General features: G+C 56.8%; 41 protein-coding genes and 3 tRNA genes. 23 read left to right on the forward strand and 21 right to left on the reverse strand.

What is annotated here, in order from left to right; genetic code table 11:
- From RYB09_RS18730 to RYB09_RS18740, 3 genes are all read right to left on the reverse strand, one after another.
- Positions 1-3050, reverse strand: a 3050-nt coding sequence (locus tag RYB09_RS18730) for a calcium-binding protein (RefSeq protein WP_316889713.1), incomplete at its 3' end; no start/stop codon positions are given.
- Positions 3031-3573 carry a hypothetical protein gene (locus tag RYB09_RS18735; RefSeq protein WP_144439819.1) on the reverse strand — a complete coding sequence of 181 codons (543 nt, stop codon included), beginning with the start codon at positions 3571-3573 and terminating at the stop codon, positions 3031-3033. The genes RYB09_RS18730 and RYB09_RS18735, both read right to left, overlap by 20 nt.
- A gap of 318 nt (positions 3574-3891) precedes the next feature.
- A complete protein-coding gene (locus RYB09_RS18740; RefSeq protein ID WP_058401944.1) occupies positions 3892-4575 on the reverse strand; it encodes an ArsR/SmtB family transcription factor in 684 nt (227 codons plus the stop codon).
- 73 nt (positions 4576-4648) lie between these two features.
- Here RYB09_RS18740 and RYB09_RS18745 point away from each other — a divergent pair, with 73 nt between their 5' ends.
- From RYB09_RS18745 to RYB09_RS18755, 3 genes are all read left to right on the forward strand, one after another.
- Complete coding sequence (locus RYB09_RS18745; protein ID WP_316889717.1) at positions 4649-5875, forward strand: MFS transporter; 1227 nt, start codon at positions 4649-4651, stop codon at positions 5873-5875.
- Positions 5876-6171: 296 nt separating this feature from the next.
- Entirely contained in the window at positions 6172-6420 is a 249-nt protein-coding gene (locus RYB09_RS18750; RefSeq protein ID WP_057402487.1) for a hypothetical protein, read from the forward strand.
- Between the two features lie 60 nt (positions 6421-6480).
- Positions 6481-9171 (forward strand): beta-glucosidase, encoded by a 2691-nt coding sequence (locus RYB09_RS18755; RefSeq protein WP_316889758.1) that lies wholly within the window; start codon positions 6481-6483, stop codon positions 9169-9171.
- 79 nt (positions 9172-9250) lie between these two features.
- Here RYB09_RS18755 and RYB09_RS18760 read toward each other — a convergent pair whose 3' ends face one another.
- Positions 9251-9904: a TetR/AcrR family transcriptional regulator gene (locus tag RYB09_RS18760; protein ID WP_058401941.1), complete on the reverse strand. Its 654-nt coding sequence runs from the start codon at positions 9902-9904 to the stop codon at positions 9251-9253.
- Positions 9905-10243: 339 nt separating this feature from the next.
- Between RYB09_RS18760 and RYB09_RS18765 the strand changes: the two genes are divergently transcribed.
- From RYB09_RS18765 to RYB09_RS18790, 6 genes are all read left to right on the forward strand, one after another.
- A complete protein-coding gene (locus RYB09_RS18765) occupies positions 10244-13114 on the forward strand; it encodes a PAS domain-containing protein (RefSeq protein WP_316889718.1) in 2871 nt (956 codons plus the stop codon).
- A gap of 106 nt (positions 13115-13220) precedes the next feature.
- Positions 13221-13829 (forward strand): TetR/AcrR family transcriptional regulator, encoded by a 609-nt coding sequence (locus RYB09_RS18770; protein WP_058401939.1) that lies wholly within the window; start codon positions 13221-13223, stop codon positions 13827-13829.
- 355 nt (positions 13830-14184) lie between these two features.
- Complete coding sequence (locus RYB09_RS18775) at positions 14185-15816, forward strand: methyl-accepting chemotaxis protein (protein WP_080394892.1); 1632 nt, start codon at positions 14185-14187, stop codon at positions 15814-15816.
- Between the two features lie 103 nt (positions 15817-15919).
- Positions 15920-16741: an aldo/keto reductase gene (locus tag RYB09_RS18780; protein WP_004660705.1), complete on the forward strand. Its 822-nt coding sequence runs from the start codon at positions 15920-15922 to the stop codon at positions 16739-16741.
- Positions 16742-16911: 170 nt separating this feature from the next.
- Complete coding sequence (locus RYB09_RS18785) at positions 16912-17931, forward strand: transporter (RefSeq protein WP_002552763.1); 1020 nt, start codon at positions 16912-16914, stop codon at positions 17929-17931.
- A 116-nt stretch (positions 17932-18047) separates the two neighbouring features.
- A complete protein-coding gene (locus RYB09_RS18790; protein ID WP_058401937.1) occupies positions 18048-19664 on the forward strand; it encodes an inorganic phosphate transporter in 1617 nt (538 codons plus the stop codon).
- A 109-nt stretch (positions 19665-19773) separates the two neighbouring features.
- Here RYB09_RS18790 and RYB09_RS18795 read toward each other — a convergent pair whose 3' ends face one another.
- Together RYB09_RS18795 and RYB09_RS18800 are read right to left on the reverse strand one after the other, a co-directional pair.
- Positions 19774-20931 carry an HlyD family secretion protein gene (locus RYB09_RS18795; protein WP_316889722.1) on the reverse strand — a complete coding sequence of 386 codons (1158 nt, stop codon included), beginning with the start codon at positions 20929-20931 and terminating at the stop codon, positions 19774-19776.
- Positions 20928-22607, reverse strand: coding sequence for an MFS transporter (locus RYB09_RS18800; protein ID WP_316889723.1), 1680 nt, complete (start codon positions 22605-22607; stop codon positions 20928-20930). Before RYB09_RS18800 ends, RYB09_RS18795 begins: the two co-directional genes overlap by 4 nt.
- Before the next feature lie 278 nt (positions 22608-22885).
- Between RYB09_RS18800 and RYB09_RS18805 the strand changes: the two genes are divergently transcribed.
- Positions 22886-23983, forward strand: coding sequence for an enoyl-CoA hydratase/isomerase family protein (locus tag RYB09_RS18805; RefSeq protein WP_316889725.1), 1098 nt, complete (start codon positions 22886-22888; stop codon positions 23981-23983).
- A gap of 3 nt (positions 23984-23986) precedes the next feature.
- Positions 23987-25138, forward strand: coding sequence for an acyl-CoA dehydrogenase family protein (locus tag RYB09_RS18810; protein WP_316889727.1), 1152 nt, complete (start codon positions 23987-23989; stop codon positions 25136-25138).
- Positions 25139-25181: 43 nt separating this feature from the next.
- Here the strand turns inward: RYB09_RS18810 and RYB09_RS18815 are convergent, their stop codons facing one another.
- Together RYB09_RS18815 and RYB09_RS18825 are read right to left on the reverse strand one after the other, a co-directional pair.
- A complete protein-coding gene (locus RYB09_RS18815) occupies positions 25182-30407 on the reverse strand; it encodes a dermonecrotic toxin domain-containing protein (RefSeq protein ID WP_410478320.1) in 5226 nt (1741 codons plus the stop codon).
- Between the two features lie 137 nt (positions 30408-30544).
- Positions 30545-31114 carry an NADPH-dependent FMN reductase gene (locus RYB09_RS18825; RefSeq protein WP_004660698.1) on the reverse strand — a complete coding sequence of 190 codons (570 nt, stop codon included), beginning with the start codon at positions 31112-31114 and terminating at the stop codon, positions 30545-30547.
- A 211-nt stretch (positions 31115-31325) separates the two neighbouring features.
- On the opposite strand from RYB09_RS18825, the gene RYB09_RS18830 reads away from it, so the two are divergent.
- Positions 31326-31541, forward strand: a complete 216-nt coding sequence (locus RYB09_RS18830) for a hypothetical protein (RefSeq protein WP_005743892.1) — start codon at positions 31326-31328, stop codon at positions 31539-31541.
- A gap of 46 nt (positions 31542-31587) precedes the next feature.
- Here the strand turns inward: RYB09_RS18830 and RYB09_RS18835 are convergent, their stop codons facing one another.
- Together RYB09_RS18835 and dnaQ are read right to left on the reverse strand one after the other, a co-directional pair.
- Positions 31588-32142 (reverse strand): GNAT family N-acetyltransferase, encoded by a 555-nt coding sequence (locus RYB09_RS18835; RefSeq protein WP_122258255.1) that lies wholly within the window; start codon positions 32140-32142, stop codon positions 31588-31590.
- Between the two features lie 21 nt (positions 32143-32163).
- Positions 32164-32943: a DNA polymerase III subunit epsilon gene (dnaQ, locus tag RYB09_RS18840; protein ID WP_058401932.1), complete on the reverse strand. Its 780-nt coding sequence runs from the start codon at positions 32941-32943 to the stop codon at positions 32164-32166.
- A 261-nt stretch (positions 32944-33204) separates the two neighbouring features.
- Between dnaQ and epsC the strand changes: the two genes are divergently transcribed.
- Complete coding sequence (gene epsC / locus RYB09_RS18845; RefSeq protein WP_316889731.1) at positions 33205-33969, forward strand: serine O-acetyltransferase EpsC; 765 nt, start codon at positions 33205-33207, stop codon at positions 33967-33969.
- A gap of 15 nt (positions 33970-33984) precedes the next feature.
- A complete protein-coding gene (locus tag RYB09_RS18850; protein WP_316889733.1) occupies positions 33985-34920 on the forward strand; it encodes a VOC family protein in 936 nt (311 codons plus the stop codon).
- Positions 34921-34941: 21 nt separating this feature from the next.
- On the opposite strand, the gene rnhA is transcribed toward RYB09_RS18850, so the two are convergent.
- Together rnhA and RYB09_RS18860 are read right to left on the reverse strand one after the other, a co-directional pair.
- Entirely contained in the window at positions 34942-35391 is a 450-nt protein-coding gene (rnhA, locus tag RYB09_RS18855) for a ribonuclease HI (RefSeq protein WP_058401930.1), read from the reverse strand.
- Positions 35392-35437: 46 nt separating this feature from the next.
- On the reverse strand, positions 35438-36199 hold the full coding sequence (locus RYB09_RS18860; protein ID WP_058401929.1) for a methyltransferase domain-containing protein: 762 nt from the start codon (positions 36197-36199) through the stop codon (positions 35438-35440).
- An 81-nt stretch (positions 36200-36280) separates the two neighbouring features.
- Here RYB09_RS18860 and gloB point away from each other — a divergent pair, with 81 nt between their 5' ends.
- The 8 genes from gloB (at position 36281) to fabI (ending at position 47099) form a co-directional block, all read left to right on the forward strand.
- Positions 36281-37060, forward strand: a complete 780-nt coding sequence (gene gloB / locus RYB09_RS18865) for a hydroxyacylglutathione hydrolase (protein ID WP_002552746.1) — start codon at positions 36281-36283, stop codon at positions 37058-37060.
- Positions 37061-37159: 99 nt separating this feature from the next.
- The gene (locus RYB09_RS18870) at positions 37160-38758 is read left to right on the forward strand and encodes a LysM peptidoglycan-binding domain-containing protein (protein ID WP_122258259.1); all 1599 of its coding nucleotides are present in this window, start codon (positions 37160-37162) and stop codon (positions 38756-38758) included.
- Between the two features lie 137 nt (positions 38759-38895).
- Positions 38896-40725: an extracellular solute-binding protein gene (locus RYB09_RS18875; protein ID WP_029241053.1), complete on the forward strand. Its 1830-nt coding sequence runs from the start codon at positions 38896-38898 to the stop codon at positions 40723-40725.
- Positions 40722-42578: an extracellular solute-binding protein gene (locus RYB09_RS18880; protein WP_002552743.1), complete on the forward strand. Its 1857-nt coding sequence runs from the start codon at positions 40722-40724 to the stop codon at positions 42576-42578. The genes RYB09_RS18875 and RYB09_RS18880 overlap by 4 nt, the downstream gene beginning before the upstream one ends.
- Position 42579: 1 nt before the next feature.
- Entirely contained in the window at positions 42580-43653 is a 1074-nt protein-coding gene (locus RYB09_RS18885) for a microcin C ABC transporter permease YejB (RefSeq protein ID WP_002552742.1), read from the forward strand.
- A 1-nt stretch (position 43654) separates the two neighbouring features.
- Positions 43655-44674, forward strand: a complete 1020-nt coding sequence (locus RYB09_RS18890; protein ID WP_002552741.1) for an ABC transporter permease — start codon at positions 43655-43657, stop codon at positions 44672-44674.
- A gap of 1 nt (position 44675) precedes the next feature.
- Positions 44676-46286 (forward strand): ABC transporter ATP-binding protein, encoded by a 1611-nt coding sequence (locus tag RYB09_RS18895; protein WP_219171153.1) that lies wholly within the window; start codon positions 44676-44678, stop codon positions 46284-46286.
- An 18-nt stretch (positions 46287-46304) separates the two neighbouring features.
- Positions 46305-47099, forward strand: a complete 795-nt coding sequence (fabI, locus tag RYB09_RS18900) for an enoyl-ACP reductase FabI (protein WP_004660733.1) — start codon at positions 46305-46307, stop codon at positions 47097-47099.
- Positions 47100-47211: 112 nt separating this feature from the next.
- Here the strand turns inward: fabI and RYB09_RS18905 are convergent, their stop codons facing one another.
- The 9 genes from RYB09_RS18905 to RYB09_RS18945 form a co-directional block, all read right to left on the reverse strand.
- Positions 47212-49095 (reverse strand): SurA N-terminal domain-containing protein, encoded by a 1884-nt coding sequence (locus RYB09_RS18905; RefSeq protein WP_058401923.1) that lies wholly within the window; start codon positions 49093-49095, stop codon positions 47212-47214.
- A gap of 205 nt (positions 49096-49300) precedes the next feature.
- A complete protein-coding gene (locus RYB09_RS18910; protein ID WP_002552737.1) occupies positions 49301-49573 on the reverse strand; it encodes an HU family DNA-binding protein in 273 nt (90 codons plus the stop codon).
- Between the two features lie 146 nt (positions 49574-49719).
- Complete coding sequence (lon, locus tag RYB09_RS18915; RefSeq protein ID WP_002552736.1) at positions 49720-52116, reverse strand: endopeptidase La; 2397 nt, start codon at positions 52114-52116, stop codon at positions 49720-49722.
- A gap of 210 nt (positions 52117-52326) precedes the next feature.
- A complete protein-coding gene (gene clpX / locus RYB09_RS18920) occupies positions 52327-53610 on the reverse strand; it encodes an ATP-dependent Clp protease ATP-binding subunit ClpX (protein ID WP_002552735.1) in 1284 nt (427 codons plus the stop codon).
- A gap of 106 nt (positions 53611-53716) precedes the next feature.
- Positions 53717-54358 carry an ATP-dependent Clp endopeptidase proteolytic subunit ClpP gene (gene clpP / locus RYB09_RS18925; protein WP_002552734.1) on the reverse strand — a complete coding sequence of 214 codons (642 nt, stop codon included), beginning with the start codon at positions 54356-54358 and terminating at the stop codon, positions 53717-53719.
- Positions 54359-54449: 91 nt separating this feature from the next.
- Complete coding sequence (gene tig, locus RYB09_RS18930) at positions 54450-55760, reverse strand: trigger factor (RefSeq protein WP_002552733.1); 1311 nt, start codon at positions 55758-55760, stop codon at positions 54450-54452.
- Between the two features lie 382 nt (positions 55761-56142).
- Positions 56143-56227: transfer RNA gene (locus tag RYB09_RS18935), tRNA-Leu, on the reverse strand.
- 56 nt (positions 56228-56283) lie between these two features.
- Positions 56284-56359 (reverse strand) — tRNA-His (locus RYB09_RS18940).
- A gap of 51 nt (positions 56360-56410) precedes the next feature.
- Positions 56411-56487, reverse strand: a tRNA-Arg gene (locus tag RYB09_RS18945).
- A gap of 293 nt (positions 56488-56780) precedes the next feature.
- On the opposite strand from RYB09_RS18945, the gene folD reads away from it, so the two are divergent.
- Positions 56781-57635 (forward strand): bifunctional methylenetetrahydrofolate dehydrogenase/methenyltetrahydrofolate cyclohydrolase FolD, encoded by an 855-nt coding sequence (folD, locus tag RYB09_RS18950; protein ID WP_044321922.1) that lies wholly within the window; start codon positions 56781-56783, stop codon positions 57633-57635.
- Positions 57636-57671: the final 36 nt, after the last annotated feature.

The raw sequence follows: 57671 nt of genomic DNA on the forward strand, positions 1-57671 counted from the left end.
CCGAACCGTAAGGTGTCGATATTGCCAATCGAATAGTTGCTGTTCTCGGTGATCGTGTCTTGCCCGTCACCCAGGTTGAAAAGGTACAGGTCCGAGCCCTCTCCGCCGGTCAAAAGATCATTACCGGTTCCGCCGGTGATCTGATCGTTATTTTTACCGCCTGTAAGAATATCATTGCCGGCCCCGCCGAAAATGAACTGCCCGGGGGTTATTGAAGTGCCTATATAGGTATCATTTTCTGACGTTCCATGATAACTCAAGGCTAGATCAGTTAGCATTGAACTTGTCCAAACAGCACCGTCAGCAAATAGAATTTCTTCAACCTTATAATTGTTACCACTCCACAAAAACCAGTTTTTAAACGTAACCTCATCACCAGACGCTGAATACTTTAATTTCAGATCATTATTAATAGCACTTAAAATAACTGCTGAAGAGTCAACGCCCTCACCAAAGCGGACTTTATCAATTTCACCACGCACGCCGATTTCTTCAACAATAGTATCTTTGCCATCACCAAGACTCAGTAGGTATTGATCCTCCCCCACCCCACCTTCGAGCCAATCATCGCCAGCACCTCCTAGAATGATGTCATCACCACCCTTACCATATAAAAAATCATTACCAGCCCTACCGTCCATGAGGTCCGCTACGGAATAGCCATATATAGTATCATTGCTATCTGAAGGCAATAACGTTAGCGCTTTGATTTGCTGCACCCCCCAAACAGCACCACTATCAAACCTAACCTCCTCAAGAACATAACCACTTATCAAGTCATTATAAAAATAATTTGCCACCGTAACTGTGTCCAAACCATCTTTAAACGAAAGTAGCAAATCATCCCGAAGTCTTGTAACCGAGATATCTGCCATAGCGATACCTTCACCAAACTCGATGGCGTCTACCTTATTCGTACCTAAATCATAATTATTTAAGGTGTCGTGCCCCCAACCTTTAGAAAACCTGTAAACATCCGAACCTGAACCACCGCTTAAATAATCGCGCCCTAAGCCACCTTCAACAGTATCATTCCCGGAGTCGCCGTAAATTATATCGTCACCATCAAGACCTAACAATAAATCAGCCGAAATCGTACCGTAAATCTTGTCATCACCCGACGCACCTAAAACGCCGCCCATAGCAACAAGCAACATATCAAAAGCATCAGCTTTAGCGTCACCAAAACTGCTTATTACAGATAGTATTTCTTTGCCAGCCCCGCCAGCCGCCACTTTCAACGAATGAGATAAATTGCTTATTAATTCAGTTCCGACTGACACATCATTATAATACTCAGAGCGCAACAAACCAATCAACCCTGTAGCATCTATTACTAATTCACCCAACTCAAAGCGAAAGTCCAGGCTATCCATCAAGGGCTTTAAATGAGTTTGTAGCATAAGGCTAGAGTTAACAAAATCAGCTAACTTTTCATATCCAACCATGAGAAGAGCAGAAGAGTTAGGTCCCGGATTGCCAGTACCCTCATTAGTACCTGATGATTGTAAAAACTCCTTATCTAAAAAAGCTTCCAGTGCATAAATTTTTCTACCGTCGTCAACGAATCCACCACGACTTATCGCAGAATATTTATCGACACCAGACCAAGAAAAAATAACATCATTTACAATCAGCTTTCGAGCCTCACTGCTTGTCTCTGTGGAAAACCTTTCTATCAGCGCTGAAAGAGCCCCAGTTTCATCTTGAATAATTGATTGGGACAAAGATAAAACCCGTCCAGATCCAGGCACTTCAGGAAACACTTTCGAGCCTGCACCTTCAATACTACCTGCCTGCGCAGTATCGGAGTAGTTTACCGCAAACCATATATCCTCAACTATTTTCGAAGTACCATCCGAACTTACATAGCTACCCAACTGCATAACTCTATTACCATGAACATCGATTACATCTTGACTGGCAAATGCAACATTTAAACCAACAACCCCAACCCCCTCCAATGCCAATAACTCTCCCGCATCGACCTTAGCATTACTGTTTTGATCACGCCATATTTTTAATTGATCAAACCTTTCATCCGACTCATCTACAACCCCATCTTTATTACTGTCAAATTCAGATAACGCTTCGAAACCATTCGCAGCATTTTTTCCGTTTTCCAAAACGAAATTATTACCAAAAAGCTCCCTTCCACTGTTTATGATTCCGTCATGATTAACATCGTATACTAGAAATCCGTCACCGCGTCCTATCCAGCCGGAGCTTTCAGAAAATCCGTCACCTCCATGATCGAAATAAATACCAGACCCCACACTTAAGGTATCTATTCCATCCCCATCAAGATCCAATACTAACGGCGACATAGTGCTTATTGCGCTTCCGAAGAGCCCGTTTAGCTCTCCGATTAATTTGTCAAACCCAATTAAGACCTTATTTCCACCGTCTAGAAAAATCTCACGCACTTCGCCCATTGCGTCTTCAACATATTCACCAAGAGCAATAGTATAGCTCAAGCTCTTATCTAAAACCTCTGCAAATGCATTTATCGCATTAGAGTAATCATCGCCCAAAACTTCAGCTAGTTCATTATACGACTTCAACAGCGTATCAATGTATGGTTTGATATCTAGCGTTTCGTTATTATCACCCGCACCCATAGCAGCCAAAGTCAATACGGCTCCGGCGACCGTTGCCACTACTGCAGTAGCAATCAAAACGGGGGCAATCGTACTTCCAGCAACACCCACCACAGTAAAAGTTGCTACAGATGCTGTAATTGTTGCGACATCGGCAAAAGCCGAATATATATCAGAAACCTCAACAACTTTATCCGCCTCATTATAAGAAGTTATAATACTATCAGTATCATTTATAAGAGCAGCTACTCCGAGAACAATACCTGCTTGCGGCGCATACTTGCTGAAAGTATTAATAACATCAGCAAAACCAACTACCGCCTGCAAAGTAGCTATGACTGAGGCTATCGTTCCACCCTTGGAAACATCGTTAATTATAGGAGCAACCCCTACAGGTGTTCCTAAAAAATACAGCACCCCTGAAACACCTTTAATCGTTACTTGATCCATTAAAACTCTTCCTTGATAATTTATTTAAAGCCAGCGATATAAAAAGCACTATTATAAAACCCACACCATGAAGCCAAAGCGCTGATATCAAACCTCTCTTCGACCGCTGACGTGTCATTTCATGTGTCAGTACTTCTTCATTATTCACAGTTATACTTATCACCTTATTACTTTTTTTATTAGGAAAAAAACTTTGCCTGTACCACTGTATAGTTGTCGGCATACCCGCTAACGCGTCATTTCTGGTACCCTTTAAGCATCCACTGTAGCCGATCATTCCAAGTGAACATGTGAATAGCAGTTCTGAATCAGCCCCCGCAAGACTTATAAATGTGTCCCTACCTACCCTCACCGTTGAATAAGTGCCCGATGAAACCTCAAACTTCAAGGGCACAAGCGTAGATAAATATTTATCACCTATAATCAAGATCGCAATGAACAAATACAAACTTGGCAATACTAATATCGACTTATACTTCCCATACTTTTCAGATTTTTTCTCTATCATTTTTGATGCACACATAAAACCTCCCTATTACTAATAATATCCTAAGATCAAGCAGGATTAATCTGTTTATGCATGCGCCCTTCCATAGTAGTAGGAAAATCAGCTTGCAAGAATTACCACATATAACAATTAACTATAAAAATCGTTTTTTTATTCTTTATTTTCGCACATTCCTTTTTAGCGCTTGCCTCAAACATTCGTCGCAAGATACAGCCATTGTGGCGATCAGCTGAAACCTTGTTCCACAAACCCGCGCTCAAGAAAAGAGCGGACAGTTTGTAACCCGACTGCTTAAAAACGTGCATCTATGTGATCAGTTGCCCACCTCACGCCTCACACCCCAAACACCGTCGCCATACCGCCCACCCCTTTGGCCGTCAGCTTCAGTGCTCTGGAGTCCAGATGGCGGCTTACCCAGCCGCGCGTGAGCATCAGCTCCAGCAGCGCCGCCCCCAGAGCGCCACCGATGTGCGGGGCGCGTTCGCTCCAGTCCAGACAGGCGTAGGCCAGACGTCTGCGTTGCTGACGTACTGCGTCCACGTCGATGCCCAGCGCGTTCAGTGATTCGACACCCCGTTCACTGATCACATAGTCCTTGCCCTGCTCATTTAACCAGCCGGCCTTCAGTAAGGCGTCGTGCAACTTGACGGCGACTTCACCGGCGCAGTGGTCGTAACAGGTTCGAGCCTGTCTCAAGGCAGAAGGCGTGTTGGGTTTGAAGGGCGCAGCGCTGTGCTGAGTCAGTAACAGCAAGGACTCCAGCGCTTGCGCCACCTGCGCATTGGCCAGTCGATAGTAACGATGCCGGCCCTGCACGAGCATTTCCACCAGCCCCTGCTCACGCAAACGCGCGAAATGCCCGCTGGCACTCGATGCGCCTATATCGGCCAGCGCCGCCAGCTCGGTCGCGGTTCGTGCGTGCCCGTCCAGTAGCGCACAAAGCATTTTGGATCGTGCAGGGTCAGCAATGGCACCCGCCACTGCCGCCAGCGAGAGGTCTGCCGCTTCAACATCCATAGTTCAGCCATCCCTGAAGTGGTCTGGTAGGCGGCCATCATACTGCTGCCAAACCACTTGAAGGGATTCACCCGTGTATCAATCGAGTTTTTTTGGCAGAAAAGTCGTCGCAGCTACATTTCTGATGGCTGTGTTTGGCTGGGGCATAGGCTTTTACGGTCCGCCGATATTCATGTATGCCGTCATTCAGAGAACCGGCTGGTCGACCGCGCTGTGCTCGGCTGCGGTCACGGTGCATTTTCTTGCAGGTACGTTGGTCGTGGTCAACCTGCCTGCGTTGTACAAAAGGTATGGCCTCCCATGGATTACGCTTTCAGGGGCGGCAACCCTTGCTGTCGGCGTGTACAGCTGGTCGATCGCCAATCAGCCCTGGCAATTGTTCATCGCCGCGGCGCTGAGCGGGTTCGGTTGGGTAACCATGGGCGCGGCGGCGGTCAACGCTACCATCTCGCCATGGTTTGTCAGCAAGCGCCCTGGCGCATTGGCGATGGCCTATAACGGCGCGAGCATCGGCGGTGTAGTCTTTTCATCGGGCTGGGTGTACCTGATCGACCGGTTCGGGTTCAGCCTCGCTGCGGTCGTGGTGGGTGTAGTTTCAACAGGCGTGATTGCGCTCCTCGCTTTCGGTGTGTTCCGGTTCAGGCCTGAACATCTGGGTCAGCACCCCGATGACATTCGCCAGACAGCCACTGACCTGCCTCCATTCCACGAAACTGCGCCCTTAACGTTACGGAGTAACCGACCATTTCTTACGCTGGCGGCGGCCATGTCGCTCGGGCTGTTTGCGCAGATCGGCCTGATCAGCCAATTATTCCTGCTGCTGATTGATCACGTCACACAGCAGACCGCAGGTATGGCCATGGGTGTTGCTACCTGCAGCGCTATCTTCGGCAGGTTCCTGTCCAGCAGGCTGTTAGTGCCAGGCGCCTGTCGACGCCACATAGCCAGCCTGAGTTACGCCTGCCAGTGCCTGGGCTGTGTGGCGCTGATGTTTATCGGCGCAAGCTCTGTCCTGTTATGGGTCGGCATGATTCTTTTCGGTGTGGGTATCGGCAATGCGACATCACTGCCTCCGCTAATTGCCCAAGCGGAATTTCCCAGGCATCAGGTTGCGCGCGTGGTGACGTTGATCGTCGCCATCGCTCAAGGCTGCTACGCCTTTGCGCCAGCACTCTTCGGTGGTGTCCGGACTTTATTCAACGGGCCTTACAGCGACCTGATAGCGCTGGCACTTGCTGCCAGTATTCAGGCGGCAGCGATACTTGTCCTCATCAGCACTCGGCCACATGGAAAACCGTAGCCAATGCCGAAAACAGAGTGACCACTCTGCTTTTAAAAAAGAATAATAATTTCTGTAAAATAATAAAAACCACTAATTTATTGCCATAAAAATGAATTTTGCGGAATTAAAGCAAAGCTAAATCCGCATAGTTGATACCTGAATTTAAAAACAATCAACTATATAAAATTGCATTCGTGTATTTTACCGTTCAGCAATTTTCTGCTTGTCACGCACGTCTTGAAGAACCTGTCGGCCGCCCCGGCTGCCGACTTGCCTGTCTGCCTGTTTCATATTTCTATTTGGAGACTCTCCCGATGGCCAGCCCCCTGCTGCCTGTTGTTACCACGTTGCTGATATCCCTTTCCACCTTTGCCGTGTCTGCCGCTGACCGGCAGAACCCGCTGCCATCAACCTCGAGCGAGCGGCGTGCGGAAGTCGACGACCAGCGCGAACACATCACAGGTGCCGACCTTGCCGTGCAGAAAACACCTGGTGGAGCACAAACGGTTGTGGATGCCCCGATTGATACCGCAGACGCCCCTGGCAGCGATGCAGACCACTGATTTCCCCGCTGACACACAAACGATCAATCAATGAATGACGTAAGGAATAACTCCGTGTCCATGATCAAACAAGGCCTGGGCCTGAGCCTGTTGGCGCTCGGTATCGCCCAGGCAGGCAGCGTGTTCGCTGTGACGCCGATGACAGGCAATGAAGTCGAAGCGCGCGTAGGCGCAATGCTGGACAACATGACGCAATCGGAAAAAATCAATTTCTCGCGCGTTGACGACGGCCGGATGATTCCGAAGCTGGACAAGTTCAACCTGCAGGGTACGGTCGCCTATGATTCGGCGATGGGCGTGCTGGTCGGCGGCAAGACGTTCGGTGCGCAGTACCCTTCCCCGTCAGCACTCGCAGCCACCTGGAGCATCAACCGGGCCAAGGAATTCGGTCTGGCGATCGGCTACGAAACCCGCATAGCAGGTGGACAGCAAATGCTCTCGCCAGCCATCAACCTGTACCGTACGCCTTTCAACGGGCGAGCGGCTGAGTACATGAGCGGCGAAGATCCGTTTCTCGGCGCAGTACTGGCACCGGCAGTCACCAACGGTATCCAGGTTCAAGGCATCCAGGCGGCCGCCAAGCATTACCTGATGAACGAGCAGGAAGCGAATCGCCATTATCTGGACGTGAAAATTGACGAGCGAGCGATGCAAGAGCTGTATCTGCCTGGCTTCGAGTCACTGGTCAAGAACGCCAATATCGCCTCGATCATGTGCGGCTACAACAAGATCAACGGCGAATATGCGTGTGAAAACCACCACCTCATCACCGACATCCTGAAAGGCCAATGGGGCTTTCAAGGTAACGTCATGAGCGATTTCAACTCGGTTCAGGACGCCTTCAAGGGTGCCTGGGCCGGCACCGATATCGACATGCCCAGCGGCCTTCAATTCACCGAAGCCAAACTGCTGCCTTATGTCTGGAATGGTCAGTTGCACCAGAACGTGATCGACGACAAGGTGCGCAGGAACCTGAGAGCACTGGTCAGCTACGGCTTTGACAAGGGCATCAACAAGGCGCAACCGCTGGAGCATCGTGAATACGGGCAACTGGCGGCATTGAACGTGGCCAGGGAGTCGATAGTCCTGCTGCGCAACCAGCCGGTAGACGGAAACAAACCTCTGCTGCCACTGCCCAGAAACGCAAAGATAGCCGTCATCGGTGATCTGGCCATGCAGCCGCCGACCGCGCCGTTTGGTACGGCTTATTCGGCGCCCGCAAGCTATGTCACTGAACTGAGCGGGCTCAAGCAACTGGCGTCGAACACATCCAACGTGGAATACCTTTCACAGATGAGCCTGAACCCGAAGTCGTCGGTCTGGTATCAGCCAGCTAAAGACCAACAGACCATCAGCAATACCGGTGTAAAAGCCGAGTATTACGCCAATACCTCGCTGTCCGGCGACCCGGTTGCAACCCGCGTCGAACCCGGCATCAATCTGGACTGGATTACCAACACCAATCAGACCGATAACGGCACCAGCACAGTCAACGGCTATACCCCGTCAGCAGGCGCGTTCTCGGCGCGTTTCACCGGCAAGATCAAACCGACGATCAGCGGCCCTCAGGTGTTCAAGGTACGCGCGGACGGAGCCTATAAACTCTGGATCAATGACGAGCTGGTGCTTGAGGATGAGGGCTCGCAAGTCTCGTTCGACCTGATTCCAGTGGTGCCGCGTACCGTCAAAACGGCCAGTCTCAAGGCCGGCACCGAGTACAACGTGCGCCTGGAATATCGCCGGCTTAAAGGCAACTTCACCCCGGTGCTGGGCGGCATGAACGGTGTGCAGATGAGCTGGGCTTCGTTGCGTCCGCCAAAGAACCTGGCGGATTACGATGCGGTAGTGGTAGCCGCCGGCAATAACTTCGAATACGAAGGTGAATCGCTGGATCGGCCGTTCGAACTGCCGCAATTCCAGTCCGAATTGATCAGCTTCGTTCAGAAAGCCAACCCCAAAACCATCGTTGTACTGCACGGTGGCGGTGGTATGGATATGCAGCCCTGGGCTGACAAGGTAGCCGCGTCTCTGCACGCATGGTACCCGGGGCAACAGGGTGGACAGGCACTGGCCGAAATTCTGTACGGCAAGGTCAACCCGTCGGGCAAGCTGCCAATCACCCTGGACAAGAAGGCGCAGGACAACCCCAGCTATGCTTCGTACTCGAACCCGGTGCCGTACTATTTCAGCAGCGCTAATCCCCCTGTCGAAATGACCTACAGCGAAGGCCTGTACATGGGCTATCGCGGTTACGACAAAAAGCACACCAAACCGCTCTATCCATTCGGTTTCGGGCTTTCCTATACCACGTACGAGTACAGTGATCTGAAACTGTCGAGCAACGTATTGGCTCCGGGCGCGACCATTCAGGCCTCTTTCACGGTCACCAATACCGGTGACAAGGCAGGGTTTGAAGTGGCTCAGCTTTACGTGCAGCCATCCAGGCCTCAGGTTGATCGCCCGGAGAAAGAGTTGAAGGGCTTTACCAAGGTTTACCTGAAGCCAGGCGAGAGCAAAACCGTCACGATTGCACTGGACTCGCGTTCTTTCGCTTATTACTCACCCGACTCGGTGAGCTGGAACGTCGACCCTGGCAAGTTCAAGGTCCTGGTTGGCAAGGACTCGGAAAACCTGACACTCGACCGCACGGTAGTAGCGCTTTACCCGGAGCAGTTGACCACACGTGATTCAAACCCCCTTCCAGTCCCCCTGCGCAAGGCAGTACAAGTCAAGGCAGAGCAGGCTTACTAAGCAACAGTCATTCTGAGCAACAGTACGGTAATCGGTGGTCGATGCGACCACCGATTACTCTCATGCGACTGATCGTTGATCAGCGCCCTGTCAGATCCTGCGCCAGTCGTTCGAGAAACCTGGCAAATGCGCTGTCTATCTGCACATCTGCTGGCGATCGAAGCCACTGAATCTGCATGCCGTCCATCATCGCAGCTATCTCGAGGCTGATTTGCCTGACATCAACGTCCTGGCGAATTTCACCTGCCTGAACCAGCACATTCAGATGCGTCTGAAGATGACTGTGCACAATCTGGAAACGCTCACTGAACCAGCGGTGCGCAGGGTGCGTGACCGACAGACTTTCAGTGTTGATGATCATCAGTGCCTGGCTGATGGAGGCGTCTTCGATGCTGAAACTCATGACCTGCTTCAGAAAGGCCATGAACCCCTCCAGCGAAGCGACTTGCCCGGCGTCCTGCAACCTGGCAACAACGTACTGATCCCGATGCTCAAGAACAGCTTGCAGCAACACCAGTTTGGTCGGGAAATGATGCAGCAATCCGACCTGAGAGAGACCTGCAACCTTGGCAATGTTAGACAGCGAGGCACCCGCATAGCCATCCCGGGCGAAGATGGTCATGGCTGCCTGAATGATCTCGGCCTTGCGCACCTCCCCTTTGGGCAGACGTCGCTTCACCGCAGGCTGCTTGACTGTGGCGGGTGTATCAGAACTGTTTGAATTCACGGACATACGAAGGGCACTGTTCGCACAACGAAAGAATAAATCGTAGCATGCGGCCGGGAAAAACCCGGAAAAAAGGCCTGGCCACCGATATTGACGCCCTTTAAAGAAACCCACGCGAATGCCGATGCATACCGAAGCCCGACGGTATGTCGATCGCCATAGAGAGACATACCCAAAGTACGGCATCTGACACCCGGACGCGCAGGGGGACTGGCAAACCTCGACAGTGACTGATTGCAGTACGCAAGGCAGGCTACGGGCAGGTGCCCGCCCATGCAGACAATTAACGTGTGAGCCGGAGGCGCTCTGAAATACCTGACAAGAGAAGAGCTGGAAGCACAGGTCGTGCACCTGCGCGCAGCACTTGAAGAAGCCGGTATCGACGCTGGGCCGGACAACGGCGCAGCAGCACTGCCCAGCCCGGAGGTGCGCAAGCGTGCGGCCTTTGACAGCGCGCTGGACTTTGCCATGATCCTCACGGATCCAGACGGCATCATTACCGACTGGAATCCGGGTGCAGAACAGGTGTTAGGCTGGTCCGCTGCACAAATGGTCGGGCAGGATGCAGAGTGCTTCTTCACGCCGGAGGACCGCGCCTGCGGCCGGATCGAACATGAAATGCAACTCGCTCTGAGCGTCGGCCGAGCGTCGGACGAACGCTGGCACCTGCGCAAGGATGGTCAGCTGTTCTGGGCGTCTGGAGAAATGATGCCGCTGTATGACGAGGAAAATACTCACCTTGGCTTCGTCAAGATCCTGCGCGACCGCACCCGGGAGCATCTGGTGGCACGTGCAACCGAAGAAGCCCAGGAACGTTACCGGTTGGCCGCCAAGGCTACCAATGACGCAATATGGGATTGGGATTTTGCCGCCAACCACGTGCTCTGGAATGACGCACTGGAACAGGCATACGGCCACCCGCTGGCAACACTGGACACCTCGGGTGACTGGTGGATAGCCCAGATCCATCCCGATGACCGGACACGCATTTACCACTCTATCCATGCTGTGATCGACGGCCACGGCACTGCCTGGACCGATGAATACCGTTTTCGTCGGCTCGATGGTACTTACGCCGATGTTCTGGACCGTGGCCATGTGATACGCAACAACGAGGGCAAGGCCGTACGCATGATCGGCGCGATGCTCGACCTGTCACAGATGCAGCAGGCAGAAAACGCGCTGCGCAAGAGCGAAGAGCGCTCCAGGGCCATGCTGGAGACCATCGAAGCAGCGTTCGCCATCATCCAGGTCAAGTTCGATGCAGACGACAGCCCGGTAGACTACCGCTTCATCGAGGTCAACCCTGCCTTTGAACGTCAGGCGGGTGTCGATTTGCGTGGCAAGTGGGTGACCGAGTTTGCCCCGGACCTGGAGCGTTTCTGGTTTGAGGCTTATGGTCATGTCGCCAAAACCGGCGAGCCTGCCAATTTCGAGAATTACGCCAAGGCGTTCGAGCGCTGGTTCGAAGTCAGAGCGGTGCGTGTCGGTGAACCGGCTGATCGACAGATTGCAGTCATCTTCAGTGACGTGACGGAAAGACGCAACGCCGAGGAGCGATTGCGCACCAGCGAAGCCGTCGCACGCGCGAACGTCGACCGCGTTCAGCTCGCCCTCGCCGCAGGTGCGATTATCGGTACCTGGCATTGGGACTTGACGGCCGACCGCTTTACCGTCGACGAAGCCTTCGCCAAGGCGTTTGGTCTTGACCCCGCTCTGGGCTTCGATGGTTTGAGTCTGGAACAGGTCATTGCCACTGTTCATCCCGAAGACAAGCAAGGCTTGATCGATGCGATCAACGCGGTCATCACCAGTGGGCGTGTTTATGCCCACCAGTATCGGGTCCGCCGTGCCGACGGTCTGTACTACTGGATAGAGGCGAACGGCCGCGTCGACCGTGCCGATGACGGCACTCTCCTGAGCTTCCCGGGCGTGCTCATCAACGTTGATGAACGACGCGCTGTGGCGGCCGAGCGCGACCGGGCCACTGCGGCGCTGCGCTCGCTGAACGACACGCTTGAACAGCGCGTGGCAGCACGCACTGCGGAACTGATGCAGGCTGAAGAAAAACTGCGTCAGTCGCAGAAAATGGAAGCTGTCGGGCAACTGACTGGCGGTCTCGCCCATGATTTCAACAACCTGCTGGCAGGCATTTCCGGTGCTCTGGAACTGATGAGTACCCGTATTGCGCAAGGGCGCTGGAACGATGTAGACAAATACATCGTCACCGCACAGGGCGCCGCCAAGCGCGCAGCGGCCTTGACCCACAGGCTGCTGGCCTTCTCTCGACGTCAGACGCTGGACCCGCAGCCGACCGACGTTAACAGGCTGATGAAAGGCATGACGGACCTTATCCAGCGCACGGTCGGCCCCAGCATCGTGGTCGAAACCATTGGCACCATAGGTCTATGGCCAACGCTGGTCGACGCAAGCCAGCTGGAGAACGCGCTGCTGAATCTGTGTATCAACGCCCGCGACGCGATGCCGGACGGCGGCCGCATCACGATCGAGGCCAGCAACCAGTGGATAGAGGGTGAGGTGGCGCAGGGTCACGATATGCCTGAGGGTCACTATCTGTCGCTGTGCGTGACCGACACCGGCACAGGCATGACGCCCGATGTCATCGCCAAGGCATTCGACCCCTTCTTCACCACCAAGCCCATTGGTCAGGGCACCGGTCTTGGTCTGTCGATGATTTACGGGTTCGCCAACCAGTCCGGCGGCCGGGTGCGCATTCAGTCGCAGGTGGGCAAGGGAACATCGATATCCCTTTATCTGCCGCGTTACGACGGTAAGGCGACCAGAGACGAGAGCGATGTGCACCAGGCGCCGTTCGAAGTCACCCAGTCTGGAGAGACCATTCTGATCGTGGACGACGAACCGACGGTACGCATGTTGCTTACCGATGCGCTCGGCGATCTGGGTTATACCCTGATCGAGGCGGCCGACAGCCTGGCCGGCCTCAAACTGCTGCGCTCGGACGTGCATATCGATCTGCTCATCACCGACGTGGGCTTGCCCGGTGGCATGAACGGGCGACAAATGGCCGACGCCGGACGCGAAGTACGTCCGCATCTGAAAACCTTGTTCATCACCGGTTATGCGGAAAACGCTGCCATCGGTGACGAGCAACTCGGACCCGGCATGCGGGTATTGACCAAGCCGTTTGCGATTGATGCTCTGGCTGCCCGAGTCCAGGAATTGATGAGTGCCTGATGCAACAGGCTCGTTGCAATCGTGCTTCGGGCCTTCGACATTGAGCGCTGCGCAAACCCGGTGCTAACATGCGCGACCGCCATGCAGGCAAGGGAATAACCGGGTCATGAGCAGTATCCGCGAGCGCAACAAAGAACTCATCCTGCGCGCTGCCAGCGAGGAATTCGCCGACAAGGGCTTCGCCGCCAGCAAGACCAGCGATATCGCGGCCAAGGCCGGTGTTCCCAAACCCAACGTCTATTACTACTTCAAATCCAAGGAAAACCTCTATCGCGAGGTGCTGGAAAGCATCATCGAGCCCATCCTGCAAGCGTCGACGCCGTTCAATCCTCAAGGTGTACCGGCCGATGTACTGAGCAGCTATATCCGCTCGAAGATCCAGATTTCCCGTGACCTGCCCTTTGCCTCGAAAGTGTTCGCCAGCGAGATCATGCACGGTGCCCCGCACCTTACGTCAGAGCAGATCGAACAGCTCAATGGGCAGGCGCGGCACAATATCGAATGCATTCAGGCCTGGATCGACAGCGGGCAGATCGCCCCGCTCGACCCCCATCACCTGATGTTCACCATCTGGGCCGCGACCCAGACCTACGCAGATTTCGACTGGCAGATCGCAACCGTCACCGGCAAGGCGAAACTGGAAGACGCCGATTACGAGGCCGCGACCCGGACCATTCTCAGGCTGGTGCTCAAGGGTTGCGAGCCGGATTGCTGAACCCCACCCTGCTTTCCTGCAGACGCAAAAAACCCGCCGAAGCGGGTGGTTTTGCAACATGACCATTCCGACATCCTGTCAGTAGCCTCCTGGCAATGGTCGATCTTCCCTGATCGCTGCGGCGTTCCTTCGCTGCAGCTGTTGAATTGGATCCTACATTCACTCCGGGTCAGTCGATAGAGCCAATCGCGTCTGTTGGTGTAAGCCTTTCGCTATACCCGTGTAGGTCTGTAAAAAAATGTGACTGTCATCTCATGTTTGGTCATGATGCGCCGAGAAGCTTAAAAGGCTCTGCATCGCGTGCTGCGCGGCTCGGTTGCCATAAAAAGAAAAAATAATGCACGGGATGACGATCATGAGTATGCGCAGTTTTTCCATCAGCCGCCGTTTGTGGCTGATCCTTGTGGTTTCAGTGCTGATGCTTTTTGTTTTGTCGGCGACCTTGCTCAGACAGATCCATAACGATCTGTATCAGGCCAAGGCCGAAAAAACCATGCATGTGGTCCAGACCGCCAGCGGCATACTCACCTATTACCAAGGGCTTGAGGCCGCGGGCAGCATGACGCGCGAAGCCGCGCAACAACAGGCCCTGAAAGAGATAAAGGGCCTGCGTTACAGCCAGAACGACTACTTCTGGATCAACGACCTGCGCCCGGTGATGATCATGCACCCCACCAACGCCAAGCTCGAAGGCCAGGATATATCGACCATCAGAGACCCGGACGGCTTTGCAGTGTTCAACGAAATGGTCACGCTGGTCAAAGCCAAGGGTGCCGGGATGGTGAATTATCGTTGGCCCAAACCGGGCGCCAGCGAGCCGGTGAAAAAGACCTCCTACGTGCAATTGTTTCAACCCTGGGGCTGGATTCTGGGCTCGGGCGTGTATGTGGACGACGTAGCCGCAGAGTTCAAGGCACAGCTATGGAACGCCGGCATTTTCATCGCAGGCATCGTGCTGGTCATGATCCTGCTGCTGGTCATGATTGTGCGCAGTATCGTGCGACCGCTGAGAGCGGCAGTCGGTGCAATGGCCAACATCGCCAGTGGCGAAAGTGACCTGACCCGCACGCTGGAAACCCACGGCAAGGATGAAATCACCGAGCTGGGCGTGCACTTCAACGCCTTTGTCGCCAAGCTGCGCAATGTCGTCGGCCAGTTGCAGAATTCGGCCGTGGCGCTGGGCCAGGCCTCGACGGATCTGGGCAGCAATGCCGAGCAAGCGCAGAAACGCAGCGAGCAGCAGTCCCAACAAATGGACCTGGTTGCCACCGCGGTCAACGAAGTGACCTATGGCGTACAGGACGTGGCCAAGAACGCCGAGCATGCCGCCAACGAAATGCGTGATGCCGAGTCACAGGCACAGCAGGGTCAGGTCAACATCGATAACAGCCTGCGCCAGATCGGGCACCTGTCCGCCACCATCGGTCAGGCCGTTGAAGTAATGCAGAGTCTGGCCGGCGAGAGCACGCAGATCGGCAGCGTACTGGAAGTCATCAGTTCGATTGCCGAGCAGACCAACCTGCTGGCACTGAACGCCGCCATCGAAGCGGCACGCGCAGGTGAACAGGGTCGTGGCTTTGCCGTGGTGGCTGACGAGGTACGTCTACTGGCCCAGCGCACCCAGAAGTCGACCGCAGAAATCCAGGCCATGATCGAACGCCTGCAAAAGCATTCCGACGCGGCGGTCAAGGTAATCGGCGACAGCAGCCGTTCCTCGCAACTGACTATCGAGCAGGCCAACCAGGCAGGCCAGAGCCTGACGTCCATCAGTCAGGCGCTACGCAACCTCAACAGCCTGAATACCTCCATTGCCAGCGCCACTCTGCAGCAGACGCATGTGGTGGACGACATCAACCAGAACGTGACACAGGCCGCGCAATTGTCCCAAAGCACCGCACTGGCCGCTGAACAATCGACTTCGGCCAGCCTGCACCTGCGCGACTTGAGCGAAGAACTGAACGGGCTGCTGAAGCAGTTCCGGGTTTAAATCTGCATTGCGATGGGGTGCACGGAACCTAGTGCGCCTCTTGTTGCCTGACACCTGCTTAATCAATCGCTCATTTAGCTGCTTATTTATTGCAGGGGGTCACATGCGCACACTGGAATTGGCAGGCAGAACTGTACCAGTGCTGGGTCAGGGCACCTGGCACATGGGTGAAAAAGGGCACCTGCGCTCGGCAGAAATTGCTGGCCTTTGCCTGGGTATCGAACAGGGCCTGACCCTGATCGACACCGCCGAGATGTACGCCGACGGCGCTGCCGAAGAGATCGTCGGGCAAGCCATCGCCGGGCAACGCGACAAGGTATTCGTGGTCAGCAAGGTCTACCCGCACAATGCCAGCCGTAGCGGTATCCCGGCTGCATGCGAAGCAAGCCTGCGCCGGATGAACACCGACTACATCGACCTTTATCTGCTGCACTGGCCGGGTCAGTACCCACTGACCGAAACCGTCGAAGCCTTCGAACGCCTGCAGGAAGCCGGAAAAATCGGCGCCTGGGGTGTTTCCAACTTTGATGTCCCGGACATGATCGAGCTGAACAACCCGCGTTGCGCGACCAATCAGGTGCTGTACAACCCGGAACAACGCGGCATCGAGTTCGACCTGATGCTGTGGAGCGCTGATCGCCACCTGCCATTGATGGCGTACTGCCCGATTGGCCAGGCCGGCGATCTGCTTTACCACCCTGCCCTGCACGAAATCGCCAAACGCCATGACGCAACACCGGCGCAGATTTCCCTGGCGTGGGTGCTGCGTCAGGACAACATGATCGCCATTCCCAAGGCGACCAACCCGGAGCATATTCGTCTGAACATCGCTGCCGAGCAGATTCGCCTCACCGAGCGCGACCTGGCCGACATTGACCTGGCCTGGCCAGCGCCGACTCGCAAAGTACCGCTGGCAATGGTCTGACCGGTGTCGATGCAGTAGCAGCTGTCGATTGACTGAACGGCCGCCAATGCGGCCGTCTCTTCATGTGACAGATGACACACCCGGCAACAAGCTGTCACAAATATGAAATAACGCCTTGTCATCATGCGGCCTTCGCCTCCCTGCCCGGGCCAGGCCGCACGTGGACAGCCATGAACCACAGTATTGCTCACCACCATCAGGACTCCGACCTTTTCGGTCTGCTCTACGGCTTCCGTTTTCGCCACGCTGAAAGTGGCCAGGAAATCGGTTCGGCCGCCGCGCTGGATTACCTGCAAAACCCTCCCGAAGAGAACGACTTCATCTGGCTGCACCTGAACCTGTCGCACGCAGCCTGCGAGCGCTGGATGAAAACCCATCTGGACCTTCCGGAAGAGTTTTTCGAGGCCCTGCACGAGGGTTCGCGTTCCACCCGAATCGAGCACGTCGACGCCACGTTGCTGGCAGTAGTCAACGATGTGGTGTTCGATTTCAACAGGCTCTCGACCGACATCTCGACCTTGTGGGTCTGCGCGCGCCAGCGTTTGCTGATCACCGCCCGGCTGCAGCCACTGCGTTCGGTAGACAAGTTGCGCTCGGCGGTCAAACGCGGCGAACAGTTCGATTCACCGCTGGAACTGCTCGCGCACCTGCTGAGTGATCAGGGCGAAGTGCTGACCCAGTTTCTGCGCAAGACCAGCGTCAACGTCGACCGCATTGAAGACCAGTTGCTTTCGCAGCGACTGAGCAACAATCGCTCCGAACTCGGTGCAATGCGCCGGGTGCTGGTGCGACTGCAACGTCTGCTGGCGCTGGAACCGGGTTCGTTGATGCGGTTGTTGCACAAGCCTCCGCAATGGCTGCGCGAGCAGGATGTCCAGGCGCTGCGTCAGTCCATCGAAGAGTCCTCGCTGGTGATCAACGACCTCACGGCACTGGGCGAGCGCATCAAACTGTTGCAGGAAGAGATTGCCGCCAATCTCAACGAACAGAGCAGCAGAACCCTGTTTACCCTGACCGTGGTAACGGTTCTGGCGTTGCCGATCAACATTGTCGCGGGCTTTTTCGGCATGAACGTGGGGGGTGTGCCACTGGCATCCGACCCTGAAGGCTTCTGGATTCTGGTGGCACTGGTCGCGACGTTTACGCTGGTCGCGGGACGCTGGGCGTTTCGCAAGCGTGGCGATTATTGACCCGGCCTGCCGGTTGTCAGAAATCTGGCGCAAAAGGCCACTGATTACTCGCATGTCGCATCTCTGTCACATTTTGCAATGACCATGTCAATATTCTTTCAATCAGGATTGCGAACATGGCTATAAACGCACTTTCTCCCGATGCGACGGGCCGGGCGGGCCTGTCGGCAACTCACTTCGGGCGCAAACCGGGTCGACTGACCATGGTCATCTTCTTCGCGATACTCATCGCCGGCCTGCTTTTCACTGGCTACAGCCTCAAGCAGGATGTCGACGACATGGGCACGGTGGTCACCACCTGGACCCCGTTCGTGCTGCTGGGCGTGGCGTTGCTGATTGCACTGGGGTTCGAATTCGTCAACGGTTTCCATGACACCGCCAACGCGGTCGCCACCGTGATCTATACCCATTCCCTGCCACCCGGCTTTGCGGTGGTCTGGTCAGGGTTCTTCAACTTTCTCGGCGTGATGCTCTCCAGTGGTGCGGTGGCGTTCGGCATCATCGCGCTGCTGCCAGTGGAACTGATTCTGCAAACCGGCTCATCGGCAGGCTTTGCGATGATCTTCGCGCTGTTGATCGCGGCGATCATCTGGAACCTCGGCACCTGGTGGCTGGGTCTGCCGGCGTCCTCGTCACACACGCTGATCGGCTCGATCATCGGGGTCGGTATCGCCAACGCCCTGATGCACGGACGAGACGGCACCAGTGGCGTGGACTGGTCTCAGGCGACCAAAATAGGCTACTCGCTGTTGCTCTCGCCGCTGGTGGGTTTCGGCTGTGCCGCCTTGCTGTTGCTGGCCATGCGCATGTTCATCAAGAACCGTGCGCTGTACAAGGCACCGGAAGGCAACGCACCGCCACCGCTGTGGATTCGCGCCATGCTGATCGTGACCTGCACCGGCGTATCATTTGCTCATGGCTCCAACGACGGGCAGAAAGGCATGGGGCTGATCATGCTGATTCTGGTCGGTACCCTGCCGATGGCCTATGCGCTCAACCGCACCATGCCGGCCGATCAAGCCACTCAGTTCGGCGCGGTGGCAGAGGTCACCCAACAGGCACTGATGCGCAGTGTTCCCCTGCCTGCCCCGGCTGACTCGCGCCAGACCCTGTCGGATTATCTGGTCAGCAAACAGGCAGGTCCCGACCTGATCCCTGCGCTGGCGGTCATGACCGGCAAGATCGGCAATCAGGTCGCCAGCTACGGCTCGCTCTCGAAGGTGCCAGCGGAAGCGGTGACCAACGTTCGAAACGACATGTACCTGACCTCGGAAACCATCCGGGTGATGGATAAGAACAAGGTAGGCAATTTCGACGCCGATACGCAGACCAAGCTCGATGCGTTCAAAGGGCAGATCGACAGCGCGACGCGTTTTATTCCGACCTGGGTCAAGATTGTGGTCGCTATTGCCCTGGGGCTGGGCACGATGGTCGGCTGGAAACGCATCGTCGTGACGGTAGGTGAGCGCATAGGCAAGACGCACATGACCTACGCACAAGGCGCGTCGGCAGAAGTCGTGGCGATGTTCACCATCGGCGCGGCGGACATGTACGGGCTGCCAGTTTCGACCACCCACGTGCTGTCGTCCGGGGTGGCCGGTTCGATGGTCGCCAATGGCTCGGGGCTGCAAATGCGCACCTTGCGCAATCTGGCCACCGCCTGGGTGTTGACCCTGCCGGCCGCCATCCTGCTTTCGGGTTCTCTGTACTGGGTGTTCAGTAAGCTGTTTTGAGGTCTTTGGCGAGCGGTGCCTGCTGCCATCAAGTCTTGATGCAGGTCGCAAAGAGGACGCGGAGCGTCCAGAAAGGCATGCGACGCGGAGCGTCGCACGATAGTTGCGATTATCGTGCCTCAGGATCCGGTGGTTGATCACCCTCTACGCTGGTGTCGATACTCACCACCACCGACATTCCCGGCCGTAAATGCTCCAGCATTGGCTGATCGGCATCGACCACGATGCGCACCGGGATGCGCTGGGAAATCTTCACGAAGTTGCCGGTCGCGTTATCGGCGGGCAGCAGACTGAATTCAGAACCTGCGGCAGGCGAAATGCGTTGTACGTGGCCGTGCATCTGGTGGCCGTCCAGCGCATCAACGGTAAAGCTCACCGGCTGGCCAAGGCGCACATGGGCCATCTGGGTCTCTTTCATGTTGGCCACGATCCAGCGCTGCTCGGGTACCAGCGCCATCAATTGTGCGCCCGAATTGACGTAGGCACCAAGGCGCACGCCGATCTGCCCCAACTGCCCGTCACGCGGGGCGACAATGCGAGTGTTGTCCAGGTCGATGCGCGCCAGCTCGATGGCTGCCTGCGCATTGGCCACTGAAGCTTCCAGTGAGCCACGATTGACGATCACCGTTTGCAGGTCCTCGCGGGCGATCTGCAATACCGCCTTGGCTTCAGCAACCGCAGCGTTTGCCTGCGCATCGGCGGCACGCGTGACATCCAGCTCGCTTTTCGAAACCGAACCGTCGGTCACCAGTGCCTGATTGCGACGCAGATCGGCAGCGCTCTTGCGGCTCTGGGCGATGCTGTTCTGCAGTTCGGCCTGGCGCTGGCCGATGGTCGCTTCGGCACTGCGTCGCTGTTGCAGGTTATTGGCCAGCGAGGCTTTCTGTACCGCCAGTTGCGCAATAGCCTGATCCAGGCGCTGGCGATAAATACGGTCATCCAGGCGCACCAGCAAGTCGCCGGCCTTGACGAACTGGAAGTCCTGAACCGGCACTTCGTACACATACCCGCTCAACTGCGGCCCGATCAGCGTGGTCTGGCCCTTTACCTGGGCGTTCTCGGTGCTCTCTATCGGGCTGGCAAACGGCGGCAGTTGCCAGGCATACAGCACAACCATTACCCCGATCAGCGCGACGGCAGCGAAGATCACCGAAGACACGACTCGCTTGCGGGCCGAGCGCGGCTTGCTGGTCACCGGGGACGTCAACGGTGCCGGTGGCGGCGCGCTGCGGGTTGTTTCTGTATCTGAGGTCGTGGATTCGTTCATGAAGATTTAACGCCGGAATTGGATACGGAGGGCGAAGCGGCAGGTGCTACAGGCGCCAGCGCCAAAGGTTGAGTGGTCATTTTCAGCCACAGGACCCGGGCTGAAATCCAGATCATGGTCAGCACGGCAATCAGGGCGATCAGCATGAACACATCGTTATAGGCCAGCACGTTGGCTTCTCGGGTCGCAGCCGTAGCGATTGCGCGCATGCCTTGAGTGTTGCGCAGCGACGGGTCGGCAATAACCGAACTGTAACTGGCGCTGTAGCTCTGCAATCGCGCCTGAACCAGCGGGTCAATCAGGGTCAGGTGTTCAACGATATGACTGGAGTGAAACTTCTCGCGCACGATCTGGAAAGTGCCCAGTGCAGCAGACCCGATCAGGCCGCCAATGTTTTGTGTGATCCCGAACAACACCGAAAAACTCACCATGTTGCGCGGGTTGGCCAGTACCCCGCTGATCCCCAGCACCAGCGTCGGACCGAGAAAAAACGTACCGCCGAACGCCAGCAGGAATTGACTGAGGTACATGTTCGACTGACGGGTCAGATTGGTCGAATGGCTGTCCATCCAGGCACCGACGGCCATCATCGCCAGAGAAATCAGCAACGGCTTGATCAGGTGCGCGGGGTTGATGGTCAGCGCACTGACCGCCAACCCGGCGACACTGCCCAGCAACATCACCATATACAGCGTGTGCAGTTGCTGACTGCCCATGTTCAGCGCCTGAAGAAAACCTACCGCGCCCACTGACTGCTCGGACAGCACCACGCGAAACAGGATAACGGCCAGCCCGAGACGCAGAATCGCCCCGCTGCCGAGCCAACGCGTGATCAGCAACGGATTGCTGCGATTATGCTCAATGGCCAGTCCGGCGCAGATCAGCACAATGGAGGCCGCCGACGCCAGGCCTATCCACTGCGCTTCCAGCCACCATTCGATACGCCCCAGTGAGAGAACCGCACAGAGCAGCGCAAAACCGCCGGCCAGCAGGCCGAAGGTCAGAAAATCCAGTTTTTCGAACGCCTTGAAACGATCACCCGGTGGCAGCTTGAGCAGCAGTACGCAACCCAGCGAGAGTAGCGCCATACCCAGTTCAAACAGGTACAAACCGCGCCACTGGGCGATCTGCAACAAGTCTTCGGACACCAGCCGGGCCAGCGGCGTCGCCAGCTGGGCAGTGCCAAGCCCGAGCACCAGCGCCTTGAGCCGCCACTTCTGCGGAAACGCCTGAATCATGTAGTACAGCCCAAGGGTACTGAGCGCAGCACCGACCATGCCGTGCGCCGCACGCACGGCGATGGCCGAGTCAATATCGTTGACGAACAGGTGCGCCAGCGTCACCAGCGCATAAAGCACCAGAAACAGTTCGGTGAACGCGCGCAAACCGAACTGCTGACGAAACTTCACCAGCAGCAGATTCATTGACACATTGGTCATGATGTACGCAGCGGGCAACCAGGCGATGTCTTGCGAAGTCGCACCCAGCGCACCCTGCAAATACGGCAGGTTGGCAACCACCAGCGCGTTGCCGAGCCCGCCAGTCAGCGCGACGATCACCCCCACCAGCGCAAATGCCCAGCGCCGCGCATCGGAATGCAGCGGCGTCGAAGGCGAGCCGGGCATGGTCGGACGCTCATGGGCGGCCCACTCGCGCGGGGCATATTTATCGGTCATAAAGAACGGTCATGGAGGCTTTCATGGGTGCACCCGAGGAATTCCCTTTTGTGACACTAATGACAGTCATAATACTCATCAGCCAGGCAATGATTCACCTCAGCCAGCCCGGCGCAGTAAAGCTCAGTCCCCCGCAAACGCTCTAAATAGTGGCTTTGTAAAACTTCAGGCTATGCTTAAACGCAGTTTTGCTTTGCACATTTGCGCTGCTAGGATCTTCTGCGACGCTCCAACAAGACTCGAACAAGAAGAAAGCGCAACCGAACAAGGAGTTCAGAATGAGTTCACAGGTTTCATCGGCCCGCCCGGTTCGACAACCCACCAGCCGGGATTCGATCGTTGTCGAGGTGCGTAACCACATGGGTCACCTGACCCTCAATCGCCCGGAAGGCCTGAACGCAATCGATCTGAACATGGTCCGCACGCTCCGCCAGCAGCTTGATCTCTGGGCTGACGACCCGTCTGTTCATGCCGTGGTTCTGCGCGGCGCAGGTAGCAAGGCATTCTGCGCAGGCGGCGATATCCGTTCACTGTACGAAAGCCATCAGAACGGCCAGGACCTGCACTACACGTTCTTTGCCGAAGAGTATGAGCTGGACCTGACCATTCACCGTTACCGCAAACCGATACTGGCCCTGATGGACGGTCTGGTGCTGGGCGGCGGCATGGGCCTGGTCCAGGGCGCAGACCTGCGCGTGGTGACCGAACGCAGCCGGCTGGGCATGCCGGAAGTCGCCATTGGCTACTTTCCGGATGTCGGCGGCAGTTATTTCCTGTCGCGTCTTCCTGGCGAGCTGGGCACCTGGCTGGGCGTGACCGGGTCACAGATCGGCGCTGCCGATGCCTTGTACTGCGGTCTTGCCAACTGGTCGATGAACAGCGAACTGCTGCCGCGCCTCGACCATATGCTCGACCACCTGAAATGGAAATCGACGCCACTCAAGGACCTGCAGGGTGCCCTCGCCAAGCTGGCGACCCAACGCCTGCCCTACCCGCCTCTGGAAACCCTGCGTCCGGCCATTGATCATTTTTTTGGTTTGCCGGATATCCCCAGCATGCTCGAGCAGTTGCAAGAGGTGGTAATCGGCGACACCCGTGAGTGGGCGCTGGATACCGTCGACCGCATGAAGCGTCACTCGCCGCTGGCGATGGCCGTGACCCTGGAAATGCTCCGTCGTGGCCGTCACTTGCCATTACAGGACTGCTTTGCCATGGAACTGCACCTGGACCGCCAATGGTTCGAGCGCGGCGACCTGATTGAGGGCATACGCGCCCTGATAATCGATAAAGACAAGAAGCCGCAATGGAAACACGCCAGCGTGCAGGACGTCAGCAGCACGCATGTGCAGAGTTTCTTCAGCGGTGTGGAGAATTAAGTCGTGCACGACCTTGAATTGACCGAAGAACAGGTAATGATTCGCGACATGGCGCGCGACTTTGCCCGCAACGAAATCGCCCCGCACGCCCAGGCCTGGGAAAAGGCTGGCTGGATCGATGATGCGCTGGTCGCCAAACTTGGCGAGCTGGGCCTTTTAGGCATGGTGGTGCCGGAGCAATGGGGCGGCACTTACATCGACTACGTCGCCTATGCGCTGGCGGTTGAGGAGATCTCCGCCGCCGACGCAGCTACCGGCACGCTGATGAGCGTACACAGCTCAGTCGGCTGCGGGCCGGTGCTCAATTACGGGACTGATGAGCAGAAACACACCTGGCTGGAAAAGCTCGCCACCGGTCGGGCGATAGGCTGCTTTTGCCTGACCGAACCGCATGCGGGCTCCGAAGCCCATAACCTGCGCACTCGTGCCGAGCTGCAAGGTGATGAGTGGGTCATCAATGGTGCCAAACAGTTCGTCAGCAACGGCAAACGCGCACAACTGGCCATCGTGTTTGCCGTGACCGACCCACAGCTCGGCAAAAAGGGCCTGTCAGCGTTTCTGGTGCCCACCGAAAACCCCGGTTTCGTGGTTGACCGTAGTGAACACAAGATGGGCATCAGGGCGTCCGACACCTGCGCCGTCACGCTTAACAATTGCCGTATCCCGGCGGCCAATCTGCTGGGTGAGCGCGGCAAGGGGCTGTCCATTGCCCTCTCCAATCTGGAAGGTGGCCGTATCGGCATCGCGGCGCAGGCGCTGGGCATCGCCCGCGCCGCGTTTGAGGCCGCGCTGGCCTATGCGCGTGAACGCGTGCAGTTCGACAAGCCGATCATCGAGCACCAGAGCATCGCCAACCTGTTGGCCGATATGCACACCCGCATCAATGCCTCGCGGCTGTTGATTCTGCATGCCGCGCGCCTGCGCAGCGCCGGGCAGCCGTGCCTGTCCGAAGCCTCGCAAGCCAAGCTGTTCGCTTCGGAAATGGCCGAATGGGTGTGCTCCAAAGCCATCCAGATTCATGGTGGCTATGGCTACCTGGAGGATTACCCTGTCGAGCGTTTCTACCGGGACGCGCGAATCACCCAGATTTACGAAGGCTCCAGTGAGATCCAGCGCCTGCTGATTGCCCGCGAACTGCGTCATTATCTGGTCTGATAAACGCGATTGCCCCGGCGATGCCTGTCGCCGGGGCATGCTGTCAGCGCGGCATGAATCGCTCCCGCCCAAGCAGTGTCACCAGCAACGCGACCGAGTCGGCGTTTTTAAGCGTGATGTCGATACGCTTGCGAACATCGTCGTAAAACACGTCTCGAGCCTCATCTAGGGTCTTCTTACCCGCTATCCGCAGAATCGTCTGCTTACCATTACCGTCCGTTCGCCTCAAGTCGCGCCACGCGTCTTCATCCAGCTGCCTGAACAGTTTGTCGCGGTCAGTGTGGTAGGACAGGGTCTTCTGCTGTTGATAGGTCAGCTCGTTTCTGATGCGCAGTCGATACTCCGATGCATCATCCAGTAAATCAACAAACGGCGCCTGAGATTCGAGATAGGCAATGTCGTCAGTCTTGAGCACCAGGTGAGATAACTCATGAATCAGGATCGTGGCGCGATAATGCGGACCATGCTTGAATTCACCCGAGCGAATGACGTTGAGCTTGAAACGGTAGGTAGGCAAACGAAAGAACTGCTCAGTCAGAAAAACCCGCCTTAATGGGTCAGCTTCGAAGATAAACGCACTGGCGGACTCGTTGCCCACCCGGTTAATGCCGACCACGTAACGCTTGGAGTCGATAGGCGACATCGAAGGGCTCATCAACTCCTCGTAAATCTTGGTAACGGCCTTTTTGGTGACTTTATACACATGCTCATCCGGGACCTTCTGAGCAAAAAAATCAGCCAGTATCTTTTCCGTCCGTGGATCTGCCTTTCCGTCCGGCAATCGCCTGGTCAGGTTGGCCAGACAGTTTTCCAGATAGTGCTGAGCCTGAGCATATGCATCTTCGATGGCCTGGGCCATTTCTCGATAGGAATGTCGAATCTCGGACATACCTCGAGCATTGATGACTATGAGGTCGTCAACCAGATCATCAATGACGCTGCCTTCAATACGGGTAAGCGCACCACCGCCACCTCTTAGCCCGCCCTGAATATCGAGTTTCCATTGCTGATCGGCATCAAGACTGACCGAGGGGCCAATCTTCTTGCCCGCAATAATGAACCAACCGTCCTCATCGGACTGCAATTCATAGGTCTTACCACCAATGGCTGCATACTTTCTACCGGTGGCCGGATCGCGGTAGACACTTAACAGCTCATCCCTTTGCAGCGTGTACAAGGCGATGTCATGAGCTTCGAATTCGCGCAGACGGTCTCGTATCTGCTGCGTCAGTGAGCTATTGCTCCAGGAAAACCCGGACTCATCGGGCTCATCTTCCAGTTGCAAAAGCGTGTCGGACAGAGCAGCGTCGTCTGGTAACGTGCTGGTCTCGTCAACCGCACGTGATGTGAATGCCGAAGAGTTCTGACCGGAAGAGATCATTACGCTCAAGGCAGCCATGAACTCCGACAGGGCCTTGCCCCAGTGCTGCCCCCCGGCCGAGATGACCGACAGATTCAATAGCGCCTGCCCCTGGATGATACCAACCAATGCACCCAGACGCCCCGGCATCAGTGCCATGACTTGCTCGGCCCCCAGAGCGAACAGGTACCGGGAAGCAGCGCGGCGCTGTTCGGCATTAGTGACGCTGTGCTGTTGCACTTGTAACTTCAGCGTATCCAGAGCGCCCTCGAACATCAGCAGCAGACAGTTACCGTTATAGGGATCGATTTGCACGGTCACCGGTGCAGGAGTATCAAAGGGCACGTCAAAAGAGGATTCTGCACTGAAAGGTAGATGCGGCTCCACGAAGCCACCTTTGTCATAGACTTTGCGCAAATGGGGATCAACACGATCCAGAATGTACGCTTGAAGATAGGTAGAGGTATGGATGTCCCTCAACAGCGCAGCCTGGTCCGGGTACTCCTTGAAAACAAATTCGTCGTGCAGTGGCGCGTAAAGCACCCACGGTCCCGATTGGCTTTCATGCGGCCCCATCAGATACGTATTGAGTACGAGGGTCGGCTCCCAGCCTTCCTTGGCAGGGAGCAACTGCAGGGGGCTGAACACCATCTTGCCGCCGTTGACAGGAAGGCGTGCAATGGCATCGGGCATATTAAGAACGTTTTCGATAACCGTATAAGCTTGCTCGGACAACTCATTCTTGAGCCTGAGGGCAAACGCTCGCAGTATATCCAGCGAAGGGATCTGATCGACGAACAGTTTGCGTCGCTTGAGGTAATCAGGAGCAGTCGCGGCAAGGATCGGGTCGAGCATGCTCCGGTAACCCGCAGCGATGTCCAGCGACCTCACCAGATCACGAACGTAAGCCGGAGTGAGCGACGCGTGCAGTGGCTTATCGTCCGCTGATGAGAGAAGGATGACCCCGTCCTGCCTGGACAGGAAACGGTCGATGGCGTATTGCACAAGGGTTTCGCTGACTGATTGTGTGGCCGCCGGTATCGACTGGGGTGTCTGCCCCGGTGCGGCCGGGACGGGAATGTAATGCGCCATTGTCACCCGGACGCTTTCAGGATCAGGGCGAGGCTCGGTGAAATCGGTGTTGAACCTGCTTTTCAGTCGCTCGCAGGAGTAGTCATAGAGACTGGGTATATCAAACAAAAAATCTTTCTGGCCGACACAGGTCACATAAAACCGCTGCAGGGCATTCACCAGCGTAATCTGATCAGTCCCCGACGCTTCGCTGACCCATGAAGGGACGATGGCTTTGTAGATGATGAACTGGATGGCAACGCCCAGATAGCCAAGAGCCTGGCGATTTCGGTCATCGCGCTCTCCTGCACTCAGCAGGTTGACGAAAAGTTCTGACGGTACCCGCCAGGTCACGGCCTGCTGATAAAGATACGCCACGGTGCTTCGCTGACGTTCCACCTCGCCACGTTGTAACGTTTCGATGAAATGCTCTTCAATGCGTTGCAGTTTTACCTTGAGATCCAGCGTGCCAGTCCGGGTACGATGATCAAGCAGCCTCTGCCTGTCCGGCTCGGCAAGAACCCCCGACAAGTGCGACACCAGTTCGAAACCTGTCAACCGCGCAGCAATGTAGTCTTTCAGTGCCTGCAGGGTTTCGAAACATACAAGTCCCTTGCTCAGTACCCAAAGAGCGGGCGAGCTGTGAGCAAGCCTGTTATTGATCACGAATGCGTTGGGCACCTGGATTGCAGGTGATTCAGGATCGAACTGAACAGAAACGGTGAACGCATCGACCCGTGACTCACCCAGAGCCTCCCTGAGAGCAGGCAGTGGCCGGTCCAGTAATTGCTGAACGCTCTCGATGACCGACTCGGGAAGCAAACCTGTACGCTTTTCAACAAGCAATTCCAGGCGCAGTGCATACTCGCGCACCAGGCCGGATATCACACCGGGGCGCTCGCTGCTATCCAGCTGACGAACCGTACGTGAATAGAATTGGCTGATTTGCTCTTCGAAACGGCGAGCAAACTCCTCCTGTACACAGACCAGTATTTGTTCGAGCAATGCCAACGGCAGACGTTGCAACGGCCGATTCAGAACCGGAGTTATCAGCCCTGCCACCACCACGCTGTCTGACAGGGGGTCCTGCGTGTAGCCGCAAACGCGGTCAAGCGCCAAAGAAAGCAGCCGCACAGGCACCGCATCCACGGCAGCCGGCAAGATCCAAAGGGCCCGGGCATCCAGAGGTGGTCCTCCAATTACAGCCAGATAACGGTTCAGCGCGTGGCGCATGCAGCCCTCTACACCGGCATGCAGAACATCAACGCGCTCAAGCAACACATCAAGCTTCTTCAGTTTGCCAATCCAGTTGTAAGAAGGCTCGGAAACAAGATCCGGATGCTCCCCCACGTTAGCCTGGATAGAGGCTCCCCAGGTTTGGCCAAAAGGCAGCACTTCCGGACGCCAGCGCCCTGAGTCGTGGAGGTTTGATAGCCGGCCATCCAGTAGTCCGCGAATGTCCAGTGCATCATCAACCCGGACCGGATTTTTTTCGTATTGGATCGGTGGCAGGCCCAGGACATAACGCAGATTGCGCTTTTGCAGAGCGATCACAGAGTCAGCGAATTCATTGAAAAACACGTTGGCGAACGCATCCTGATACGACTCGACCTTACCCTTCTCTTTAATGGCAAGGTGATCGTTCAAGGATGAATAAAACAGCAGCTCGGCACGTGAGGGGTCGCTCAGTACGTGCGCTATTGCACGAGCCGGATCATCAAAGCGCAAGAAGCCCGACAGCGAGAAGTAGAGAAACGCACTCGACGGCTGTTCTGCGGGAAAATCAATCAGGAACACGCCCACCAGCTTGACAGGCTCCTGTCCCGCAACGGTGACTGACAACCGTTGAACGCGTATCGACTGTGCATTGCCAGGTTGCGAGGGTAACAGGCTGAGCAAACAGCGATACTCTGCTTCAGTCATCGTGCCATGTGCCTGGCTCGATAAAAGATGCTGAAGAAAACACTCAGCGAGCGCATGACCAATAAAGTCTCTTACTGTACGGCCGTCCTGTCGTTTTGACATCCAGTAATCAGACAGCAATTGCTCGTATGCATCGCGGACTCCCGAAACCACGTCAGCCAGCGCCAGCTCGAAAAGCTCGCTCTGCGCTTGCGGCAAGACAAGGCCCCGCGCATCCAGAAATTGCCGTATCAGACCCGTCGGAAGAACGTTCAGGGAAAATGCCTGCACAGCAGCATCAGCCAGATACTGAGTGCCCACTACCGATGACACCACCGGATTGGCTCCGGGGTCAGTGCCCAGAATCTGCACCACCTGACTGAAAACGTCGACGCTGTCTGCGACGCCTCTCTGCACTAACGCCGTCTGCAAGGCCTTGCCTGCCGCAGCTCGCAGGTCCGGCAGCTCCTGCAACTGGACCAACAGGCGTTCCAGATGCCCGGCCTGCTGGCGCATGATCGCCAGCGTACGCGCTTCGAAGAGCGAGCCCTCGACACGCTCTGCCTCGATAGTCGATATATCGCTGACGTCGCCAAACCGCTGCTGCAAGGCAATTAGCAGCGAAGTGCGGCTCTCGAATCGCTCAACCCCGAAGGTCAGGGTACTCAAAAAGACTGGCGCGACACCTGGCGTGGGGTCGCTGATTAACAAGGCACCCGCAAGTTCGGCGTTATCGGGCGAATTGTCGCCTATGATCAGCCGATCAGCTCTTGGACGGGGTGCATCGCTGTTGGGCTCGACACTTACTCCGACCAATAATTGCAGCCACTTGCCATCTTCACTGCTGATGCGTGAGCTGCCGACTGCGTCATGAATGTCCTGTGTGAATCGGCTGCGCAGAGAGTCGCTGAAAAAATAGGGAAGTACTGTTGGCATGTGCTGTTTCCTTTGAATAGCCCTCATCGCTCACTGCGCCGGGGCACGTGGCAGAGGAAAAGGAAACAGCTTATTGAGGTAGCACGACGCGCCTGCGTTACATAAAGCAATGGGGCCGCAGGCGCACGTCGCTCACATCAATTAACGGAAGGCTGGACGTTCTTTTCAACCCATGCAGCGAAGGCGTTGATGAACTTCTCCAGAAATGGCCGTGTCTTGTCGGACAGTGCGCCCGCTTCATCGAAAAAGCTTCCAGCGCCACCCAGGTATGCCTCAGGCTGCTGAAGGCACAGCACGTCCAGAAATACCAGAGACTGGCGCAGGTGATGGTTGGCACCAAAGCCACCGACAGCACCTGGAGAAGCACTTATGACCGCGCCGGGTTTGCCGCTGAAAGCGCTTTTGCCGTAAGGACGCGAGCCTACATCAATGGCATTTTTCAGGGCACCCGGCACCGAACGGTTGTATTCCGGTGTTACAAAAAGCACACCGTCGGCAGCGCCCAACTGGTCGCGAAATGCACTGTAGGCTGGCGGCGGAGAAGCGCCATCAATGTCTTCATTATACAGAGGCAAATCGCCAATTTCGACGATATTCAGTTTAAGGCTGGCAGGTGCCAGCTCCGCGAGGGCAAGCGCAATTTTTCGGTTGATGGAGTCTTTTCGCAGACTGCCGACCAATACGGCAATGGTATGAACCTGGCTCATGAAAATATCCGTCATCTGATTAATAGGGAAGATCAGGTATACAACAACAGCCGCCTTTAGACGACCATTGCCCTGGTCAATTCCCCTACGCACCACAACCGCCCGGATTATTTTTTTCCTGCCGGCAAACTCACCTATAGATCAGTGGTCTACTAGCCTCGATGGATTCGTAAACCAGCAGTTATATTCAGTTTCAGAGGTTACAGAGCAAATGGCTTCAGTTCTCGTCGGACAATTTCATGCCAGAGACGCCGAAGGTCGCGTCTACCCGGTCCATGAATTCCAGGAATCGCAGCCGGGTGAGGTGCAGGGCGGGCAGCCGGTAATCACTTACAGACTGGCAATTGGTGACCGGGTCAAGCATCTGGGTGGTGAAGACTTTCAACTGGTGCAATCGGGCGTGAAAATCACCCGTACACCGTCGTAATACAGGCAGAACTCCCGCTCGAGCTGCCGCTGCCAGCGGGAAGTTGCTAGTCAGAAAAGATCAGATACCAGAAAATCGCCGTTTCACGTGTGTTGGGATCTATGCCTCGATAGCGCATATGATCCACCCCGCCTACCACGTATCCACAACGCTCATACAACTTGCAGGCACCCAGGTTATTGTTCTGGGTTTCCAGAACGATACCGGGCAGATTGCGCTTGCGGCTCCAGAATTGAGCGACATCGAGCAATGAACGCGCGACCCCATGACGACGCGCTGACTCGTCTACCGCCAGCTCATCAATGTACGCGAACCCGCTCCAGTGAGTGCTCATCACGATATGGCCAACCGGTCGGTCGTCCAGCCAGGCCACCATCACCGAACTCGTGGCGGCATCGCGATGATCGGCAAATTCCTGAGAATCGATACCATAATTCTTGCTGTACGGCTCGACCAGCTCGACCTGCCATGAGTCAACGCTTTCGCCGATACGCGGTTGGGCATAACCAAGCACTGTAAACGTGAATTCGCTATTGAGGATGTAGTCCTCGAAACATTCGTCTGCAATACGAATGCTCAAGGCAGGGTTTGCCACGTTCATGTCACCACTCGCTGGTTGCTGTCAGGAGGACGTCTGCGCTGCGGCTTCCAGCATTTGTACCCACAAAGCAGGTGCACCGGAAGCCTTGGCAATGGTGCTCATACGGACTTCATGCTCGGCCAGTTCACTTTCCGAAGCACGAATGATGCGGCAAGGCTTGCGATCGGCAGGCAAACGGCGGATTTCGCTGCCTCGACTGCCAGAGCCTTCACCGGAGCCGTTACCGTCGGAGGCATTGCCAGCCAGCGACAGGCTGGTCTGCCCGCCGGTCATCGCCAGATAGACTTCGGCCAGAATTTCGGAGTCGAGCAATGCGCCGTGCAGCTCGCGGCCCGAGTTGTCGACACCATAGCGCTTGCACAGGGCATCCAGGCTGTTGCGCTGCCCCGGATGGCGCTCGCGGGCCATCATCAGGGTGTCGAGGATCGAACAGTGCTGGGTAATATCAGCCTTGTCCTGTGAACCCATCAAGGCAAATTCGTTGTTGATGAAGCCAACATCGAACGCTGCGTTGTGGATGATCAGTTGCGCGCCTTTGATGAATTCGAAAAATTCATCGGCGACTTCGGCAAACCGAGGCTTGCCGACCAGAAATTCGTTGGTGATACCGTGAACGCCAATCGCGCCTTCGTCACTTTCGCGATCAGGTTGCAGGTACACGTGAAAATGCCGACCGGTCAGGCGCCGGCCAATCAACTCGACACAACCGATCTCGATGATCCGGTGACCATCTGTCACCGGCATACCGGTGGTTTCGGTATCGAGAACGATCGATCTGTTATCCAGGTTTTGCAATGCCATTGACTGTCGCCTCATCTACAGGCCGCGATTCTAACACGCCATGGCCGTTGCGAGCCTGTCGGATCCATCCGCAATTGAACGGGATAAACCTCAGCAGGCACTGCAGGGAAAACAACGGATTCGGCGATTTTGCCCGGAACTACCACGCCTCCCGAGTTGCACCATGAGTTGCGATAAAGGCAACAGAGTTGCAAGTTTTCGATGATTGCTGACGCGTGTACCGCGTGCCCATACTCGACCCATAAGTAACAGGAGATCGATATGAGCCCTCTTTGGCAGCGCCTTCGCGATCAAGCCCGGCAACTGACCGAGCGCAACCCGGTACTCGGCGATTACGCGACAAGCCACCTGCTGGCCTATGCGACTTTCGAGGATGCGCTCGCTGCGAACCTTGCCCGACAGATGCAGGCCCAAGCGAGTAACATGGCGCTGGAGGACTGGTTCAAGGCGATCATGAAGGCCAGCCCGTCCATCGCTCAGGCAGCGGCTGCCGATATCAACCATCTGGAAACCGTCAATCCTGCCTGCCCGGACCACCTCACGGCCTTTCTGACCTTCCGTGGCATACAGGCCGTTCAGGCATACCGCATCGCCCATGCACTGTGGGCTGAGGGCGATGAGCAAAGCGCGGTGCTAGTACAGAACTGGGCGGCCAACACCTGGAGCATCGATATTCACCCGGCGGCACGCCTCGGCAAATCCTTGTTTGTCGACCACGGCATCGGCCTTGTCATCGGGGAAACCGCAGTAGTCGAAGATGAAGTGAGCCTTTGGCACGGTGTCACGCTGGGCAGCACTCTCAACGAAGCAGGCGACCGACACCCGAAAATCCGCAGAGGCGCACTGATTTGCGCCGGAGCAACCGTTCTGGGGAACATCGAAGTAGGAGCCAATGCCATCGTGGCGGCCAACTCGGTCGTACTCAAAGCTGTGGGCGCTGGAACGGTCGTCGCCGGCACACCGGCAAAGGTGGTGGGTAATGCCCCTGCCTTTCTGGCTACCTTCACGACAAAATCCAAAGGCTAATCAGGAGCTATTACCATGACAGCCGTTGCTCAATTTGCGCAGGGTATCGATCATCCTCTTGTCACCGTGCGCAATCATGCCGAGGCTCTGGAGCTCTACCGCAGAATCGGCTTCGCACCTTCGCCGGTCAGCTACCACCCTTGGGGAACCGTCACCTCGTTGATGATGTTTCCCGGTAACTTCATCGAATTGATCGGCGTCGAAGATGCTTCGAAATTCGGCACCAACCCGGTAAACGGTTTCTGCTTCGGACGTCAGTTGGGTCAATTCCTCGACCGAGGCGAGGAAGGCGTTTCGCTGGTGGCGCTGCACAGTAAAGATGCCGACGCTGACCACGCACGTATGGTGCGCGCAGGGCTTGAAAGCCAGGGCCGTATTGATTTTCGTCGAAAAATGACGCTCCCCGATGGTCGCGACGATGAAGCTGTTGTTTCGTTGGCGCTCTTCATCGACCCGGAACTCCCGGACGCCTCCAACTTTATCTGCCATCAGCATCGTCCTGAACTGATCTGGGTGCGTGGCTGGCAGAACCACCCCAATGGCGCAGACGGGATTCTGGCAATCACTTATCTGGCAGACCCCAAACGGCTTGAACCCCGCTGGCGAGCTATCTATGGCGATGCAGTGAAATACAACGGTACTGTGCTGGAGGCTGATACCCGATGCGGCGTATTGCGTGCCATCGACGCGGCGACAGCTGCCCTGGAATTTCCGGGCGTCGAACTACCTGCAATTGCCAGTGAGCGTCCCCATGCTATTGCCATTCGGCTGCACACCACGAGCCTCAGTGCATTACGCGCGATACTGGCGCGTAATGACGTGGCTTATCATGAAATACGGGGTCATGAAATACAGGGTCATGAAACACCGTATCGTGACATACCGGGCCGCGTGCTCGTGGCACCGCACGCGGCAGGCAATGTCATTCTCGATTTCGTACAGAGTCTTTGATTGAACGTCGACTGACGGCTATCAGCTCTTTATGCCACGCACTTCGTCAACGCCACGGTTGGCGAGCTGGTCGGCACGCTCGTTGCCGGGATGGCCAATATGGCCTCGTACCCACTGCCATTTCACGGTATGCCGGTTGACCTGTTCATCCAGAAGCTGCCACAGATCGGCATTTTTGACCGGCTCCTTGGCCGCGGTTTTCCAGCCGCGTTTCTTCCAGTTGACCATCCACTCGGTAATGCCTTTCATCACGTACTGAGAGTCGGTCACCAGCGTCACTTCGCAAGGACGCTTGAGCTCTTCGAGCCCGCGAATGGCACCCGTCAGCTCCATGCGGTTGTTGGTGGTATTGGCTTCGCCACCCCATAGCTCTTTTTCGACACCCTTGCACACCAGCAGGGCGCCCCACCCGCCCGGGCCAGGATTGCCCTTGCAGGCACCGTCGGTGAAGAGTTCAACGCTATCGCTCATTACGACCTTTCCAGAATGATGGGCTTCATGTGCAGCATGGCATTGCTCAGGAATGATCCTGAGTGTTGCGACTGACCTTGGCCATCGGCATGGGAATCAGCTTGCCGATAGGGTCGCGGCGTACCTGACGTACAGGCCTCAGGCCTACCACCAGTTTGCGCGCCACCAGAAGATAGAAGCCGCCACCGGGGCTCTGACGTCCCTCGCCGAGGCTTTCGAGCCCAGAAAGGCGTGACTGCCATGCCGCTGAAGCAAGGGGCGGACGATAGCATCCGAAGCGCCGTTTCTCCAGCGCGAAGCCCAGCAGGTTCAGCCAGTCGGCGACCCGCGAGGATGAGATGCAGCGCGCCTTGCGCAGCGCATCCCGAGCGAACACGTGACGCATGCCCCAGGCGCTCCAGGGGTTGATGCCGATAATCAGCAAGTGCCCGCCCGGCCGAACACTGCTGGCTGCTTCACGAAGTAGCCCGTGGGGCGACAGGCAGAAATCCAGGCCGTGTTGCAGTACCACGACATCCGCCGCGTGTTCGCTCAATGGCCAGGCCTGCTCTTCGCAGACAATCTCGACGCCCGGCAATGGTGCTCCGAGCCGCACATTGCGCTGCACCTGCGGGGCAACCGGCGGCGCTTGCGCCGACGGGCCGTAATGCACCAGATAGCCGCCGAAATACCGCCCCAGCTCTTCGTCGAGAATGCGCCGCTCCTCTTCGAGCAGAAGCTGCCCCAGCGGCCCGGAAAGCCATTCACGGGCAGCGCGGATCAATGCAAGCCACTCAGGATCAGCCTGAGCGAACGCTTCATCGGTCATGAGTTCTCCTCCAGAGGTGCTCGCGTACAGCGGCAACAGACTCTAAGATGCACCATTGTCCGCCGCTATGCGAACTGCGCCATGATACAGATCCACGCCCTTCCTGCTTTCAATGACAACTACATATGGTTGTTACAAGACCTTTCGAGCCAGCAATGCGCTGTGGTCGACCCTGGCGACGCGAAACCGGTGCTGGGCTGGCTGGCGGAGCATCCTGACTACCGGCTGACCGATATCCTCATCACCCACCACCACAATGATCATGTCGGTGGCGTGGCGGAACTCAAGCAGGCGACCCGGGCACGCGTACTCGGCCCTGCGGCAGAGACTATTCCGGCACGCGATATCGCACTGGTCGACCATGACCGACTGACAGTGCTCGGTCTCGAGTTTGTGGTGCATGCAGTTCCCGGTCACACGCTCGGTCATATCGCCTTCTACCATGAAGACGCTACAACGCCCTTGCTGTTCAGCGGCGACACGTTGTTCGCAGCAGGCTGTGGGCGCCTGTTCGAGGGTACGCCAGAGCAGATGCATGACTCCCTCGAGCGTCTGGCCAAACTGCCGGACAGCACGCTGATTTATTGCGCCCACGAATACACGCTGAGTAATCTGCGCTTCGCCCAGGCCGTCGAGCCCGATAATCAGGATATTGCCCAACGCCTCGCCGAAGTCACCCGCTGGCGTAGTGAAAATCGCATCAGCCTTCCTTCAAACCTGGCTCTGGAAAAACGCACCAACCCGTTCCTGCGAACCCGGGAAACATCTGTTAAAGAAAAAGCGGACGAACGGAGCGGCGGGCAAAACACCTCGCAGAGTGCGGTCTTTGCCAGCTTGAGGGCATGGAAAGATAAGTTCTGACCCGACCATAAAACCGCAATAAAATTCTGAAAGGTTGACCGACGGCAGGCTGCTTCCTAGAATCGCCCGACATTTTCGTCTGGATGTACCCCCCGAACAATGTCGTCATCTATCAGCAAGCCTTCACATTCGGACGCATTGACTCGGTTGGCTCAGGCCATGGCTGTCACCGCGAGTGCGCTTCTGGCCGGTTGCCAGAGCACTGCCAGCGTCGACCCGGTCAGCAGCCATCGCACGCCTAATCTGGCCGCCGGCATCAAGCAAAAACCGATTTTCCTGTCTCACAAGCCCGTCACTCCCCTCGCCCCGCCACAAGATGTGTGGGAGCGCATGCGTCAGGGCTTTCAACTGCAACAAGGCAACGATCAAAACCCCCGTATCGACCAGCAGCGCCTGTGGTTCGCCAACAACCCTTCCTTTCTGGAAAACGCTGGCGAGCGTGGCAGCCTGTATATGCATTACATCGTCGAGCGCCTTGAAGAACGCAACATGCCGCTGGAGCTGGCCCTGCTGCCGGTCATCGAAAGCGCCTACAACCCGATGGCCGTTTCACGCAGCCAGGCTGTAGGTCTATGGCAGTTCATCCCCTCGACCGGGCGTTATTTCAATCTGCGTCAGACCAGCTTTTACGACGGACGTCGTGATATCCAGGCCTCGACTGTTGCCGCACTGGATTACCTGACCCGTCTGCATGACATGTTCAACGGTGACTGGTTGCTGGCCCTCGCGGCCTACAACGCGGGCGAAGGCACAGTAAGCCGTGCCATCGAACGCAATGACAAGCTCAACCTGCCGACCGACTACTGGAACCTGCCACTTCCGCAGGAAACCCGTGACTATGTGCCCAAGCTGCTAGCCTTGTCCCAGGTGGTACTGTCGCCGGAAGCCTATGGCGTCAACCTCAATCCGATCGCCAACCAGCCCTATTTCGAAGTCGTCGAACTCAACAAGCGCGTCGATCTGTCCAAAGTGGCCAGCGCTGCCGATATTGACGAAGACGAGCTTATCCAGCTCAACCCTGCCTACAAGAAGCGCCTGACCGTCGATGGGCCTCAGCATCTGCTGGTGCCAACGTCCAAGGCGCAACTGCTGACGGCCAGCCTGCTGACCATGAAACAGGAAGAACTGGTCGCCTGGCAGCCTTACCGCGTACGCAAGGGCGATACTCTGGAAAGCCTGGCGAGTCGCTATCAGGTGACGGTCAGCTCGCTCAAGAGCAATAACAAGCTGGCAGGCAACCGGCTGAAGATCGGCCAGTCACTGAGCATTCCGGTCAAACCGGGAGTCCAGACGTCACAGCCGGTATTCGAAGCGCTGGCCAACAATGACAAGCCTGCCCGCACCCGCACCTACAAGGTCAAAAGCGGCGACAACCTGACCACCATCGCGCAAGCCAACAAGGTTGATGTCGAAGACCTGCAACGCTGGAACAAGCTGACCGGCAAAAAGCTCAAGGTCGGGCAGGCGCTGGTCATGCAGGACACCAGCAAAACCGGCAGTAAATCCAGCAGCAAAGCGGTCGCCAGCGCCAAAGATGGCGAAAAGAAATCCATGCAGTACAAGATCCAGAAAGGCGACTCGATGTACCTGGTCGCCAAGCGCTTTAATGTCGAGATGCAACATCTCAAGCGCTGGAATCCACGTAGCGGGCAGGCCCTCAAACCCGGCCAGACCCTGACCGTTTACCTGCCGCACTGATGACTGCGGCCACTCGCCCTTCGATAACCCTGGGGCGGGTGGCCGATGCAGCCCCTGCGGCGCAGTCACCAGTAGTCTTTTTCCAGCTGGAACAAGCTGTTACTGTTAGCGACCCGAAAGCCCAAGTCGCCCGGATCGTGATACGTCCCTTCCTGCTAACCATCAGCCTGGCCTTGAGCTTCTGCGCCAACGCAGCCATCACAGAAAGTCATGGCTATGCGCAGTTTGGTGTTCTCAAGTACCCGGCCAGCTTTACTCATTTCGACTGGGTCAATCCCGAGGCGCCGAAAGGTGGCACCTTGAGAATGATGGCGTTTGGCACGTTCGACACGCTCAACCCCTACACATTCAAGGGCAGCAGCCCGGTCTCGACCGGAAACTTCCTGCAATACGGCGTTAACGAACTGAACGAGCCGTTGATGGTGGGCACAGGGCAGTACGACCCGTCCGGCGATGAACCGACCTCCAGCTACGGGCTGATCGCCCAGTCCGTGGAATACAGCGAGGACCGCAGCTGGGTGGTGTTCAACCTGCGCCCACAGGCGCGCTTTCACGACGGCAAACCCATCACCGCCTACGACGTGGCGTTTTCCTACCGAACGCTGCTCAAGGACGGTCATCCTCAATACCGCACCGCCTTGCAGGAAGTGCAGCGCGTCGACATCCTCAATCGTCATCGCATCCGGTTTGTCTTCAAGCGCTCTGGCAATCCGTTGCTGATTCTGCGTCTTGGGGAACTGCCAGTGCTGCCCCAGCATTACTGGAAGAACAGAGACTTCAAGGCGACTACCTTCGAACCGCCGCTGGGCAGTGGCCCCTACCGCATCACCCGCGTGCAGCCCGGACGTCAGCTGGTGTTCGAGCGGGTCAAGGATTACTGGGGTAAGGACCTGCCGGTCAACCGCGGCAAATACAATTTCGACCGGGTGGAAGTCGAGTTCTACCGCGACAGCGATGTGGCGTTCGAAGCATTCAAGGCCGGCGAATTCGATATCTACATCGAGCATCAGGCCAAGAACTGGGCCAATGGCTATAACTTCCCGGCAGTCGCAAACGGTCAGGTAATCAAGGCGCAGATTCCGCACCGCATCCCAACCCAGACCCAAGGCCTGTTCATGAACACCCGGCGCGCGGCCTTCGCCGATATCCGCGTACGCGAAGCACTGGGGCTGTTGTTCAATTTCGAATGGACCAACCGCACACTGTTCAGCGACGCTTATGAGCGTTCGACCAGCTATTACCCCAACAGCGAGTTTTCAGCGACGGGCCTGCCGAGCGGGGCTGAATGGTTATTGCTGGCGCCTTATCGCGATCAGTTGCCCGCCAGTCTGTTTACCCAGCCATTTGCCCCATCGAAAACCGATGGCGGCGGCATCCCGCGCGACACCCTGCGCAAGGCCTTGAAACTGCTTGCCGATGCTGGCTGGACGCTGTCGGACAAGGGCTTGCTCAACGCCGACAAGCAACCGCTGCGTTTCGAGATCCTGCTGGTCAACCCCAACCTCGAACGCATCCTGCAACCCTACATCGAAGACCTGCGGCGCCTGGGTATCGATGCAGGGCTGCGCACCGTCGATCGCGCCCAGTACAAACAACGCCTGGACCGTTTCGACTTCGACATGATTCTCATGACCCTGCAACAGACGCTGAGCCCTGGTCTTGAGCAGTGGCAATATTTTCATTCAAGCCAGGCCGCGATCAACGGCAGCAAGAACTACGCCGGCATTGCCAACCCGGTGGTCGACGCCCTGCTGAACAAACTGCTCGGCGCGCAAACCCGCGATGAACAGGTCGCGGCTGCGCGAGCGCTGGACCGCGTGCTGCTGGCTCAGCACTACAGCATTCCCAACTGGTATCTGAACAATCATCGGCTTGCCTATCGCAACCGATTCGCCATGGTCACCACCCCGCCCTACACCCTGGGGCTGCGTGCGTGGTGGCTCAAGACTCTGGAGAAGCCCCGATGAACCCATTGCATTCCCTGCGCGCGCAAGCGGCCGGCCTGCTGTTGGCCAGCCTCGCCTGCACGGTACAGGCTGCGCCTCAGCATGGCGTAACGCTCTACGACGAGCCGCCCAAGTACCCGGCCGACTTCAAGCACTTCGACTACGTGAACCCGGATGCGCCCAAGGGTGGCACGTTCCGCCAGGCAGGCTTCGGCGGTTTCGACAGCCTCAACCCGTTCATCAACAAGGGCGTGCCGGCAGATGACATCGGCCTGATCTACGACACCCTGGCCCGTGCAAGCCTGGATGAACCGTTCAGTGAGTACGGGCTGGTTGCCGGTAAAATCGAGAAAGCCCCGGACAACAGCTGGGTACGCTTCTACCTGCGCCCGGAAGCGCGCTTTCATGACGGCCACCCGATGCGTGCAGAAGACGTGGAGTTCAGCTTCAAGACACTGATGGAGCACGGGTCGCCCATGTACAAGGGTTACTACGCCGACGTCGATCAGGTCGTCGTCGAAGACCCGCTGCGCGTGCTGTTCAAATTCAAGCACAAGGGCAATCGGGAGATGCCGCTGATTCTTGGCCAGTTACCCGTGCTGCCCAAACATTTCTGGGCAGATCGCGACTTCAGCAAGGGTAACCTGGACTTCCCGCTGGGCAGCGGGCCGTACAAGGTCGCCGATGTAAAAGCCGGGCGCTCGGTGCGCTATGAACGGGTCAAGGATTACTGGGCCAAGGACCTGCCGATCAACAAGGGCTTCTACAACTTCGATGTGCTGACCACCGACTACTATCGCGACAACACCGTCGCGCTGGAAGCGGGCAAAGCCGGGCAGTTCGATTATTGGGTGGAAACCAGCGCCAAGAACTGGGCAACTGCATATGACACGCCAGCAGTCCGGGACGGCAGGCTGATCAAGGAAGAGCTGCCCAATGGCAATCCGACGGGCATGCAGGGTTTTGTCTTCAACCTGCGCAAGCCGGTGTTTCAAGACGTCAGGGTACGTGAGGCGCTGACTCTGCTGCTGGACTTCGAGTGGACCAACAAACAGCTGTTCAACGGCTCGTACAGCCGCACCAAAAGCTATTTCGACAACTCGGAAATGGCCGCCAGCGGTCTGCCGTCTGCCGAAGAACTGAAAATCCTTGAACCGTTGCGCGGCAAGATCCCGGATCGAGTGTTCACCGAACCCTTCACGCTGCCGGTAACCGATGGCAGTGGCATGATTCGTCCACAGCAACGCCGGGCCTTCCAGCTGTTGCAGGAAGCGGGCTGGAAGATCGTCGACGACAAGATGGTCGATGCCCAGGGCAACCCGGTGAAGCTGGAGTTTCTGATCGCCCAGACCGAGTTCGAGCGCATTCTGTTGCCTTACAAACGTAACCTGAGTGATCTGGGCATCGAGCTGGTGATTCGCCGCGCCGACGTGTCGCAATACATCAACCGCCTGCGCTCGCGGGACTACGACATGATCGTCACTGGCTATCCGCAGTCCAGCTCACCCGGTAACGAGCAGCGCGTGTATTTCGACTCATCCAGCGCCGACAACCCGGGCAGCCGCAACTTCATGGGCCTCAAGGACCCGGCGGTAGACACGCTGGTCAACGGGCTGATCAACGCCGACTCCCGGGAAAGCCTGATCACCCATACCAAAGCGCTGGACCGCGTATTACTGTGGGGTTTTTACGTTGTACCCAACTGGCACATCAAAACCTGGCGGGTGGCTTACTGGAATCACATCGACCATCCCAAGGCCAAGGCGCTTTCCGATATCGGCCTGATGACCTGGTGGGCGAAGCCGAATGTCAAACCCGCCACCGCGACCCCGTCAGCCACTGATCAGGCCAAGCCTGCGAACGCGGAGCAATAACATGCTGGCTTATATTCTGCGACGGCTACTGCTGATCATCCCTACCCTGCTCGGCATTCTGATCATCAACTTCGTCATCATTCAGGCCGCACCCGGTGGACCGGTCGAGCAGATGATCGCCAAGATCGAAGGCTTCGATGGCGCTACCAGCCGAATTGCGGGTGGCGGCGCCGAGGTATCGGTGGCGGGCTCCAACTACCGTGGCGCACAGGGCCTGGACCCGGCACTGATAAAAGAAATCGAACGCATGTACGGTTTCGATAAATCGGCACCGGAACGCCTGTGGATCATGATCAAGAACTACGCCACGCTGGATTTCGGCGACAGCTTCTTTCGCGATGCCAAGGTGATCGACCTGATCGTCGAGAAGATGCCGGTCTCCATCTCTCTGGGGTTATGGAGCACGCTGATCATGTACCTGGTGTCGATCCCGCTGGGGATCGCCAAAGCCACTCGCCACGGCAGTCAGTTCGACGTGTGGACCAGCTCGGCGATCATCGTCGGCTACGCCATCCCGGCGTTTCTGTTCGCGATTCTGCTGATCGTGGTGTTTGCCGGTGGCAGCTACTTCAACTGGTTCCCGCTGCGTGGGCTGACCTCGAACAACTATGACGAACTGAGCACCCTGGGCAAGGTCTTCGACTACTTCTGGCATCTGGTGCTGCCGGTCACCGCGCTGGTGATCGGCAACTTCGCCACCATGACCCTGCTGACCAAGAACAGCTTTCTCGACGAAATCAGCAAGCAATATGTCACCACCGCCAAAGCCAAGGGCCTGAGCAACCACAAGGTGCTCTACGGCCATGTGTTTCGCAACGCGATGCTGCTGGTGATCGCCGGCTTCCCGTCGGCGTTCATCGGTATCTTCTTCACCGGCTCGCTGCTGGTGGAAGTGATCTTTTCGCTGGACGGCCTGGGCCTGATGAGTTTTGAAGCCGCTATCAACCGCGACTACCCGGTGGTGTTCGGCACCCTGTTCATCTTCACCCTGCTGGGGTTGGTGGTGAAGCTGATCGGCGACATCACCTACACCCTGGTAGACCCGCGCATCGACTTCGAAAGCAGGAAGCATTGATATGAAGCTGTCTCCTCTCAATCGCCGTCGCTTCGAACGCTTCAAAGCCAACCGACGCGGCTGGTGGTCACTGTGGCTGTTCCTCATCCTGTTCGGCCTGAGCCTTGGCGCCGAACTGATCGCCAACGATAAACCGCTTGCCGTGCGCTACGACGGTCACTGGTACTTCCCGGTGCTGGAGCGTTACCCGGAGACCACCTTCGGCGGCGAATTCCCGCTGGAAGCCAATTACAAGAGCCCGTACATCAAGGAATTGCTTGCGGCGAAGGATGGCTGGACCCTGTGGGCACCCATCCCGTTCAGTTACCAGAGCATCAACTACGACCTGAAAGTCCCCGCCCCTGCGCCACCGTCCCGGGAAAACCTGCTGGGCACCGACGATCAGGGCCGTGATGTGTTGGCACGAGTGATCTATGGCTTCAGGATTTCCGTGCTGTTCGCCCTGACCCTGACCATCCTCAGTTCGATCATCGGCGTCATCGCCGGTGCCCTGCAGGGTTTCTATGGCGGCTGGGTCGACCTGCTGGGCCAGCGTTTTCTGGAAGTGTGGTCGGGCCTGCCCGTGCTGTATCTGTTGATCATTCTCGCCAGCTTCGTGCAACCCAACTTCTGGTGGCTGCTGGGCATCATGCTGCTGTTTTCCTGGATGAACCTGGTGGACGTGGTGCGTGCCGAGTTCCTGCGTGGCCGGAACCTGGAATACGTAAGGGCCGCGCGGGCCTTGGGCATGGAGAACGGCGCGATCATGTTCCGCCATATCCTGCCCAACGCCATGGTTTCGACGATGACCTTCATGCCGTTCATCCTCACCGGGGCCATCGGCACCTTGACTGCTCTCGACTTCCTGGGCTTCGGCCTGCCCGCCGGGTCGCCTTCGCTGGGCGAACTGGTGGCGCAGGGCAAATCCAACCTGCAGGCACCCTGGCTGGGCATCAGCGCGTTCGCTGTACTGGCCATCATGCTGAGCCTGCTGGTGTTCATCGGCGAATCCGCCCGCGATGCTTTCGACCCAAGGAAATAAGATGAGCAATGACAATCTGATCGAAATCCGCGATCTGGCGGTCGAGTTCGTGACGGGCGACTCACGGCAACGGGTGGTCGAGAACATCAGCTTTGACATCCGTCGGGGTGAAACCCTCGCACTGGTCGGCGAAAGCGGCTCGGGCAAATCAGTGACAGCGCACTCGATACTGCGCCTGCTGCCCTACCCCATTGCCAGTCATCCGAGCGGCACTGTCCGCTACGCCGGTGAAGACCTGCTGAAGGTGGAAGAGAAAAAACTGCGCTCGATCCGTGGCAACCGTATCGCCATGATCTTCCAGGAACCGATGACCTCGCTGAACCCGCTGCACTCGGTCGAAAAACAAATCAACGAGGTACTGGGCCTGCATAAGGGTCTGACCGGCAAGGACGCCACCAAACGCACGCTGGAGCTTCTTGAGCTGGTAGGCATCCCAGAGCCACACAAACGTCTCAAAGCCTTGCCACATGAGCTGTCAGGCGGCCAGCGCCAGCGTGTGATGATAGCGATGGCACTGGCCAACGAGCCGGAGCTGCTGATTGCCGACGAACCGACCACTGCACTGGATGTCACGGTACAGCTGAAAATTCTTGAATTGCTCAAGCAATTGCAGGCTCGTCTGGGCATGGCGTTGCTGCTTATCAGCCACGATTTGAACGTGGTCAGGCAAATAGCCAACCGAGTATGTGTCATGCAGCGCGGTTGCATCGTCGAACAGGCATCGTGCGAAGAATTGTTCCGTTCGCCGCAACATCCTTACACCAAAGTGTTACTCAGCGCAGAGCCCAGCGGCGGTCCTTCGACCAACCCGGCCGGCGCTCCGCTGCTTGAAGTCGAGGACCTGAAAGTCTGGTTCCCGATCAAGAAGGGCCTGCTCAAGCGCACGGTCGACCACGTCAAAGCGGTGGACGGCATACGCTTCAGCCTGCCGCAAGGGCAAACACTGGGCATCGTGGGTGAAAGCGGGTCTGGCAAATCGACGCTGGGGCTGGCGATTCTTAGACTGATCGGCAGCCAGGGCACCATACGTTTCAAGGGCAACGCGCTAGAATCTCTGTCGCAACAGCAGATCCGTCCGCTGCGCAGGCAGATGCAGGTGGTGTTCCAGGACCCGTTTGGCAGTTTGAGCCCGCGTATGTCAGTGGGTGAAATCGTTGGCGAAGGCTTGCGAATCCACGGTATGGGCACGCCCGCCGAGCAACAGACGGCGATCATCGAAGCACTCAGGGAGGTTGGCCTGGATCCGGATACCCGGCACCGCTACCCTCACGAGTTCTCCGGTGGCCAACGGCAGAGGATCGCCATTGCACGTGCGCTGGTATTGAAACCGGCGCTTATCTTGCTGGACGAGCCGACATCAGCCCTCGACCGGACCGTACAGCGTCAGGTCGTCGAGCTGCTTCGCTCGCTGCAAGCCAAGTACAATCTGACGTATTTGTTCATCAGCCATGACCTGGCTGTCGTCAAAGCGCTAAGCCACCAGTTGATGGTGGTCAAGCAAGGCCAAGTGGTCGAACAGGGTGCAGCGCAGGACATCTTCGCCGCACCGCAACATCCTTATACACAGCAGCTGCTGGAAGCCGCCTTTTTGGCACCGGTAGCTGTCGATTAACCTGAAGAGGAACAACACATGGGTTTTCTCGCCGGTAAGCGCGTCCTGATCGTCGGTGTCGCCAGTAAACTGTCCATCGCATCCGGCATTGCTGCCGCCATGCATCGTGAAGGTGCAGAGCTTGCTTTCACCTACCAGAACGACAAGCTCAAGGGCCGTGTCGAAGAGTTCGCCGCAGGCTGGGGCTCAGGTCCTGAGCTGTGCTTCCCTTGCGATGTGGCCAGCGACGAAGAGATCACCAAGGTCTTTGAAGAGCTGAGCAAGAAGTGGGACGGCCTGGACGTGATCGTTCACTCGGTCGGCTTTGCTCCGGGTGACCAGCTCGACGGCGACTTCACCGACGCCACCACTCGCGAAGGTTTCCGCATCGCTCACGACATCAGCGCCTACAGCTTCGTGGCCTTGGCCAAGGCTGGTCGCGAAATGATGAAAGGCCGCAATGGCAGCCTGCTGACCCTGTCGTACCTGGGCGCAGAGCGCACCATGCCCAACTACAACGTCATGGGCATGGCCAAGGCCAGTCTGGAAGCAGGCGTTCGTTACCTGGCCGGCAGCCTCGGCCCGGAAGGTACTCGCGTCAATGCCGTATCCGCCGGCCCGATCCGCACACTGGCTGCTTCGGGTATCAAGAACTTCCGCAAAATGCTGGCTGCCAACGAAGCGCAGACCCCTCTGCGCCGCAACGTGACCATCGACGAAGTCGGCAATGCCGGCGCGTTCCTGTGCTCTGACCTGGCGTCGGGCATCAGTGGTGAGATCATGTACGTCGACGGCGGTTTCAACACCACCGCGATGGGCAGCATGGAAGAGTAAGACGGCAAGCGCCGCTCCTCGCGAGCGGCATTTTCCGGCAGGCAACTTTCCTGCACTCAAAAAGAAGGCCGCTCAGTGAGCGGCCTTCTTTTTTGTGCGGGTTTCGAGATACTTAGAACTTCTCGATCTTCGCCTTGCTTTCCAGCTGTGCGCGGTACGCAGCGAAATCCTGCTGACCCGCACGCGACGCGAGGAATCGACGGTATTGCGCCTTTTCCGCATCAGTCGGTGCAGCAGCCTGATTCACGCCGTTGAGACGCACAATCACGAAGCTGCCATCGGCTGCAGTAATGCTGGCGAATTCCGGCTTGCCCTTGCCATCAGGCTTGGGCATGCGGAACAGCGTCTGCAGTACTTGAGGATCAACGCCTTCCTGACTGCGAGTGACTGCTTCCATCGATTTCCAGTCACGTCCATCCTGCTTCGCAGCCAACGGGATCTTGCCATCACGCAGCCCGGCCAGCAGAGCCTCGCCCTTGGCCTTGGCAGCAGCTGTAGCGTGCTCCTTGACCAGTTGAGCGCGAATCGAGCTGGCAACGCTCTCAAGCGGCAACTGCTGAGGTTGCAGGTGCTCTTTGGAGCGCACCACCACGACGGTCTCCGGATCCAGCTCCAGCGTGTTGCTGTTGGAGCCTTCTTCCAGCACTTCCGGGCTGAACGCAGCCTGGATGACCGCGCGGTTGGCTGTAATACCCTCACCGCCTTCACGACCAAATGGCGCAGTGGTCTGAACCTTAAGGCCCAGATCCTGTGCCGGTTGAGACAGGTCGGACGATTCAAATGCAGAATCTTCCAGCTGCTTGGTCACTTCGACAAACTTCTGCTCGACCAGCTGCGATTTCAAATCGGTGGTCAGTTTGTCTTTCAGACTGGCAAATGTCGGCACCGATGGAGCCTCGACGCCCAGCAGCTTGATCAGGTGCCAGCCGAAGTCGGTACGCACAGGCTGCGACACCTGGTCCTTGTTCAAGGCATACAATGTGTCTTCGAACGCAGGGTCATAGACACCCTTGCCTGCATAACCAAGATCACCGCCCTTGCTGGACGAACCAGGGTCCTGCGAATATTCCTTGGCCAGCGCCGCAAAATCTTCACCCTTGGCCAGACGCTGTTGAATTTCTTCAATCTTCGCCTTGGCCTGTTCGTCGTTCAGCTTGTCGTTCACCTCGATCAGGATGTGCGCAGCACGACGCTGTTCTGACAGATTGGCGATTTCTTTCTGATAAGCCGCCTGCAAGTCCTCATCCTTGACCTGCACCTTGTCGAAGAAAGACGACTTCTTCAATTCGATGTAATCAAGCACAACCTGCTCAGGGCTCATGAACTCCTTGGCATGCTGGTCGTAGTGAGCCTTGACTTCGTCGTCCGTCACTTTGACAGCCGTGGTATCGGCAGGCAGGGTCAGCGAAGCGAAATCACGGGTCTGCTTTTCCAGACGGGCAAAAGCGTCAACCTGTGCATCGGTGACGAAGGCACTGCCGGCAACACCTGCACGCACCTGACCGATGAGCATTTCCTGGCCAAGCATCTGGCGGAACTGCAGACGGCTGTAACCCAGCTGGCGAATCACCTGATCGAAACGGTCAGCACTGAACTTGCCATCGACCTGAAACTCGGGCGTCTGCAAAAGCTGCTGATCCAGTGCCGCGTCGGAAAACGAGAATTTCGCATCCGTTGCGCCTTGCAGAAGCAGCTTGCGGTCGATCAAACCTTTGAGGGCTGATTCACGCAACAGTTTTTCATCCAGCATCGCAGGATCGAAATCCTTGCCCAACTGCTGCGCGAGCTGCTGAGCCAACTGGCGGCGCTGCATGTCGACGGCCTGGCTCAACTCATTCTGAGAGATGTCCTCGCCGTTCACTTCAGCCGCGTTCTGCTTGTTGCTGGTAGCGGTAAACAACGCCTCGATGCCGGTGAAGGCCATCAAAGCGATGATGATTCCGATAATTGTCTTGGCAATCCAGCCTTGTGAATTGTCCCTGATGTTCTGCAGCATTGCGTCCCCCAAAACGGTTGAACTGACTAACCAACCGCGGAGCGTGGGTAGAAAGCGGATAGAAGAAAGGCGCATCCGAGGATGCGCCTTCTCGTAACTGACGGAGCGGTAGGGCTCGAACCCCTCGGTGTTGCAACCGAATGCACCACCACTCCGCTACTGGATCAGGACAGACCCGACCCAGCGGGCAAAGGCATCGAGAGGCTTAGTTGACAGCTTCTTTGAGGGCTTTACCGGCTTTGAAACCTGGTTTTTTAGCAGCAGCGATTTCCAGCGTCTTACCAGTCTGAGGGTTGCGACCGATGCGAGCAGGACGATCAGTCACGGAGAACGTACCAAAGCCAACCAAAACAACCGAGTCGCCAGCCTTCAGAGCGCCAGTGACGGATTCGATCACTGCGTCCAGCGCACGGCCAGCAGCAGCTTTCGGGATATCAGCAGATGCAGCGATAGCATCAATCAGTTCCGACTTGTTCACTCTAAGTCCCCTTATCTCTATATTGAGTATGTTTCTAAGTTTTAGGTGTTAAGCAAAACGAGCGCTGGAAGGCTTGCTGGTGCTTGCTTTAAAGAGCCGCTTTATAACAAGGGCTCTAAAAAGCTGTCAAGGAAGCCTGCCCAGTCTTAATGCGTGCTAATTCTGTCCTTAGAGTCAGACTCGCGTTTTTCTTCCTTTGCGACCAGATCTGTAGCCACGTCCGGCAACGGCTCCGGCGCGTATTGCAGCGCAATTTGCAGGACTTCGTCAATCCATTTAACGGGCTTGATTTGCAGATCCTGCTTGATATTGTCAGGAATCTCCTTCAAATCACGCACGTTTTCTTCCGGAATGATCACCGTCTTGATTCCGCCGCGATGCGCAGCCAGAAGTTTTTCCTTCAGACCACCAATCGCCAGCACCTGCCCGCGCAGGGTAATCTCGCCCGTCATTGCCACATCGGCACGTACCGGGATCTGTGTAAGCGCCGATACCAGGGCAGTACACATGCCTACGCCAGCGCTTGGTCCATCCTTGGGCGTCGCGCCTTCCGGCATGTGGATATGCGTGTCGTGTTTCTCGTGGAAATCGGCTGGAATGCCCAGACTACGGGCACGACTGCGCACCACGGTCTGCGCGGCGGTAATGGATTCGACCATGACATCGCCCAGCGAACCGGTCTTGATCAACTGGCCCTTGCCCGATACAACCGCAGCCTCGATGGTCAGCAATTCACCGCCCACCTGAGTCCACGCCAGACCTGTGACCTGACCGATCTGATCCTGTTGCTCGGCCAGCCCGTAGCGGAATTTACGCACGCCCAGGAAGTGTTCGAGCATCTCGGCAGTAACCTGCACGGAGAAGCGTTTTTCCATGGCGTGTTCTTTGACCGCCTTGCGGCAAACCTTGGCAATCTGGCGCTCCAGACCGCGCACGCCCGCTTCACGGGTGTAGTAGCGAATGATGTCGCGGATTGCTTCCTCGTCGAACTGGATCTCGCCTTTCTTCAAGCCATTGGCCTGAATCTGCTTGGGCGAGAGGTATTTGACGGCGATGTTGATCTTTTCGTCTTCGGTGTAACCCGGCAGGCGAATGACTTCCATCCGGTCCAGCAAGGCTGGCGGAATATTCATCGAGTTCGACGTGCACAGGAACATTACATCGGAAAGATCGTAGTCGACCTCGAGGTAGTGATCATTGAAGTTATGGTTTTGCTCAGGGTCAAGGACCTCAAGCAATGCCGACGCCGGATCGCCGCGCATGTCACTGCCCATCTTGTCGATTTCATCAAGCAGGAACAGCGGGTTGCGGACGCCCACCTTTGTCATCTTTTGTATCAATCTTCCTGGCATCGAACCGATGTAAGTCCGGCGATGACCACGAATTTCAGCCTCGTCACGCACGCCACCGAGTGCCATTCGCACGAATTTGCGATTGGTTGCGTTGGCGATGGACTCGGCCAGGGAAGTTTTACCCACACCCGGTGGACCTACCAGACACAGCACAGGGCCCCGAATCTTCTTCACGCGCTTTTGCACGGCGAGGTATTCGAGAATGCGTTCCTTGACCTCATCAAGACCATAATGGTCGGCATCGAGGATCGCTTCAGCGCGCGCAAGGTCCAGACGCACCTTGCTCTGCGCCTTCCACGGCACCTGAACCAGCCAGTCGATGTAGGAGCGCACCACGGTCGCCTCGGCCGACATCGGTGACATCTGCTTGAGCTTGTTCAGCTCGGCAGTCGCCTTGGTCAGAGCGTCCTTGGGCAGCCCGGCAGCGTCGATGCGCTTTTTCAGCTCTTCAATTTCGTTATGGCCTTCGTCGCCATCGCCCAGTTCTTTCTGAATGGCCTTCATCTGCTCATTCAGGTAGTACTCGCGCTGGCTGCGCTCCATTTGTTTTTTCACACGACCGCGAATGCGCTTTTCAACCTGCAACAGGTCGATTTCGGCATCCAGCAAGGCCAGCACGTGCTCGACACGGGCCGACAGGTCGATAATCTCGAGAATTTCCTGCTTCTGCTCGATCTTGAGCGCCATGTGCGCTGCCATGGTGTCAACCAGGCGACCGGGCTCATCGATGCTGTTGAGCGACGAGAGGACTTCTGCGGGGACTTTCTTGCCAAGCTGCACATACTGCTCGAACTGAGCCAGCAGGCTGCGCACAAATACTTCGGATTCGCGATCCGGGGCATCGACTTCGTCGATCAACGCGACGTCGGCGCGGTAATGGCCATCGACTTCGATGAAGCGTTCTACCGAACCACGCTGCTCACCTTCGACCAGCACCTTGACGGTGCCATCAGGCAGCTTGAGCAGCTGCAGTACGGTGGCAATAGTGCCGACGTTGTACAACGCCTTTTCATCAGGATCGTCGTCAGCCGGGTTTCTTTGCGCGAGCAGCAGAATCTGCTTGTCGCCCGTCATTGCCGCTTCAAGGGCTTCGATAGACTTCTCGCGCCCCACGAACAGCGGGATAACCATGTGCGGATAAACCACGACATCACGCAATGGCAAGAGAGGCAATTCAATAGTGGTCTTCATGATTTCGCCTCTACGGCGGCCAATTGGCCGGGACAGATGGAATTAGCTTGAAGCCAAGATGGGGGTAGCGTCCAAAAAAAACAAGCTCTAGAGCCACGACCCGCCAAGATCAATTTCTTCATACAAAACGAATGAACGGCTGAAAAATGCAAAAGGGGGCCAAAAAGGCCCCCTTCCGTATTACTTCACACGCCTATACACCTGCGTGTGTTACGCGTCAGGGGCAACCTTGGCAGGCGGCTCACTGTTTTCGTAGATCAGCAGCGGCTTGGACGTACCGTCGATAACGCTCTCATCGATCACCACCTTGCTCACGTCACTTTGCGACGGAATTTCGTACATGGTGTCGAGCAGCACGCCTTCTAGGATGGAACGCAAGCCACGGGCACCGGTCTTGCGCTCAAGCGCGCGACGGGCAACCGACTTCAGCGCGTCGGTGCGGAACTCGAGGTCCACGCCTTCCATCTCGAACAGCTTGGCATACTGCTTGGTCAGCGCATTCTTCGGCTCGGTGAGGATCTGTATCAAAGCAGCCTCATCCAGCTCGTCCAGCGTTGCAAGCACTGGCAGACGGCCCACGAACTCAGGGATCAGACCGAACTTGACCAGATCGTCAGGCTCGACTTCACGCAGGGACTCGCCAACCTTCTTGCCCTCCTCCTTGCTGCGAACTTCGGCATTGAAGCCGATGCCGCCACGGGTGGAACGGTTCTGAATGACCTTTTCCAGGCCCGAGAAGGCGCCACCGCAAATAAAGAGAATATTGCGTGTGTCCACTTGCAGGAATTCCTGCTGCGGATGCTTGCGACCACCTTGCGGAGGAACGGAAGCCACGGTGCCCTCGATCAGCTTCAGCAAGGCTTGCTGCACGCCTTCGCCGGAAACGTCACGAGTGATCGAAGGGTTGTCGGATTTGCGCGAAATCTTGTCGATTTCATCGATGTAGACAATGCCCATCTGAGCCTTCTCGACATCGTAATCACATTTCTGCAACAGCTTCTGGATAATGTTTTCAACGTCCTCACCCACATAACCGGCTTCGGTCAGGGTGGTGGCGTCAGCGATGGTGAACGGCACATTGAGCAGACGGGCCAGTGTTTCGGCCAGCAGCGTCTTGCCGGAGCCCGTAGGGCCGATCAGCAGGATGTTGCTCTTGCCCAGTTCAACGTCGTCATTCTTCTTGTCGCGCTGGTTCAAACGCTTGTAGTGGTTGTACACCGCTACTGCGAGGACCTTTTTGGCACGTTCCTGACCGATTACATACTGGTCAAGGATGCCGCTGATTTCTTTAGGCGAAGGCAATTTATGCGCGCTGCTTTCGGCCTGTGCTTCCTGCACCTCCTCGCGGATGATGTCGTTGCACAGGTCGACGCACTCGTCGCAGATAAAGACCGAGGGGCCGGCAATCAATTTGCGCACTTCATGCTGGCTTTTGCCACAGAAGGAGCAATAGAGCAATTTGCCGTTGTCCTCGCCGTTGCGGGTGTCAGTCATTCGATCGATCCAATCCGGTAGGCTTGCAACACAAGATGAAGGCTATTGCGGGCTTTTTCAAGTCCGCAGGCGGTCGGTTGTGCCGACCCCCTACATTTTGAGCCGCTTAGGCAGGCATTTGACGCTTGTTGATCACGGAGTCGATCAGGCCGTATTCAGCCGCACGCTCTGCGCTCATGAAGTTGTCACGCTCGGTGTCGCGCTCGATGGTTTCGAGGCTCTGGCCGGTGTGATGCGCCAGTAGCGAGTTGAGACGATGACGAATGTGCAGGATTTCCTTGGCATGGATGTCGATATCCGACGCCTGACCCTGGAAACCGCCCAGCGGCTGGTGAATCATCATCCGCGAGTTGGGCAGGCAATGACGCTTGCCTTCTGCACCACCGGCCAGCAGGAAGGCACCCATGCTGCAAGCCTGACCGATACAGATAGTCGAAACGTCCGGCTTGATGAACTGCATGGTGTCGTAGATCGACATGCCTGCTGTCACCGAACCGCCCGGCGAGTTGATGTAGAGATGGATATCCTTGTCCGGGTTTTCCGCTTCAAGGAAGAGCAGTTGTGCCGCGATAAGGTTGGCCATGTAGTCCTCTACCGGACCAACCATAAAGATGACTCGCTCCTTGAGAAGGCGCGAATAGATGTCATAGGCGCGTTCGCCACGGGCGGACTGCTCGATAACCATCGGGACCAGGCCGCCAGCGGCCTGGATGTCAGAGTTCTGCTGAATATAAGAATTGCGGGACATGTCCTGCATTCACTCCCAAATAGTCGAGTCTTGAATACGCACAAGCCAGCGCGAAGGCTGGCTTGTGGGTGTTTTCGCACGAAAAGAGAAATCAGTCGGCTTTTGGAGCTTCCACCGGCTTGACAGCTTCTTCGTAGGAGACCGATTTGTCGGTCACGCTAGCTTTCTGCAAAACAGTATCTACAACTTGCTCTTCAAGCACAACAGAACGTACCTCGTTCATTTGCTGCTCGTTCTTGTAGTACCAGGCAACAACCTGCTCAGGCTCCTGATAGGCGGATGCCATTTCCTGGATCATTTCACGTACGCGAGCATCATCAGGCTTGAGGTCGAACTGCTTGACGACCTCGGCAACGATCAGGCCCAGCTCGACGCGACGCTTGGCTTGCTCTTCGAACAGCTCAGCCGGCAACTGGTCTGGCTTGATGTTGCCGCCGAACTGTTGAACAGCCTGGACGCGCAGACGGTTGACTTCGTTTTCCAGCAGCGCTTTAGGCACTTCGATCGGGTTGGCAGCCAGCAGACCGTCCATGACCTGATTCTTGACCTTGGACTTGATCGCCTGACGCAGCTCGCGCTCCATGTTCTTGCGAACCTCGGTGCGGAAGCCTTCGATACCGGTTTCCTTGATGCCGAACTGCTTGAAGAACTCTTCGTTCAGCTCAGGCAGCTTTGGCTCGGAAACGGTATTGACGGTCACGGTGAACTCGGCAGCCTTGCCGGCCAGCTCGAGGTTCTGATAGTCCTCGGGGAAGGTCACGTTCAGAACGCGCTCCTCACCGGCCTTGGCACCAACCAGACCGTCTTCGAAACCAGGAATCATGCGACCCGAACCCAGCACCAGCTGGGTAGCCGTGGCAGAACCGCCAGCGAACACTTCGCCGTCGACCTTGCCCACGAAATCGATGTTCAGCTGGTCTTCGTTCTGGGCAGCACGGTCGGCCACTTCAAAACGAACGTTCTGCTTGCGCAGCACTTCCAGCATGTTGTCCAGATCGCTGTCCGCCACGTCGGCAGACAGGCGCTCTACGGCGATGGTGTCGAAACCGGCAACGGTGAATTCCGGGAATACTTCGAAAGTAGCCACGTATTCCAGGTCTTTGCCTTTTTCGAAAGATTTCGGCTCTACAGCAGGAGCACCGGCCGGGTTCAGCTTCTGCTCAACCACAGCTTCGTAGAAAGTAGCCTGAATCAGATCGCCCAGTGCTTCCTGACGTGCGCCGTCTTCATAACGCTGACGGATCACGCTCATAGGCACCTTGCCTGGGCGGAAGCCCGGGATCTTGGCTTTACGTGCGGTCTGCTGCAGACGCTTGTTGACTTCAGTCTCGATGCGTTCGGCAGGCACGCCAATGGTCATGCGGCGCTCAAGAGCGGAAGTATTTTCAACAGAAACTTGCATGGATATTCCTCGTTGCACAGACGTTAGCCGGCCGTTTCCGACCCCAGAATCAAGGGCATGCATTCTAGTGGGTCAAACTCAAGAAGTCACCCTACTGAAAAAGGGCGGGTTAACAAGAAGGAATCGGACTACAGCCGGAGGAGAAAGGAAAACACCTCGCATCACTCGCGACGTGTCTGGCACGGCCCCTATATAAGGAAACCTCTGCGCCGGACGATGACCGAATCCATCTACATAGCACGCCCCACTCGACCGGCGGCAGTATGGCCGCCGGACCCGCGAGGCGATGGAACGAATACGCCAAAACAAAAAAAGCCGCACTAGGCGGCTTTCTTTTTGTAGCTTTTGCAACCGAAGCGTTAGCACTCGACTACAGCTATCCTGGTGCGGACGGAGAGACTCGAACTCTCACACCTTGCGGCGCTGGAACCTAAATCCAGTGTGTCTACCAATTCCACCACATCCGCATTTCAGACTTTTAAAGCAAAGGCGCCAGACTATGAATCTGGCGCCCTTCTTAATATGGGGTGGACGATGGGGTTCGAACCCACGACCGCAGGAGTCACAATCCTGTGCTCTACCAACTGAGCTACGCCCACCATATTGCGCGTGACGATACAACTTACTTGCTGTGCCAAAGCTGCCTTGAATGGCGCACCCGGCAGGACTCGAACCTGCGACCATCCGCTTAGAAGGCGGATGCTCTATCCAGCTGAGCTACGGGCACTTATATAATTTGTATTCTTGCGAGAACAAACTAAAAGGCTTTCAATCACACCGAGCTGATTTGCAACTCTGCCTGACCTAATCAACCAGTGCTAGCTTAACCAGTGCTGGGCTCTGCCCGGCAAGTGCGACGAATCTTATAGACGGCCCCTGGGGTCGTCAACCTTTTTTTGAAAAAAATTCAGCTAGATAAAGGAGTTAGCGGAATATCCACAGCATGCGCCTTTGCCCTCGCGCCATGTCATGCGAGAATGCGCGCTCATTTTATTTCCTCTCGATGGTTAATCACGCGTCATGACTGCAAAACTAATCGACGGCAAGGCGATCGCCGCCAGCCTGCGCCAGCAGATCGCCAAACGTGTCGCCGAACGTAGCCAGCAAGGTCTGCGCACGCCGGGCCTCGCGGTGATTCTGGTCGGCAGCGACCCTGCCTCTCAGGTCTATGTCTCTCACAAGCGCAAGGACTGCGAGGAAGTCGGCTTTATCTCCCAGGCCTATGACTTGCCCGCTGATACCACTCAGGTTGCGCTGACCGATCTGATCGACCGCCTCAATGAAGACGCCGCTGTCGACGGCATCCTCCTGCAATTGCCTTTGCCAGCCCATCTGGACGCATCGCTGCTGCTCGAGCGCATCCGCCCGGACAAGGACGTGGACGGTTTCCATCCTTATAACGTCGGCCGTCTGGCCCAGCGCATTCCCCTGCTGCGACCGTGCACACCCAAAGGGATCATTACCCTGCTGGAAAGCACCGGAGTCGATCTGTACGGGCTGGATGCTGTGGTGGTTGGCGCGTCGAACATTGTCGGCCGCCCCATGGCGATGGAATTGCTGCTGGCGGGCTGCACCGTTACCGTGACCCACCGTTTCACCAAGGATCTGGCAGGCCATGTAAGCCGTGCCGATCTGGTGGTGGTTGCCGCTGGCAAGCCCGGCCTGGTCAAGGGCGAATGGATCAAGCCCGGCGCGATTGTCATCGACGTCGGCATCAACCGTCAGGACGATGGCAAGCTGGTTGGCGACGTGGTTTACGAGACTGCCCTGCCCCGCGCCGGCTGGATCACCCCGGTCCCTGGCGGCGTTGGCCCCATGACCCGCGCTTGCCTGCTGGAAAACACGCTGTACGCAGCGGAAACCCTGCACGACTGATCAGCCTGCAGCAATAAAAAACGGCACCTTCAAGGT

It is taken from the genome of Pseudomonas syringae group sp. J254-4, from assembly GCF_032586855.1.
GTDB classification, from domain to species: domain Bacteria; phylum Pseudomonadota; class Gammaproteobacteria; order Pseudomonadales; family Pseudomonadaceae; genus Aquipseudomonas; species Aquipseudomonas amygdali.

Coding starts and splice junctions, on each gene's coding strand:
- fabI (WP_004660733.1), top strand. CDS start 46,305: ATGGGTTTTCTCGCCGGTAAGCGCGTCCTGATCGTCGGTGTCGCCAGT.
- RYB09_RS18860 (WP_058401929.1), bottom strand. CDS start 36,199: ATGACCGATGAAGCGTTCGCTCAGGCTGATCCTGAGTGGCTTGCATTG.
- clpP (WP_002552734.1), bottom strand. CDS start 54,358: ATGTCCCGCAATTCTTATATTCAGCAGAACTCTGACATCCAGGCCGCT.
- RYB09_RS18755 (WP_316889758.1), top strand. CDS start 6,481: ATGATCAAACAAGGCCTGGGCCTGAGCCTGTTGGCGCTCGGTATCGCC.
- gloB (WP_002552746.1), top strand. CDS start 36,281: ATGATACAGATCCACGCCCTTCCTGCTTTCAATGACAACTACATATGG.
- RYB09_RS18795 (WP_316889722.1), bottom strand. CDS start 20,931: ATGAACGAATCCACGACCTCAGATACAGAAACAACCCGCAGCGCGCCG.
- RYB09_RS18870 (WP_122258259.1), top strand. CDS start 37,160: ATGTCGTCATCTATCAGCAAGCCTTCACATTCGGACGCATTGACTCGG.
- RYB09_RS18825 (WP_004660698.1), bottom strand. CDS start 31,114: ATGAGCCAGGTTCATACCATTGCCGTATTGGTCGGCAGTCTGCGAAAA.
- RYB09_RS18750 (WP_057402487.1), top strand. CDS start 6,172: ATGGCCAGCCCCCTGCTGCCTGTTGTTACCACGTTGCTGATATCCCTT.
- rnhA (WP_058401930.1), bottom strand. CDS start 35,391: ATGAGCGATAGCGTTGAACTCTTCACCGACGGTGCCTGCAAGGGCAAT.
- tig (WP_002552733.1), bottom strand. CDS start 55,760: ATGCAAGTTTCTGTTGAAAATACTTCCGCTCTTGAGCGCCGCATGACC.
- RYB09_RS18735 (WP_144439819.1), bottom strand. CDS start 3,573: ATGTGTGCATCAAAAATGATAGAGAAAAAATCTGAAAAGTATGGGAAG.
- RYB09_RS18815 (WP_410478320.1), bottom strand. CDS start 30,407: ATGCCAACAGTACTTCCCTATTTTTTCAGCGACTCTCTGCGCAGCCGA.
- RYB09_RS18850 (WP_316889733.1), top strand. CDS start 33,985: ATGACAGCCGTTGCTCAATTTGCGCAGGGTATCGATCATCCTCTTGTC.
- RYB09_RS18880 (WP_002552743.1), top strand. CDS start 40,722: ATGAACCCATTGCATTCCCTGCGCGCGCAAGCGGCCGGCCTGCTGTTG.
- folD (WP_044321922.1), top strand. CDS start 56,781: ATGACTGCAAAACTAATCGACGGCAAGGCGATCGCCGCCAGCCTGCGC.
- RYB09_RS18835 (WP_122258255.1), bottom strand. CDS start 32,142: ATGAACGTGGCAAACCCTGCCTTGAGCATTCGTATTGCAGACGAATGT.
- RYB09_RS18760 (WP_058401941.1), bottom strand. CDS start 9,904: ATGTCCGTGAATTCAAACAGTTCTGATACACCCGCCACAGTCAAGCAG.
- RYB09_RS18905 (WP_058401923.1), bottom strand. CDS start 49,095: ATGCTGCAGAACATCAGGGACAATTCACAAGGCTGGATTGCCAAGACA.
- epsC (WP_316889731.1), top strand. CDS start 33,205: ATGAGCCCTCTTTGGCAGCGCCTTCGCGATCAAGCCCGGCAACTGACC.
- RYB09_RS18790 (WP_058401937.1), top strand. CDS start 18,048: ATGGCTATAAACGCACTTTCTCCCGATGCGACGGGCCGGGCGGGCCTG.
- RYB09_RS18770 (WP_058401939.1), top strand. CDS start 13,221: ATGAGCAGTATCCGCGAGCGCAACAAAGAACTCATCCTGCGCGCTGCC.
- clpX (WP_002552735.1), bottom strand. CDS start 53,610: ATGACTGACACCCGCAACGGCGAGGACAACGGCAAATTGCTCTATTGC.
- RYB09_RS18775 (WP_080394892.1), top strand. CDS start 14,185: ATGAGTATGCGCAGTTTTTCCATCAGCCGCCGTTTGTGGCTGATCCTT.
- RYB09_RS18890 (WP_002552741.1), top strand. CDS start 43,655: ATGAAGCTGTCTCCTCTCAATCGCCGTCGCTTCGAACGCTTCAAAGCC.
- RYB09_RS18885 (WP_002552742.1), top strand. CDS start 42,580: ATGCTGGCTTATATTCTGCGACGGCTACTGCTGATCATCCCTACCCTG.
- RYB09_RS18740 (WP_058401944.1), bottom strand. CDS start 4,575: ATGGATGTTGAAGCGGCAGACCTCTCGCTGGCGGCAGTGGCGGGTGCC.
- RYB09_RS18895 (WP_219171153.1), top strand. CDS start 44,676: ATGAGCAATGACAATCTGATCGAAATCCGCGATCTGGCGGTCGAGTTC.
- lon (WP_002552736.1), bottom strand. CDS start 52,116: ATGAAGACCACTATTGAATTGCCTCTCTTGCCATTGCGTGATGTCGTG.
- RYB09_RS18785 (WP_002552763.1), top strand. CDS start 16,912: ATGAACCACAGTATTGCTCACCACCATCAGGACTCCGACCTTTTCGGT.
- RYB09_RS18830 (WP_005743892.1), top strand. CDS start 31,326: ATGGCTTCAGTTCTCGTCGGACAATTTCATGCCAGAGACGCCGAAGGT.
- RYB09_RS18800 (WP_316889723.1), bottom strand. CDS start 22,607: ATGACCGATAAATATGCCCCGCGCGAGTGGGCCGCCCATGAGCGTCCG.
- RYB09_RS18805 (WP_316889725.1), top strand. CDS start 22,886: ATGAGTTCACAGGTTTCATCGGCCCGCCCGGTTCGACAACCCACCAGC.
- dnaQ (WP_058401932.1), bottom strand. CDS start 32,943: ATGGCATTGCAAAACCTGGATAACAGATCGATCGTTCTCGATACCGAA.
- RYB09_RS18780 (WP_004660705.1), top strand. CDS start 15,920: ATGCGCACACTGGAATTGGCAGGCAGAACTGTACCAGTGCTGGGTCAG.